The organism is Methylobacterium sp. WCS2018Hpa-22 (genome assembly GCF_031843785.1).
In the GTDB taxonomy this organism is placed as follows: domain Bacteria; phylum Pseudomonadota; class Alphaproteobacteria; order Rhizobiales; family Beijerinckiaceae; genus Methylobacterium.
This window is the reverse complement of sequence record NZ_JAVTJA010000010.1, coordinates 113000-167613: the sequence shown is the minus strand read 5'-3', so window position 1 is coordinate 167613 and position 54614 is coordinate 113000. Positions and strand designations below refer to the sequence as shown.

Genomic DNA, 54614 nt, shown 5'->3' with positions numbered 1-54614 from the left:
TCTCACTCGGCTGGTGACAGTTCCGTCCTCGCCAGGCTGAGCGCCGCCTGGCGCAGGTCGCTTGCCGGCACCGCCCCGTAGCGTTCCTCGAACGTCTGCTGCGCCTGCTCCCAAAGGGGAAGCGCGTCCTCCATTCGCCTCCGCCCCGCAGTGGTGAGGGTGAGGGCGCGCGTGCGACCATCCGGTCCGGGACCGACGGCGACGAGCCCGTCCCGCGTGAGGGGACGAAGAGCGCGCCCCATCGTGGTCCGGTCCATCACCATGATCTCCGCGAAGGTGTTGATGGAGATCGGCCCGACACGACCTAGGCTGCGCAACATTCCGTACTGGCTGGTCCGCAGGCCAGTGGGCGCGAGATGCTGGTCGTAATGCTGCGTCAGCCGCCGCGATGCCTGGCGTAGGGCGATGCAGTGGCACGGTGACGCCAAATCCATCGTGAGAAATCCTCGATATACGGAATCACGGGGTCCGGGGACGAGATGCTTGTCTAACGAGTGCATATGCGCCTAAGCAAGGCCGACCGCGTCGTGGTGCCGGGCTTGCTCGCCGGGTCGTCACGCCGAACCACCATGCGGAACCCGAAGAGGCCGTATGTCCATCACTGCTCCCGTCGGATCGTTGTCGAACGCCGTCGCAGGGCCCCTCGCCCGCCGGAACGTTCATTACGGCTGGGTCGTCGCCGCCGTCACCTTCCTCACCATGCTGGTCACGGCCGGCGCCGTGGGTGCGCCCGGCGTCCTGATCCTGCCGCTTCAGAAGGAGTTCGGCTGGGACACGGCGACGATCTCATCGGCCCTGGCCGTGCGCTTCGTGCTGTTCGGATTGATGGGGCCTTTCGCGGCCCAGCTGATGAACCGCTACGGCCCGCGCCGCATCGTGCTCCTGGCGCTTCTCCTCATCGTCGGGGGGTTGCTCACCTCCCTCTTCATGAGCGAGGTCTGGCAGCTGGTCATGCTCTGGGGCGTCGTCGTCGGCATCGGCACGGGGCTTACCGCCCTGGTGCTCGGCGCCACCATCGCGACCCGCTGGTTCTCGCGGTCGCGCGGCCTCGTCGTCGGTCTCCTCACCGCCAGTTCGGCCACCGGCCAACTCATCGTTCTCCCGCTCCTCGCTGCCCTCACCGAGCATCTCGGCTGGCGTGCAGCACTCCTGGTGATCTGTGGACTCCTGCTCGCGGCGGGGGTCGCCGTCACGGCGCTGATGCGCGACCGGCCGGAGGAGATGGGCCTCGCCCCCTATGGCGAGACCGCCGTTACCGGCGCCGTCGCGCCGCCGGCCGTGAACGGCTCCGCCCTCGGGGTCCTGGCGGAGGCGTCGCGCACGGGCGTGTTCTGGGTTCTCTTCGCCACGTTCTTCATCTGCGGAGCCAGCACCAACGGGCTGATCCAGACCCATTTCATCCCCCTCTGCGCCGATTACGGCATCGGCCCGGTCCAGGGGGCGAGCGTGCTCGCTGCGATGGGGGTGTTCGATTTCATCGGCACGGTGGCGTCCGGCTGGCTCTCCGACCGATACGACAACCGCTGGCTCCTGTTCTGGTATTACGGCCTGCGTGGCCTCTCACTGATGTTCCTGCCGTTCTCCGACTTTTCCTTCGTCGGCCTGTCGGTCTTCGCCGCCTTCTATGGGCTCGACTGGATCGCCACGGTGCCACCCACCGTACGGCTCACCGCATCCCGGTTCGGGCGCGAGAAGGCGAACCTCGTCTTCGGCTGGGTGTTCGCGGGCCATCAGCTCGGGGCCGCCACCATCGCCTACGGTGCCGGACTGTCGCGCACGGCCTTGTCGAGCTACCTGCCGGCCTTCTTCGCCGCCGGCGCCCTGTGCATCCTCGCCGCCATCCTGGTCATGACCCTGTCCCGTCCGGGAGACCGGCGGGGCGTCTCACCCGTCGCCCTGCCGACGCGTGGATAGCGGGATGCGGCCGTCAGAGGATCTGCAGCCGCGTACGCGACCCGACGCGCCGCAGCAGGCGAACGAGATCGGCTCGCTTCACCGCCACGCAGCCCTCCGTCGGCAGGTATCCCGGCCGTGCCACATGCAGAAAGATCGCCGAGCCGCGTCCCGGCCGGATCGGCTGCCGGTTGTAGTCGAGGTCGACGACGAGGTCGTAGAGACCGTCCTCCCGCCACATCCGTTCCGCGCTCACGCCGGGGGCGGGCAGGGTGATCGGGCGATTGTAGCGCCGGTCGCGCGGGTCGTCGCACCAGCCGTCGTTCCGCCGCGTCGGGCGCAGAGCCAGGGCGGTGCGGGGGCGCGCGCCGAAATGGTCCGGCCGATAGGCCCCGGCCCGGAGGCGAAAACGACCGCGCGGGGACAGGCCGTCCCCTTCCCGCTTGACCTGCCCGATGCCGGAGCGGCCGAGCGCACAGGGAATGATGGAGCCCGCCATGAGAATCTGCCCGCGGGTCGGGTCACCCACCAGCCGGCGGACGCGGATGAGAGAGAGGGTCAGCGGGATCATGCCCGACTTATCGTCCGAACGGACCGGTTCCGACCAGCGCGTTCCTCGTCACGGCGCTCGATGGTCGCGCCGGCGAGAAACTTTTCGAGGCGTCGAGCCGTCGAGAATGTGCGAAGTCTGGCCCCGCCGCGAAGTCGTTCAAGGTTCTGACATAAAACATCCATCACTCTGCTGTTTTACGCTCGCGGCCGACGATTCGGCCATCTCTCAGGTTTTCGAAACCGGCCCGTCCGGTCTTCCCAGCTGCGTGTGAAAGTATCCCGGCCGATGTCGACCACCCATCGCCTGCTCATCTGCGACGACGACGAGTCTTTGCGCGAAACCTTGATCGAGCAACTCGATCTGTACGAGGAGTTCGTCATCGTCAGCGCGGAAGACGCGAAATCCGCCCTCGCCCGTGTGGCCGAGGACCGGATCGACCTCGCAATCATGGATGTGGGCCTGCCGGACATGGATGGGCGGGAGGCGGTGCGGGCCATGCGCCGCAACGGCTATCGCGGACCGGTCATCATGCTGAGCGCGCAGGATTCGGAGGACGACATGGTGGAGGGCCTGGAGGCGGGCGCCAACGATTATGTCGCCAAGCCCTTCAAGTTCGCCGTGCTCCTCGCGCGGATCCGCGCGCATCTGCGCAGCCATGAGGCGAGCGAGGACGCGGTCTTCCAGATCGGCCCCTACACGTTCCGCCCCGGCGCGAAGCTCCTCGTCTGCGAGCGTGGCTCGAAGTTGAAGCTCACCGAAAAGGAGACCGCGATCCTGCGCTTCCTCTACCGTGCCGGCCGCGAGGTGGTGGGACGTGATACGCTCCTGGCCGAGGTCTGGGGCTACAACGCGCAGGTCACCACGCATACGCTGGAGACCCACATCTACCGCCTGCGCCAGAAGATCGAGCCGAACCCGGCCGTTACCGCCATCCTCGTGACGGAAGGCGGCGGCTACAAGCTGCTGCCCTGAGGATCAGGCAGCCGCGTTCGGCGCATCACCGCCGGACGTGTAGAAGGCCGCAATCTCCCGGATGAGGTCGCGCTGCTGCTCGTAGACGAGATCCGACAGGATTTCGTCGTCGTTGCGGTCGATGACCGACAGCAGGCGGATATCCGGATATTGGCCTTCGAAGAAAACCAGGACTTCGGATTGCGCATAGGGATCGTTCGGATCCAGGCAGAAGTGATTGGACACCGGAATTTCCGTCTTCGTCTTGCTTGAGAGACGCGTCTATCGACCGGTTTCATGACATCTGTTTGATCGACGCTCCGTCCCTGCGCCGGTGCAGCGCCGGATTTCCCCCTCGCCCGCCTTCGGCTAAGGCTTGATCCGTCGGAGGGGTTACCTCCGTCTTGAGGGAGCGCACGGCATTGGGGCTCGACGACGACATCGCGATCCTGGCGGCCGCGCCCCTGTTCAGCCACATGGCGCGCGATGCCCTGAGACTCCTCTCCTTCGCCGCCGAGCGCCGCAGCCTGACGGCGGGCGACGTCCTGTTCGCCCGCGACGAGCGCAGCGATGGCGGGTTCGTCGTCATGTCCGGAACGATCGAACTGGCGCCCCGCGTGGACGGAGCCGAGCCCGTCCGGGTGGGCCGTTCCGCCCTGATCGGACAGATGGCCCTGTTCCTGCGCGGCGAGCGCCCCACCGATGCCCATGCCGTGACACCGGCGGAGGTCGTCCGAATCACGCCCACGCTGATGCGCCGGGTGCTCGAGGAATTTCCCGACGCGGCCGAGACGATCCACGCCACCCTCGCCGACGACCTGGATGCGTTGGTGAAGGGGCTCGACGGCGTCCGCGCCAGGATCGATGCGTTCTGACGGCCGATCGGCGCGCTCCGAGATCTGGCGAAACCGGCACAGACGGGCCACAAGCCTTCAGGTCCTCACACCTGCCCAGGAAGTGCCCATGCGTGCCCTCGTGATTCTGTGCCTCGCTCTCCTGCCCGCCGCCCCCGCCCTGGCCGCATCCCCCTGCGACGAGCTCTGGGGCGAGCGCAACGCGGTCTATGCGGAGGCCGGTTACTGCTTCAAGACGCAGCGGGCGATCTCGGCCTTCGGCAACGTCAATTGCCGCTTCTCCGACATCCGCGACGTCCCGCTCTCTGCCCGCGACCGGGCGAAGGTCGGCGAGATCGTGCGGGAGGAAACCCGTAACGGTTGCCGCGAGTGAGCCTGCGTCTCGCCTGACGCCCCGAGGTGACAGGTCGGGCCGCCTTTTGTAAGCACGGCCCTTCCCCCTAACCGACCGGAACGCCGACATGTCCCACGCCGATCTCTCCACCACCATCGAGACCGCTTGGGAGGAGCGTGCCGGCATCGACGTCTCGACCAAGGGCGCCGTGCGCGACGCCGTGGACGAGGCCCTCGATCTCCTCGATACCGGCAAGGCCCGCGTGGCCGAAAAGGTCGGCGAGGAATGGCAGGTCAACCAGTGGCTCAAGAAGGCGGTGCTGCTGTCCTTCCGCCTCAACGACATGGAGATCATCCATGGCGGACCCGATGGCGCCAATTGGTGGGACAAGGTGCCATCGAAGTTCGAAGGCTGGAAGAAGAAGCATTTTCGTGAGGCCGGTTTCCGGGCCGTGCCGGGCTGCTTCGTGCGCCGTGGCTCCTACATCGCGCCGGGCGCGGTGCTGATGCCCTCCTTCATCAATCTCGGCGCCCATGTGGGTGAGGGCACGATGGTCGACACCTGGGTGACGATCGGCTCCTGCGCGCAGGTGGGGAAGAACTGCCACATCTCCGGCGGCGCCGGCATCGCGGGCGTACTCGAGCCGCTCCAGGCCAACCCGGTCATCATCGAAGACAATTGCTTCATCGGCGCGCGCGCCGAGGTGGCCGAGGGCGTGATCGTCGGTGAGGGCAGCGTGCTCTCCATGGGCGTCTATATCGGCGCGTCGACGAAGATCATCGACCGGTCCACGGGCGAGGTCATGTATGGCCGCGTGCCGCCCTATTCGGTGGTGGTCTCGGGCACGACGCCCGGCAAGGACCTGCCCGACGGCACGCCCGGCCCCGGCCTCTACTGCGCCGTCATCGTCAAGCGCGTCGATGCCGGCACCCGCTCCAAGACCGCCATCAACGAGCTGCTCCGGACCTGAGACCCGTACGCATTCGACGCGGATCGGCACTCTCCTCTTTCCCGTCGAGGAAAGAGGGGAGGCGGACGCTCGTCCTCGGCCCTGGCGCGACACCGAGCCGGCCTATGCGGCAGCGACCGGCGCGTTAGATCTCCAATCCGATGCAGACCGTCCCGGATGAGGCGTTGCCAACGATGATCGAGCCTGCCCACTCCACCCGTGGCTTTCAGCTCGACGTGCTGGAGCGCAAGGTCCCTACGCCGTGCGACATCGTCGGGAGCGGCCCGGCCGCTCTGCTCCTGCCCGCCCTGTCGTCGATCTCAGCACGGGCGGAGATGCGGCCCCTGGCCAAGATCCTGGGCCACGACTACCGCTGCCTCATTCCCGACTGGCCCGGCTTCGGCAACCATCCGCGATCCCGCATCGCCATGGAGCCGGAGACTTTCCATGCCTTCATGGATTCGCTGATCGCAGCCGTGCCGGGCCCCTACGCCATCGGCATCGCGGCGGGTCATGCGGCCTCTTATCTCGTGGCAGCCGCCCAACGGAATCCAGGCCAGTTCGACCAGCTCGTTCTCGTCGCTCCTACATGGCGTGGACCGCTGCCCACCGCGCTCGGTGATGCGCGCCGTGGCTGGCTCTCGGGCATCCGCAAGGCCATCGAGCTTCCGCTTCTCGGCGAGGCGCTCTACCGTATCAATATCAGTCCCCCGGTGATCGGCCGGATGATGCGCGCGCATGTCTATGCCGATACGGACCACGTCACGCCGGGCATCATCGCCGACAAACATGCCGTGACGCTCCAGCCGGGTGGCCGTTTCGGCACGGCGGCCTTCGTCACCGGAGGGCTCGACCCGTTCAAGGCCCGCAAGGACTTCCTGGCCCTGTTCGAAGCCGAAGGGCTTCCGCCGATCCTGGTCCTGCGTCCCGAACGCGCCCCGCGCCGGTCCGGCGCCGAGATGGACGCCCTCATCGCCGCCGGCCATGTGGCCAAGGCTTCGATTCCGGGGGCCCTCAGCCCGCACGAGGAATATCCGTGGGAAGTCGCCGCCGCGATCCGCGCGGGCATCCGTTAGGGGGATCCCGCGGCCGTCGAGGGGCACATTCGTTACGGAATGACGAAATGTCATGCGTTTCGAGTGCCATACGAGTGTCGTTCAGGAACCCTATGGCTCCCGTATCGCTTGCCATTCCCGACGCATTTCACCCTGAGCCGCTGCCATGTCTCCTCTGCTTCCCGCTCTCGCGTCGCTAGCCTTCACGTCCTGCGCCTTCATGGCGGCTCCCGTCTTGGCGCAGGCGCCCACGCCGAACCCCGCCGACACCAAAGCCACGAGCGGAAAGCCTCGGTCGGCGCCAGCCGTCGCAGCGACTCCGTTGACGCCGGGGATGCCGGCACGCGCGCCCTATCTGTCCGACGCCACAGCACCTGATACAGTCGCGATCCTGCCTCCGCCCCCGCGGGGTCAATCGGCTGCCGAAACGGCGGATAAGACCATCTTCTCGGCGACCCGCGCCCTGAAGGGTAGCGCGCGCTGGGAACTCGCCACGGCGGATGTGGCGGACGGCCCCTCGGCCATCCTCGATGATTTCGCCTGCGTACTCGGGCGCAAGATCGATCAGTCCCGCTCGCCGGCCCTGATGACGCTGCTCGAACGCACGCGCCTCGATATCAGCCGGGCCACCCGCCCACTCAAGGAACATTACCGTCGCCTGCGTCCCTTCGTCGGCAACGACGCGGAGATCTGCGTGGCGCGGACCCGCGAACTCGGAGACGCGTTCAGCTTCCCCTCGAGTCACGCGACTCAAGGCTGGGCCTACGCATCCATCCTCGCGGCCCTGGTTCCGGAGAAGGCCACACAGTTCTTCCTGCGCGGCAAGGCTTACGGTGAGAACCGCATCGTTTGCGGCGTGCATTGGGCCAGCGACGTGGAGGCCGGACGCACCACGGCCAGCGTCGTCATCAGCGCGCTCCAGGGCGATGCGGGCTTCCGGGCCGATCTCGAAAAGGCACGGGTGGAGATCGGCAAGAACCTCTCGCAAGAAGGCTTGCCACCGGACGCGGCGATCTGTGCCCGCGAGACCTCGGCCCTGCGCGAGCCGATCCTGTAGGCGGTCACGAAGACGCGTCAGCGACCTGCGACGTTGGCCGCTGACCGTCAGCCGGCTGCGTAGGCAAGCGAGGAACTTTCAGCCCATCCGCCAAGACCGATCGATGATCGAACGAAGAAAGGCCCGACCGTTATCCCGGTCGGGCCTTTCTTCGTTTTCCCGTGAAACGGAAGGGGAGGGGCTTTGCCCCTACCCCGCGCTGGTCTTGCCGCGCTTCCGGCGCCGGGCGAGGAGATTGAGCCCCTCGACGCCGGCCGAGAAGGCCATGGCGGTGTAGATATAGCCCTTCGGCACATGGGCGCCGAAACCTTCCGCGATCAGCGTCATGCCGATCATGATGAGGAAGCCGAGAGCCAGCATCACCACGGTGGGGTTGGCGGCGATGAAGCGCGCCAGCGGGTCGGCTGCCAGCAGCATGACGGTGACGGCCGTGATGACGGCGATCACCATGATCGGCACGTGATCGGTCATGCCGACGGCCGTGATGATGCTGTCGATGGAGAAGACGAGGTCGAGGACCAGGATCTGGCCGACAGCTGTGGCAAAGCTCAGCGCCACCGGGGCGGACGCGTCTTCGTGGCCGTCGTCGGGATCGACGCTCTCATGGATCTCCTTCGTCGCCTTCCACAGCAGGAACAGGCCGCCGCCGATGAGGATCATGTCCCGCCAGGAGAAGGCCTTGCCGAAGATCTCAAAGACCGGCTGCGTCAGGTGGACGATGTAGGCGACGGTGCCGAGCAGGCCGAGGCGAAGGATCAGAGCGAGGCCGATGCCGATGCGGCGGGCCTTGGTCTGCTGATGGGCCGGCAGCTTGTTGGTGAGAATCGAGATGAAGATCAGGTTGTCGATACCGAGCACCACCTCCATCACGATGAGGGTGGCGAGCGCCACCCAGGCGGTCGGGTCGGCGGCGAGTTGAAGAAGCGAATCCACGGGGAGAGAACCTCGAACGTCGTCAGGTCGGAAAGCGGCGGAAGATCAGGATGCGGCGGGCACGATGCCGGGACGCTCCGAAGGTTCCGGCGCGAAGATCCGGAGGGCCTTGGGCACGACCTTGAAATGCGCCGGCGTATAGGTGGAGAGTTCCCCGTCGGTGTTCACCGGACGAGGCTTCTTCGTCTTCACTACGATCTCGGTGGTGTTGAAGGCACGAACGTCGGCGGCTTTGCCCTGGGTGCCCCGACGGAGGGCCGGCAGCAGCGCGATGAGCCGCCACCAATGCCCGACCTCCAGGCTGTAGAAATCGAGCTTGCCGTCATCGACGGTAGCGGTCTCTTCCACGGTCATCCCGCCGCCATAGTGGCGCCCGTTGCCCACCGAAACCTGGATCGTGGTGATGGTCTCGGTCAGTCCGTCATGTTCGAGATAGACCGTGAAGGGACGTACCCGCCTCAGGACGCGCATGGCTGCAATGGCGTAGCCGAGCGTGCCCCATTTCTTCTTCGATTCGGCGGTGAGGTCACCCGCAAGATCGGCGGAGAAGCCGATACTCGCGACGTTGAAATAGTAGCGGCCGTTGACCCAGCCGAGATCCACCGCCTGGGGCTTCGCCGTGCCGATGAGCTCGGCGGCTTCCACCGGGTCGGTGGGCAGGCCGAGGGAGCGGGCGAGGTCGTTGGCGGTGCCGAGCGGCAGGATCCCCAACGGTAATCCGGTCTCGACCAGAGCGGGGGCGGCCGAATTCATGGTGCCGTCGCCACCGCCGAGGATGACGAGATCGCACTCCTTCGCGTGACGCTTGATCACTGCCGTGCAATCGGGATCGCCCGGCGGCTCGAAGGGCTCGATGCCGGCGGCGCGCAGGGAATCGCGCACGGCGTCGAGGGAAAACGAGCCGTTCCGAGCGTTCGGATTGACGAGAAGGAGGGCCCGGCGAGTGGATGCGGCACTCATGAGGCCACCTCCGAAAACGAGCATCCCGAGATGCCGCAAAAGATCATCGATACAACCACGTGTGTCAGAACCCCCCGGTGCGTTCGCGCCGCGTCAGCGCAAAGGCAGAGAAGGAGTCCGACATCGCGGCCGACGCCTCGGCCGCCAGAGGGGCCCGGACCCGTCAAGCTCTCAAGAGGTGGGCGCTTCCGCGAGGATGGCAAGAGGTCATGCCCAGGAGATCGGCTTCAGGAGATCGGCGGCAACGCCCCGGGGACAGGATACTCCCTGGGAGAAAGCGTGCCTGCAACTTCGGCGGAGAATGCCCGCCAACCGTTGGGAACAACGGGCATAGCGCGGGGAACGAGGGCTGACCCGACCGGTCGGCGCGGCGGTATGCTAGGTCTCTTGCCGGGGCGAGGTCCTTTGGCGAACGACCCGGTTCGACGCGGGCAACCGAACACCCGACCCTGACGTTTCCCTTCGACGTTTTCCTTCGGCCGGGCGCTCTGATGCGGTCGTGCCCACCTTCCACGTCGTTCGCGACAGCGGTGAGATGCCATGCACCACGGATTGTTCTCCACCTGCTCGGCCGCCCTTCTCGTGGCCCTGGTCTCTACGGTCAGCGCCGAGGCGCAGGGGCGCCCGGCCTGGGTCGACCCCCCGGCCAAGGCCGATGTGAAGCCCGAACCCAAGAGTGAGGCGAAACCTGTCTCCCCTCAGGCGGTGCAGGAGGCCCCCCAGAGCAGTCCGGCTCAGGCGGCGAAGCCCGAGACCACGACGCGCGCCGCATCCGTCGCGGAGAGAGGCGCGGAGGCACCGCGGCGGGCTCGTCGTGGCACCCGCCACGCCGAGACCAGGCATTCCCCCCGCCGGCTCTCGCAAGTTCCGCCGAATGCGCTTCCCCTCACCGTCTCCCCCGGCGCACCGCCCCCGAGCTTGGCGATGGCCTCCGAGGATCGCTTTCCCGAATGGGCACGCAAGGCCCAAAGGCTGAACGAGGATTATCTCGACGCGATCTCTGAGCCCGGCGATGGCATGGTCGCCGCAGCACCACGCTTCTACGCCGATCATGTCCGCTTCCACGGTCGCACCCTGTCGCTGACGGCGGTGATGGCGGAGAAGCGCCGCTTCGTCCGACGCTGGCCGGACCGCCGCTACGTGGTGCAGGACGGCTCCCCGCGCACGGCCTGCAGCGTCAACACGAGCAGCTGTATCGTGCGCTCGACCTTCGATTTCCGTGCCGCGAATCCAAGGAACGGTGCCCGCTCGCAGGGCGTGGCGGAACTGACCCTCGAGATTTCGTTCGCCGGATCACGCCCGGTGATCGTGTCTGAGTCGAGCCGCGTCCTGCGCCGCTTCGCACCTGGACCGCTGAGTGCGGCCGTATCGACACGGCATGGTGCCTGAGCCACAGTCGAACCAATGATCGCGACCGCCCCAAAGACACGCGCAACGGACACGTCACGCGCCGCCGACAAGACGCGCGCCACCGGCAAGGCTTCGAAAACGAATCCGTCCGACGAGGCCGAGGCTCCGGCCATTGTCGCTGCTCGGGCTGCCCGAGAGGCAGTCAGATCCCTGATCGATGCGGAGATCCGGCGCCAGAACGCTTTCCCGGTGGCCCGGCGGACGCTTCAGCTTTTGGCTGAGGCCGTGGTCGAGCCGACATCCGCTCCGCCCTTCTACCGAATCGTCAACCGTTCCGGGATACCTCGGCAGGGCGAGACCGGCCCCCTGACCTTATCGGAGCTGTTCGCCGAATTGCGGGAGCGTCATGGGGCACTGTTCGTGCCGGTGCCACCCGAACCCGTGGCGGACGTGCCGCCCGAGCCCACCGCATCGGACGAGATCAAGGCAGCCACGTCCCGGTTCGTGGAAACGCAGTCTGAGCTGGCCCGCTCCGTGATGGCCCGTTCGGTCGCCAGGGGAAGGTCCGCCGCGGCTGCGGTCTCGGCGACCCTGGCGGGCACTTTGAGCAACGTCCGCCACTCCCTGGCCGATCGCCCGAGCGACGGGCAAGGCGCCGGGCCGCAACCGAGTCTGCGCGAGCGCGGCATGCGCATCGGGGCCTCCTTCGGCGACAGGGCCCGCGAGACCGTCGCCATCGCTCGTGAGCGTCTCTCGGGCCTCGCTGCAAAGAACGGCACGACGTCTCCTCTGGCGACCCCAGGCCAAGGAGCGCAACCAGCCCGCTGGCCCGGGCTGCTCGCCCGCGCCGGTGACCGGGTCCGTCGCCTTCGGCGGGATGACGGCACGATCCTGACCCGGCCGAGCGTGCTCGCAGGCGCGGGACTGCTTGGCAGCCTCGCCCTCATCTTGCTCCTCACCCAGGGCGGTGGGGAAGACAGGCCGGCCTCCGCACCGGATGCGGAAGCTCCGCGCCAGGAAACGAAGGCACAGGATTCGGCCCCGCCGACGCAGCCGCCCCAAACGCAGCAGGCGCAGAACCAGCCATCCACCATGACCAACCCGCGTGAGACCGTTACGCCGGCGACGCCCCCCGGGATTCCCGCGGAAGAGCCGAGCCCGCCCTCGGCCGAGGAGAGCCGGGCCAATCCCCCACAGCCGTCCAATGCCGTCACCGGCAAGACCGAAGTGATCGACACCGCAACCCTGCGCGTCGGCGGCAAGCTCGTTCGCTTGTTCGGTGTGGAATGGGTCCGTGGCGGGCAGCCGGAGGAACTGACCCGCTACCTCGCCGGCCGTCCGGTAACGTGCCAGCCGGTCGCCGGAAGTGCGGCCTATCTCTGCGCGGTGGAAAGCCGCGACCTGTCCGAAGTCGTGCTCTTCAACGGCGGAGGCCGGGCCTCTTCGGAGGCGACGCCCGATCTCGTCGCCGCCGAAGACCGTGCGCGGACGGAGCGCCTCGGAGTTTGGGCGCGCTGACGCGAGGATGATTCACCTTGCATAGGGGAAGACGCTCGGCCTCAATGCCCTTCCTTGAAGGGATGTGGGGACAGGCATGGATCTCTCGATCGGGTTGAGCGTGATGGCGGTGGCGCTCGTGATCCTGGTGGTCGTCACCCTCGCCATCGGCATCAACGTCATCCCGCAGGGCCACGTCTACACGGTGGAGCGGTTCGGCCGGTACTCGCGCACCCTGGAATCCGGGCTCGGCCTGATCGCACCGTATGTGGAGCGGATCGGCCGGCGCGTGAACGTGATGGAGCAGGTCATCGAGGTGCCGAGCCAGGAGGCCTTCACCCGCGACAATGCGGGGGTGAAGATCGACGCGGTGGTGTTCTACCAGGTGCTCGACGCGGCCAAGGCGTCCTACGAAATTTCGAACCTCGAAACCGCGATGATGACGCTGACGATGACCAACATCCGCACCGTCGTCGGCTCCATGGATCTCGACCAGCTGCTGTCGCACCGTGACGAGATCAACGAGCGCCTGCTCCATGTCATGGACGCGGCCTCCTCGCCCTGGGGCGTGAAGATGACTCGCATCGAGATCAAGGACATCCTGCCGCCCGCCGATCTCGCCGGCGCCATGGCGCGCCAGATGAAGGCCGAGCGCGAGAAGCGTGCCTCCGTACTCGAAGCCGAGGGCCATCGGCAGGCCGATATCCTGCGCGCCGAAGGGCGTAAGCAATCCGCCATCCTCGAAGCCGAGGGCCGGCGCGAAGCTGCCTTCCGCGACGCGGAGGGGCGCGAGCGCAGCGCCGAGGCGGAGGCGCGCGCAACCGGCCTCATCAGCGCGGCCATCTCCGAGGGCGATCTGGCGGCGGCAAATTTCCTGGTGGCCGAGAAATACGTGGACGCGATCAAGGCCCTGGCCACAGCACCGAACCAGCGGGTGGTGGTGGTGCCGATCGAGGCGGCCTCCCTCGCGGGCACCCTGGGTGGCATCGCCGAGATCACCCGTAGCGTGTTCGGCGAGGGAGCGGCGCAGACGCGCAAGAGCTCCGGCCTCCCGCCCAAGGTCGGGCCGAGCAGCGGAAGCTCCTCGTGAACCTCGACATCCTGAGCGCTTTGGGGCCGGTCTGGACCTGGGTCCTGATCGGGCTGATCCTGATGGGAGCGGAGCTCGCGATCTCGGGCGTGTTCCTGGTCTGGCTCGGCATCGCGGCCATGATCACGGGGCTTGAGACAGCCCTCGTGCCCATGCCCTGGCAGGCTCAGATCCTGTTCTTCGCCGGCCTCTCGGTGGGGCTCGTCATCCTCGCGCAGAAGCGGATGGCCGGACGGCCCAACAGCCTCAATCGGGGTGCGAACGGGCTGATCGGCCAGGAGTTTCGCCTCGATACCGCCATTACCGAAGGGTTCGGGCGGATCAGGGTGAACGACACCGTGTGGCGCGTCTCCGGTGCCGACGCACCGGCCGGCACCCGGATCCGGGTCACCGGCATCGAGGGAACCGTCCTCATCGTAACGACGGCCTGACAGCCGGAGGAAGACTCCTCCGGCTTCGCTCGGGCAGGTTCAGGCGACGCTGATATCGACCTGGATGTTGCCGCGAGTGGCGTGGGAATAGGGGCACACCACATCGGCGCGCTTCACCAGATCCTCGGCCTTGTCCCGCTCGATGCCCGGCAGGGTGGCCTTGAGGGTGACGACGAGACCGAAGCCCTCGCCGTCGTCACGCGGGCCGATGCCGACGGAGGATTCGACCTTGGCGTCCTCGGGGATCTTCACCTTGTCCTTGGCGGCGACGAACTTGATCGCGCCGAGGAAGCATGCGGCATAGCCGGTGGCGAAGAGCTGCTCGGGATTGGTGCCGTTGCCGCCGCCACCACCGAGTTCCTTCGGCGTCACGAGGGTGACATCGACGGCCTTGTCGTCGGTGGAGGCCGAACCTTCACGGCCGCCGGTGGCGTGGGCATGAGCGGTGTAGAGAGCCTTCATCGGAGGTACTTTCTGCTGGGTATGAAATAGGGATTGCGTCTGGAACTGGGGTTCGGCGAGGCTTCGTTCCTTTATCGAGGAAATTTTCGCCACCACTGATCCTCGGGTGAACGAAACTCGGTTGCGCGCAACTGATATTCCATATGGCACCAAACCCGATTGCGCGCAACCATGATGCGGAATTACCGCGAACGTTGGTGACCATTCCGCATTATCAATTAGATAGGGTACTCGGCTTGGACCCGACACCGTACCCGACCGACATGAAGGAGGCCGCACGAATGGCGGGCCGGACCACCACGCAGACCTCTGAATCCCAGGACGTCCCGGTCGCCGAAAGGGGGGTCGACGGCCAGCTTTGCTTCGCGGTCTATTCTGCGGCTCACGCTTTCGGTCGTGCCTACCGTGCCCTGCTGGCCGCCCATGATCTGACCTACCCGCAGTACCTCGTCCTCCTCGTCCTCTGGGAACAGGAGGGGCTGACGGTGAAGGAGATCGGCACGCGCCTGTTCCTCGATTCCGGAACGCTCACGCCCCTTCTCAAGCGGCTGGAGACATCGGGCCATGTCCGCCGCGCCCGCGACCGGGCCGATGAGCGCCAAGTGAGCATCTTCCTGACGCCGAAGGGCCGTGAACTGCAGGGGCGGATGGATTGCGTGCCCGGCCTCGCCGGCGCCTTGACGGGAATGTCGGAGGAGGCACGGCACGCGCTCCTCGAATCCCTCGTGATGCTGCGCGGCGCGCTTCACGACAACGTGGCCGACGCCATGGCGGAAACCGCTGTCTCCGAGCGAGGGGCAAGGGCATGAAAAAGGCCGCCTCCCCGGCGGGGAAGCGGCCTCTCGATCGCTGATTCCGATCCGGCGGAGGATCGAGGAACGCTCTCAGTTCTGGGTCTTGAGGTAGGCGATCACGTCAGCGAGCTTCTTGTCGTCCTTGAGGCCGGGATAGACCATCTTGTTGCCGGGCACCTTCGCCTTCGGGTCCTTCAGCCACTCCTTGAGGTTCGCCTCGTCCCAGGTGATGCCCGAGCCCTTGAGAGCGGCCGAGTAGCTGTAGCCCTCGTAGGTGCCGGCCTTGCGGCCGACGACGCCCTTCAGATCGGGGCCGACGCCGTTCTTCACGAAATTGTGGCAGGCCTTGCAAGGCGCGAAAGCCTTCTCGCCCGCTGCTGCGTCGCCGGCTTCCTGAGCCTGGGCGGAGATCGGGAGCATGAGCGCGAGGGCGGCGCCGAGGATGAGGTGACGCATTATGATTTTTCCTCCATTGGGCAGCATGAGCCAGCCGAGCTTATGGCAGAGCTTTTGGTTTTAGAACAGATCGAGACTGGGAACGTTCCAAACTCGCCTCGCGGTCCGTGCGGCGAAACGAAGCCGACACCTCTCCATTTCGCCTTCAGACAACGTCGACACACCCGATCCTGATGCATCGAAACCGGTTATCGTTTAGATATCTTCCAATTCCATTGTCCTGAACGGTTCAAGGCTCGTTTTTAGTCCTTCCAAGCTGAGCGGTGGCTGAAGACAGGCCGATCCATCGAGGAGCGCCCGCCCCATGTCGATCGCCTTCCCCACCCCCGATCCCGATATTCTCGCTCGCCGCGAAACGATCATCGCCGGCCTGCGCCCCCTCGTCGCGGCGGAGGCCCTGATCGTGACCGAGGATGAGCGCCGTGCCTTCGAGACCGATGGGCTGACGGCCTACCGCAAGATGCCACTCGCGGTGGTCCTGCCCTCGACCACGGCCGAGGTCTCTGCCGTGATGGCCTATTGCCACGCCAACGGCGTGCGGGTGGTGGCGCGCGGCGCCGGCACCTCCCTCGCCGGCGGAGCGATCGCCCAGGAAGACGCGATCATCCTCGGTGTCGCCAAGATGACCCGCGTCCTGGACGTTGATTTCGAGAACCGGGTGGCCAGGGTCGAATCGGGCCTCACCAACCTCGCCATCTCGGGGGCGGTCAGCCATGAAGGGTTCTTCTACGCGCCGGACCCGTCGAGCCAGCTCGCCTGCACTATTGCCGGCAACATCGCGATGAATTCGGGCGGCGCGCATTGCCTGAAATACGGCGTGACCACCAACAACCTCCTCGGTGTCACCCTGGTGATGAGCGACGGCACCGTGGCAGAGATCGGCGGCGCACATCTCGACAGCGCCGGCTACGATCTCCTCGGCCTGATCTGCGGCTCGGAAGGACAGCTCGGCATCGTCACCGAAGCGACGGTGAGGATCCTGCGCGCGGCCGAGGGCGCGCGCCCGGCCCTGGTCGGCTTCTCCTCGGTGGAGGATGCGGGCGCCTGCACCGCCGCGATCATCGCCGCCGGCATCATCCCGGTAGCCATGGAATACATGGACCGTGAGGCGATCCTCATCACCGAGGATTTCGCGCAGGCCGGATATCCGCGTGACGCCGAAGCGATGCTGATCATCGAGGTCGAAGGATCGGACGAGGAATGCGAGGCGATGCTGGCCCGGATCGAGGCGATCGCCCGCGACTACCGGCCGACCAGCATCAGGGTCTCGAAATCCGAAGCCGAGAGCGCCGCGATCTGGAAGGGACGCAAATCCGCCTTCGGTGCCACGGGCCGCATCTCGGATTACATCTGCATGGACGGCACGATTCCCACCGGGCAATTGCCGCTGGTGCTGGAGCGCATCGGCGCGATCTGCGCCGACAAGGGTCTTCGCGTCGCCAACGTCTTCCATGCTGGCGACGGCAACCTGCATCCCCTCATCCTGTTCGACATCAACAAGCCGGGCGAGTTGCAGAAGGCAGAGGCCGCCGGCGACGAGATCCTCAAGCTCTGCGTGGAGGTCGGCGGCTGCCTCACCGGGGAGCACGGCGTCGGCATCGAGAAGCGCGAGCTCATGCGCTTCCAGTATGCGCAGGTCGACCTCGACCAGCAGATGCGGGTCCGCAATGTGTTCGACCCGAAATGGCTGATGAACCCCGCCAAGGTGTTCCCGCTGGAGGGGCGCCTCACCGCTTGAGGCCAGCGCGCCGCGCAACGCAGTTTCTCGCCATCCCGCCGAACCAGGCCCGGAACGCTAAGCTCCGGGCCGGTGTTTCCTCCCAGCAAAATCGTGGAGGATGATCATGCGCATCGTTGCAACGCTCTCGGCCCTGGCGCTGCTCACTGTGGCAAGCACGGGAGCGGCTGAAGCCAAAGGCTGCATCAAAGGCGCGATCATCGGTGGCCTCGCCGGGCATTACCTCGCCGAGCGCGGCGTGGTGGGCGCGGTCGCGGGCTGCATCGGCGGTCGCTATCTCGCCAATCGCCGCGCCAAGCAGCAGCGCGAGATCGAGTACGGATCGCGGGTGCAGCAGCGTGGAGCCGGCTACGCACCGAACCAGGCCTATCCGCGCCGGTCCTACAATTACTGAGATCGATAAGATCGAGGCGGGCCGCCGACGGGGCTACCCGTTCCGCCGGCCCGCTTCGGCCTATGCGTTCGTCCTCACGGCGATCCAGAGCACGTGACGGCGGCCGCCGGGATGGGCGGGATAGCGGTGCTCTTCGACATCGAAGCCGAAGCGCCGGAGCCGCTTCTTGAACCGGCGGTCCGGCCCACCGGACCAGACGGCCAGGATTCCCCCCTCCCGCAGCGCGTAATGTGCCCGTTTGAGACCCCAGCCATCGTAGAGCCGGTCGTTCTCCCGGCGCGTCAGCCCCTTGGGGCCATTGTCGACGTCGAGGAGAATGGCATCGAACCGAGCCTGTCCCGACTGGATGAGGCGGTTCACATCGGCCTCGACCAGGGTCACGCGCGGATCGTCGAGGCTGCCGGTGAAAAGATGCGCAAGCGGTCCGTTCGCCCAGGCGATGACCGCCGGCATCAGTTCGGCCACGACGATTTCCGCCTTGGGGCCGAGAGCGTCGAGGGCCGCACGCAGGGTGAACCCCATGCCGAGCCCGCCGATCAAGATCTTCGGCGCCGGATTTCCCTCGAGCCGCGCGCAGGTGACCGTGGCCAGGGCCCGCTCCGAATCGCGGTGCCGGTCGTTCATCAGTTCGGCGCTGCCGACCATGATCGAGTAGGCGTCGTCATAGCGGACGAGCCGCATCGTCTCGACGCTGCCCGGAATCGCCGCGCTGGCGATGGGAATCGCGGAATCCATCGATGGGGCGACCTTCAGGGAAGACTTCAAGCTTCGACGCCGAACGCGTCGCAGCGGAAGGCCCCGTAATCTCCGCGCGCCAGCCGCTCGGCTAGAGCGGGCAGGAACAGGGCCGCCTCGTCGGCGAGACGCCAGGGCGGATTGATGACGATGAGGCCGTTGCCATTGAGGCGGTTCGGATACGGCTCCGAGATCATCAGGTCGATACGCAGGGCGGGCCGGGAGAGCGAACGGTCCAGTTCCGCCACCATGCGGTCGATGAGGCCGACATCCTTGATCGGATACCAGCCGAGATAGATGCCCGTCGGCCATTTCGCGACGGCCTTGGCCAGAGCCGCGCCAAGCCGGTCGACCTCGCCGAGTTCTTCGTAAGGCGGGTCGATCAACACGACTCCGCGCCGCTCGGGGGGCGGGATCAGCGCGTTGAGGGCGGTCCACCCGTCGAGATGCATCACCTTGGTGCGCGGATCCTGGTTGTAGCGCTCGCGCAGGAGCTCGGCATCGGCCGGGTGCAACTCGACGAAGACGCCCTGGTCGCTGGGCCGTAGGAATTCGCGGATGATCGCCGGAGAGCCGGGATAGATAGTCGCCCCGTGGCGTGCCTGGGTGGCGGCGACCGCCTCGCGATAGGGGCCGAACAGCGCCTCCACCTCTTCGGGGAAGGGGGTATCGAGACGGCCCCAGCCGTCATGCCACTCGCCTGTCCGCCCGGCCTCGTCGCCGGTCAGGTCATAGAAACCGAGGCCCGCATGGGTGTCGATGGCGCGAAAGCCCGTGGGCTTGGCCTGGAGATGATGGAGCACGCGCGTCAGCACGAGGTGCTTGAGCACGTCGGCGAAGTTGCCGGCGTGGAAGGCGTGCCTGTAATTCATGGGCGCAGGTTCCTGGCCTCACCGGCTCGCGTCGACGGCGATTTCGCCCGCACGGCAATTCTGCCGCGCCACTTCGGGGCAGGGCGTGAAGCCGCGCAGGTCCTTGGTGAAGCAGACCCGCACCTCCTGCAACTCTCCCCGGGTGCAGGTGACCGACATCATATCAGGACGAAGCCCGCGATTGGCCGCGACGAACTGACGGGCGATGTCGACGGGAGCGATGCGGGTATCGGAATCGGGCTTGGCGAAGGTGGCCGGGATCGTCACGGCCTGCCGCGCCTGGGCGGTAGCCTTGAAATACGACATCGGGTCGAGGCCCGAGCAGGTGCCGTGCTTGCGCCATTCGTGGCGGGCCAGCCCCTCGCTCGGAAAAACTTCACCTGCCACGTCCATGGCCTGGCGGGTGGGAGAGCGTTCCACGGAAGAGCAGTCGGACGGGTAGCCCCGCGTATATTGCGGCCATAGCCCATGGACGACGAAGCCGAGGCGGCGACCCGGCCGGCACTGGCCGTCGGCGTCACGCCGCCCGGCCGTTTCGCAATAGGTCGGCGACCAGGACAGGGCCAGCACGTAGAAATCGAACTCGCCGGGCGTGCCGCCACGTCCGTAGCCCTGGGCCTGCGCGGTTCCGGCGAACGCCGTCAGGAAGAGTACGGCGAGCGCCGAGGCACGTCTCACGGACGGGCTTCGCGGCAGGCCGTGGCGTAGGCATAGGCGAGGTTGCGGTCGAGGCCGTGGACGCAGAACTCGACCCCCCAGCTTGCGCCGATCAGGCCGAGACCCTCGCGCACGGAGTAATCGACCTTGCGCTTGATGCCGTCCGAGGTGGTCGCCACCGCGCTGCAGAACCGGCGGGGATAGGTGTCGAGCCCCCAGGGGCGCCACGCGGTCCGCTCGATCCGGTCATAGCCCACGATGGTGAGGCTCGAGTTCCAGAACTTCGCCTCCTTCTCGGCGAACTGGCTCGACACCTTCTCCAGAACCGAGGAATCCTGGCAGCCGGGGATGTCGCCATCGAACGGGAACTCACGCTCCTCGGCGGGGGTGATCTCCTCGCGGCCCGAGCGGGCGAAGGCAGGTTGCAGGCTGCCCGCGAGGGCGAGGCCGAGGGCAAGGGCGGTGACGAGGGAATTCGGGCGCATGCCGGCGTCTTTTCGCTGGAGTCCGTTCATTCCGGGACGATGGCGTCTCGTCGAGCGGTGTCAAGCGGAAGGGCCGTGGCGGTGTCGCTTTCGCTCCGGCCTGGGGCAGCCGGAACACAGTCCGGCCCTCAGTAGATCGGGTCCGAGAGGCCGGGCGCGGCGAGGGAGAGCGGTTCGGCCGAGAATCCCGGCGCGGGTTCGTCATAGGTGGGTGCCGCCGCGAGACGGGACGTCTGCGGGCGCGGCGCCGGACGGGTCACCGGTGTGGAGGCATAGGCCGAGGGCGCGCGGGCGGACGGCGCGGCAGCGGAGAGGGCAGGGGAGGGCGCGCGGGCGACCTGCGGGCTCGTCCGCGCCGGGTGCCGGTTCGAGGACATCGGCGTCACGCCGTAGGGATCGTCCTCCTCGATATCGACGGGGGCCTGCGGCGCGGCGGGCTGGCGCTCCACCGGGCGAGGCCGCGAGACCGGCCGGGGCACGCCGTCCGCACCGAGCTGCGGCGTGAATTTCAGCAGCGGCTGGCAGATACGCTTCAGGCCGCGCGGATCGTGCCGGGCGAGATCCACGTGGATATGGTCGTAATGGAAGACGTTGGAGCCGGGGGCGAGCACGGTGGAGAAGCGCGCGCAGGCACCGATGAAGACCTCGCGCAGGAAGCCCTGCTCGGCCTCGGTGCCGCGCCAGCCGCCCTTCACGGTGATGACGTAGCCGTCGGCGAGCTTGAACGACATGATGTCGACGGCATTGCCGAACGAATGCTCCGAGAGCTTGGCCCCGGCCTGGTTGTTGCGTCCACGGCAGGCATAGGAGCCCGCGTTGATCTCCGCCACGGGCTGGCCGAAATACAGGTTAGCGGCGGGCTGGATCGTGTCGGCCAGCCATGCCTCGGCCTCAGCCAGGGCCGGGCAGGCCAGCGTCATCCGCTGTTTCAGGACGACCGAGCCCTTGCCGAGACGGGTAATACGGTAAGGCTGCAGCATACCGCAGACACCCGGGCCGGCGATCTCCTTCACCGGCGTCACGAATTCGGTGGTCTCCACCAGCCGCTTGGCGTTGCAGGCCTGTTCGGTCTGGTCGCGCCAAGGCTCACGGCTCTCGAACGGGCTGCGTCCACAGCCGGTGAGACCTGCGCCAATGAGGCCGAGAACGGAAAACGCGAGTACGCTACGCCACATATCGGAACAATGGGCAGCTTTTCGTAAAGCGTTCGTCAACGATGCGGAGCGATCGCACCCCTGTGGAGGATTGTGGATGACGAAGGAGGCTGCGTCGCAGACAGCCTCGGGCGGCCCCTCGACCGCGCCCTCCACCCACGCTATCGCAGCCTCACCGATGACCCCGCCGACGGCACCGATGCGTCCCTGGAAACAGGCTGTGGCCCGGGCCTTCGACGGGGCAGACCATTACGATGCCGCCGGAATCATCCAGGCGGAGGTCGCTGGACGGCTGGCGCAACGCATCGCCCTCCTGCCCCTCGCCCCATCGCCACGCATTCTCGAGATCGGCTGCGGCACCGCCTTCCTCACGCAGGCCGTCCTCGCTCGTGTGAAGCCCGGCCTGATGGTCGCCTCCGATCTGGCACCCGCCATGATCCGGCGGGGGCGTGAGCGCATGCAGCATCGGCCCGACCTGACCTTTCTCGTCATGGACGGAGAGCGGCCCTGCCTGGCGCCGGGCTTCGACCTGATCTGTTCGAGCTTGGCGGCGCAATGGTTCGAGGATCTGGAGGGCACGCTCGGCCGCCTCGCCGGTCTGCTGGCACCCGGCGGATTCCTCGCGGTGACGACCCTGGCGTCCGGCACATTCCGCGAATGGCACGCGGCACATGAGGCCGTCGGCCATCGCCCCGCCACGCCGTCCTATCCGACGGCGAAGGCCCTGGCCCGACTACAATTTGCCGGCTGCACGAGTAACTTGTTCCTGGAGCCGGTCGTCGAGAAGCACGCGGACGGCCGGGCCTTCCTCCGCTCGCTTCGCGCCATCGGGGCGGGAACGCCGGGCACCGTCCGTCCCCTCTCGCCCGGCGCATTGCGGACGGTCATCCGACAGTTCGAAAGGGGAGGGGGGGCGATCACCTACGAGGTCGCCACCTTGGAGATCCGGCGCGATCCCTGACATGGAAACGGCGGGGCTCTCGCCCCGCCGCACAGCGTTCCGGTCTTGGTGAAAGATCCGACCTACGAGGCCAGTAAGACGCTCGCGGTGCCGACGATCGTCCAGATCAGGCCGCCCGCGAAGGCACCGATCATGGCGTAGGAAAAGCCCTTCAGAACCATGTTCGTCCCTCTCGTCTCAAACGATCAGCAGCGGTTTCCGCCAGAGGTCTGACCGTATTGCTGGACCGGGAAGTTCTGCTGGTTGGCATTGCCTTCGGCGGCCGAGCTCATCGGGCAGCCCAGATAGGCGGGCGGGCGGCTGACCTCCCTGAGGGAGCCGGTCTCAGTGACATCATAGGGCGAGAACGAGGTGTAGCGCGAGGGGCGCTCGAACGCCGTTGCAGAAGAGATCGAAGCAGCGCCAAGCACAAGAGCGGTAGCGACGGCGGCGATACGGTTCATCATGGCGTTTAATAAGTTCCTTTACAGTGCAGACCAGATGTTTGGCCCGCTTCGCTCTGTATGAAACTGATATAGGAAGTCTTTTTCCTTCATGACGTGTCACGGCACACGAACCATGCGGGATTAAGTGACGAGCCTGCCGATGGGATCGGGCCGGATACGATTCAGCGCGCAACGGCGTAGAGCCGGGGCCCGGAGGCCTCGCTCACCGTCCCGGCCGAGATCCAGTTGAGACCGCTCGCCCCGGAGCCGGCAAGGAGATCGCGGAAATCCTCCGAGATGGCGATCGGGAGGTCCACGGCCTTGGCCCGCGCCTCGATGCGCGCGAGGGTGTTCATCGCCGGGCCGAGCACGGTGAATTCTGCGCGATGACCGTCGTCGAACACGCCGACGAGGACGTCGCCGGCATGAAGCGCGATGGTGACGCGCAACGAGGGAAGGCCTTTCTCCGCAAGGCGCCGGTTGAGAGCCGCCAGCCGCAGCTGGACCGCCTCGGCACAGGTGAAGGCCGCGCGCGCCTGCGCCTGGGGAGGGCCGACGAGGAACTGCGCCAGCACACCGTCGCCGATATACTTGTCGATGATGCCGCCGCGTTCTGTCACGGCCCGATGCGTCAGGGCGCGCATCTCCATGAGGACCTCCACCACCTGCTGGGGAGGCCGTGTCCGCGTCAGGGCCGAGAAGCCGCGGATGTCGAGGGCGAACAGGCAGGCATGACGTTCCTGGACTTCGCCCGGGCCGCCGCCCTGCGCCAGATCCTCGGCGACGGCGGCCGGGACGAACCGGGTGAGAATCAGGCGCTCTCGCTCCAGCCGGAACGTCGCCGCCACCGCCCAGGTCAGCCGTCGCACACCGTCGAGGACCACGAGGCTGGCGACCATGAAGGTGAGAAGCCCTGGAACTTCCTCGTCGAGGGTGACGTGCGGTCCGAGATGATGGCTCTCGGGCGAGAGATAGACGAACAGGATGGCGCCGCCCCACCCCGCCGTCACCAGACCGGCGAAGAGGCAGGTGTGCCAGACGCGCATGGTGAGCGCGGTCTGCAACAGGATCAGGAAGGCCGGGATCCGGCTGACCGCGGCGGCTGCCTCCTCCGTGTCGGCGGCGCCCAGAAACATGTGCTCGACGAGGACGTAGATCGCGACGCTGGCATTGAGGAGGGTCGAGCCCCAGCCGAGCCACCCTCGGCTCGGGCCCACGGGGATGCCGGTACCCGGTGCCGTTCGCAGGCTGAGCAGCGCCAGGAGGATCGAAGCCCCGGCATAGACGGACAGGACGATCCAGTGTCCCAGACCGTGAATCGATCCGTCATAGGTCTGCGCGGTGACGAGCAGGACCAGGACGATGAGCAGCTGCAGGGCGAAGGACCGGCCGCTCGATGCCTGCTGCAAATGCATGATCGTCGGCGAACGCGACTCTTCCGCTCGAGTCCGGTCTCGATCCCCAAATCTCAATAGGATGTCTCCTCCTGCGCCATCGGCCGCCCCTCATGCCGGATGTCGTCCATGCAGGCCATCGGTGGAGATTGCCGCATGCCGGGCAGCGGCAGCCGAACCCTCGCTTAGCTGGAGGGCGTCCGGATCGCCCTATGTCGGGTCGGACGACGCTCCGTCGCCGCGCCGCAGGAGGAACACTCCCTGCGCGCCGAACAGGTTCCAGACCCACCACGGCATGGAGATCCGCATCGGCCGGCCGCGCGCGTCGAGCGCAGTGGCCTTCTCGATCTCGGCCCCCACGGTCCGGCATAGGCCGACGAAGTCGCGGATGGTGCAATGGTGGATGTTCTGGGTCTCGTACCACTCCTCCGGCATCAGCTCGGTCACCGGCATCCGGCCCCGGAAGGCCAGTTCCGACCGGACCCGCCAATGGCCGAAATTCGGGAACGAGATCACCACCTGCCGGCCGATCCGCAGCAGGTGTTCCAAGACGATGCGCGGGTTGCGCGTCGCCTGGATGGTCTGGGACAGGACCACCACGTCGAAGGCGTCGTCGGGGTAATTGGCGAGATCGGTGTCGGCGTCGCCCTGGATCACCGGCAGGCCGCGCGCGAGGCAGGCGTTGACGCCCTCGCGGGAGAGCTCGATGCCGCGCCCGTCGACGCCGCGCCGGTCGCGCAGCAGCGCCAGGAGCGTGCCGTCGCCGCAGCCGATATCGAGGACGCGGGCGCTGGGCGGCACGAGGCCGAGCACGACGAGGTGGTCGACGCGGGCGCCGTCGCTGCGCGGCAGCGTGTCGGTCGTACTCCAGGGGGCGGGGGCCACGCGACTCACCGACGTCACAAGCCCCTTGCCCGGGCGGCGGCGTCGATGAAGCCCTTGGCGGCGTTGAACATCACCGGCTCGTCGAGGAGGAAGGCGTCGTGCCCCTTGTCGCTCTCGACCTCGACGAAGGCGACCGAGGCCGAGGCCGCGTTCAGCGCATGCACGATGGCGCGGGAATCCGCCGTGGGAAACAGCCAGTCGGAAGTGAAGGACATCACGCAGAACCGCGTCCTGGTGTTCCGGAAGGCGTTGGCGAGCACCCCGCCATGATCGGCCGCGAGATCGAAGTAATCCATGGCGCGGGTCAGGTAGAGGTAGGCGTTGGCGTCGAACCGCTCGACGAAGCTCAGGCCCTGGTGGCGCAGGTAGCTCTCGATCTGGAAATCGGCGTTGAACGAGAAGGTCGGCGCGGACCCGCCCTGGAAGCGGCGGCCGAACTTTCGGTGCAGGGCCGGCTCGGAGAGGTAGGTGATATGCGCGCCCATCCGCGCCACCCCGAGTCCCTTGGCGGGGCGCGTGCCGGCTTCGAGGTAACGTCCTTCCGCCCAGGCGGGGTCGGCCATGATCGCCTGACGGCCGACCTCGTGGAAGGCGATGTTCTGGGCCGAGTGGCGGGCGCCGGTGGCGATGGGAAGCGCCGAGAAGACCCGGTCCGGGTAGAGGGCCGCCCATTGCAGCACCTGCATGCCGCCCATGGATCCGCCGACGCAGAGGAACAGGTCGCGGATGCCGAGCCGGTCGAGGAGCATCGCCTGGCCCCGCACCATGTCGCGGATCGTCACCAGCGGAAAATCGAGGCCGTAGGGCTTGCCCGTTGCGGGATCGGTGGAGGCCGGCCCCGTGGAGCCCATGCAGGAGCCGATCACGTTCGAGCAGATGACGAAGTAGCGATCGGTGTCCACGGGCTTGCCCGGTCCCACCAGTGTCTCCCACCAGCCGGGCTTTCCCGTCACCGGGTGGGTATGGGCGAAATGCTGGTCCCCGGTGAGCGCATGGCAGATGAGCACCGCGTTCGACCGGTCGGCATTGAGGGTGCCGGCGGTCTGGTAGGCGATCCGGAACGGCGCAAGATCGACGCCGGCATCCATCGCCAGGGGTTCGTCGAGCCCGAACAGGGCCACCGGGCTTCGCGGGTCGCGGGAGAGCGGCGCATCCGCCGGGATGCCGTCCGGCCGGGTATTGCCGTCGTCGGGCTTTGCGAGACTATCGAGCGACATGGTCATCAGGCGTCTTCGCGCGTCATTCGCCGATTTGCTTCCGCGGAGATGCGAAGAAACAGCCGGGTGCCGCTCCATCGACGTTTCGCGAAGGTCCATTCCCATCGGTGCCCGACGAAGCCGGGTAGCGATGGGCGTAATGTGCGTATGCACGGGCGTCAACGAAAGGGGCCGCGCGCGAGAAGGTCACAACCGGTGCTCTGGTCCTCGGGCTTCGGGAAACGTAGACACGATCGGCCGTCTCCCTCATGCGGGGTCGGCAAGATCCACACCCGATCCATACCCGCCGCCGGACGCGACAGCCCGCATGCGCTTCACCACGAGACCCGCACCGCCCCTCGACAACCTCGCCGAGCTGCGCGCCGAGATCGACCGGATCGACGCGGAGATGCATGCCCTGCTGATCCAGCGCGGCTCGATCATCGACCGGCTCATCGCGGTCAAGCGCACCTCGGCCAGCGGCTCCGCCTTCCGGCCCGGCCGCGAGGCTTCGATGATGCGGCGCGTGGCCGAGCGCCATCGCGGGCTCCTCCCCCTCGACACCGTGGAGGGGATATGGCGGGTCATCATCGCCACCTTCACCTGGGTCCAGGCCCCGTTCAGCGTTCATGCGGACGTGTCCGGCGGCGACGCACCGATGCGCGACTCGGCGCGATTCCATTTCGGATTCACGGTGCCCTACCGGCCGCATCCCACCTGCGCGGCGGTGGTCGAGGCCGTGGCCGCCTCGCGCGGCGATCTCGGCATCTTTCGCCTCGACCCCGAAGGTTCCGCACCGCCGAGCCCGGAGGCGCCGTGGTGGGAGGGTCTCGTCGGTGAAGGCCGGCCCAAGGTGATCGCGCGCCTGCCCTTCATCGAGCGGCCGACCCATCCCGCCGGAACCCCGGTCTTCGTAGTGGCCAACCCCCTCGACGATCCGGCCGCGGCCCAGCGCGACTGGGTGCTCCACGCGGTCCGGCTGGAGAGCTGGACGCCCGAAAGCGCCCGCGCCGTGCAGGGCCTCTACGGCGAGGTGGTGGCGCGCGCCACGGCAGCGGACGGGCACCGCCTTCTTCTCGCCGTACCGGGCGGGGTCGGCGGCCGGCAATTACGCGAGGTTCTAGAACGGGCCGGTGCGAGCGTGGAAAGCCTCGACGAAATCGGCAGCCACGCCGCCCGGTTCCGGGTGTGACGCAGGGCAGGCGAGGGCCGGTTCTCTCGTCAAGGCGGGCAAGCTGCGTTAGACGGGCAGCCTGAACTCCAGCCGGCCCGCGCTCATGTCCTCCGCTCCCTCCGTGTCCCGTCCCGTCCCCCGCCCCGGCATCCTCGCCATCGAGGCCTATGTGCCCGGCAAGAGCGGCGCCCCCGGCGCGGTGAAGGTCCATAAGCTCTCCTCGAACGAGACGCCCCTCGGCCCGAGCCCGCTGGCCATCGAGGCGATGCGCGAAGAAGCGTTCCGCCTCGCCCTCTATCCGGACGGAAATTCCACACGCCTGCGCGAGGCCATCGCCTTCCGCTACGGGCTCGATCCCGCCCGCATCGTCTGCGGCGCCGGATCGGACGAGCTCCTCTCCTTCCTCGCCTACGCCTATCTCTCGGAGGGCGACGAGGGGATCTTCACCGAGCACGGATTCCTGGTCTACCGCATTGCCATCCTGGCCGCCGGCGGCACGCCCGTGGTGGTGCCCGAGCGCGATCTTCACGCCGATGTCGACGCGATCCTCGCCGCCGTCACGCCGCGCACGAAGATCGTCTACCTCGCCAATCCCAACAACCCGACCGGCACCTACCTGCCCTTCGCCGAAATCCGGCGCCTGCATGCGGGCCTACCGCCGAACGTCCTCCTCGTCCTCGACGGGGCCTATGCCGAGTACGTGCGGACGAACGATTACAGCGCCGGCCTCGAACTCGTTCTCGAGTCCGAAAACGTGGTGATGACCCGCACCTTCTCGAAGATCCACGGCCTCGCGGCCCTGCGGATCGGCTGGATGGTAGGCCCGGCGGGGGTGATCGATGCAGTGAATCGCATTCGCGGCCCGTTCAACCTGTCGGGCAGCGCCATCGCGGCCGGGGCGGCGGCCATCGCCGACGAGGCGCATGTGGCGGCGGCGGTCGCTCATAATGAGACGTGGCTCGCCTGGATGACCGAGGTCGTGTCCTCGCTCGGCCTCGTGGTCACCCCGAGCGTCGCGAATTTCATCCTCGTCCATTTCCCCGACGAGCCGAATCGCAGCGCGGCGGAGGCCGATGCCTATCTCAGCGCACGCGGGGTGATCGTCCGACGGGTTACCTCCTACGGGCTGCCGAACGCGCTGCGCGTCACCATCGGCAGCGAAGAGGCGAACCAGGCCTTCGTCACGGCACTGACCGCCTTCGTGAAGGATGGCATCCGTGCCTGAGGCGAACCCCGTCTGCGAACGCCTCGCCATCGTCGGCCTCGGCTTGATCGGCTCGTCCATCGCGCGAGGGGCACGGCAATACGGGCTGGCGCGGAGCATCGTCGCCATCGACCGCGACCCGGCGGTGATCGAGCGTGTGCGGGCCCTCGGCCTCGCCGACGAGGCGACGGGGGAGGCCGAAGCCATTGCCGGCGCAGACCTCGTCATCCTGTGCGTGCCGGTGGGGGCGGTGGGCGCCGTCGCCGAGGCGATGGCGCCGCATCTGAAACCCGGTGCCATCCTGTCCGATGTCGGTTCGGTGAAAGCCTCGGTGGTCGCCGCCGTCTCGCCCCATCTGCCGGACGGCGTTCGTTTCGTGCCGGCCCATCCCGTGGCGGGCACCGAATATTCCGGGCCCGATGCCGGCTTCTCGACCCTGTTCTCGGGTCGCTGGTGCATCCTCACCCCGCCGGAGGGCACCGACGAGGCCGCCACGGCGCAGGTCCAGGCCTTCTGGGAGGGGCTCGGCGCCATCGTCGAGAGCATGACGCCGGAGCATCACGACCTCGTCCTGGCCATCACCAGCCACGTGCCGCATCTCATCGCCTACAACATCGTCGGCACCGCCGCCGATCTGGAAGCCGTGACGCAATCGGAGGTCATCAAGTTCTCAGCCGGCGGGTTTCGCGACTTCACCCGCATCGCCGCCTCCGACCCGACCATGTGGCGGGACGTGTTCCTCACCAACAAGGACGCGGTGCTGGAGATGCTCGGCCGTTTCAACGAGGATCTCTCGGCCCTCGCCCGCGCCATCCGCTGGGGTGACGGCGACGCGCTGTTCGACCTGTTCACCCGCACCCGCGCCATTCGCCGGGGCATCGTCGCCCTCGGGCAGGAGACCGCGGAAGCGGATTTCGGCCGCAGCCGCACCCCGCCGGAACCGGCGAAGGACGAACCGGTCAACGAACGGTAGGGTTCATCCGGCCGAGGCAAGCGCTGCCCGTCTCTCGCCCACCACCTCATCCCGAGGCAACGAAGCGAAGCGGAGGCCTCGAAGGAGGGCTCCAGTTCGCGCAATGGGTTCTGGAAGCCTCCTTCGAGGCGGCTATCGCCGCGCCTTAGGATGAGGTCGTGGGTGGGATGATGACCTCATCCACGCCAGGCGCAATCCGTAGAACGGCCTTTCAGTACAGCGGCGGCACCTGGACGTTGGGAATCGGGAACGGACCCAGCATCAGGCGGCCGTCGGCGAGGCGCAGGGGCGGCATCGCCTTGAGGGCGGCATCTCCCGCCGCCGCTGGCGTGGCGGCCGTTTCGGCGTCCTGGCGGCGACTTCCGCCACCGAGCAGCTTGCCGACCAAGCCTCCGATCAGAGCCCCCTTCTCCGCCCCGAAACGCTGGCCCATGATCTGACCGACCAGGGCCTCCACCCCGGCGGCGCGGATATCGATCTGGCCGGCCGGACGGTGCTCGTCGTCGAGGGCGATCTTCCCCTGAGCCTGGAGACGGCGATCTCCCTTCGCCAGGGAAAGCAGGGCGATGTCGAGGCTGCCGCCGGCCTGGCGCCAGGTTTCGAGCTCACGCGCCACCTGCCCGGTCCGGAAGGTGGTGGCCCGATTCACCGTGGCGTCGAGCGCCGCGTCGACGGGGGCGGTATTGCCGAGGAGGGGATCGAGGACCGGCACGTTCGCCTGGGTCAGCCGCAGGCTGGTATCGACAGCCCCCTCGGTGGCGAAACGGGCAGGTGTCGGCCGGGCGTGGAATTCGAGGTGCTTGGCCGTCACGTCGATGGGCTGCGGCGCGGCATTTCTCACGCTGACTTTCGGTCCATCCACCGCCAGGGAGGCCCGCGTGAACCCATCCGAGGTACCGTGGAAACTCGCCTCAAGCGAGGTCCAGGTGGCGTCGGCGACGAGGCCGTCCTGTTCCACGTGGAACGGCCCGCTCGCCTGTAGGATGCCCTGGCGCGGCTGATAGACCTGCACCACCGCGGTCAACGGTCCGAGAGTGAAGCGGCTATCGGCCCGTGAGAAGGCGAGGGAGGCGCAGCGCAGTTCGATCCGGAAGGGATAGCCGCTGATCGAGCGATCGGCGCAGGTCCAGTTGCGCCCGGCCGAGGCCTCGCGGGCGATCCAGGCATCCATCTCGGAGCCGGCCTTGCCGCGAATCCAGAACCAGCCCGCGCTCCAGAGCAGGATCACGGCGAGGAGGAGGATGTAGGGCAGGAAAAGGCCGGTCCGCGATGGCCGTTTCCTGGCCGTCAAATCCGGTGCCTGCGCCATCGTCCGCTCGCCTCGATCTCGAAGCCCCGTCGCCGTCGACAGGGGGTCCTTCGTGACAGAGCTTTGGCGGGTCTCAACGCGGCGAAAGCATGGCCGCCCGCCGATTCAGGCCGCGACGCCCATCATCTGATCCAGGGGATGGTCCACCTCAAGATCGGCCACGATCTCGCAGCGCTCGGCCTCATCCTCGGCGAGGCGGTGAACATGCATCTCGTTCGCGCCGCCATGGCGCGCACGGGCGATCCAGTTGCGGGTGAGCCGTTCGCGCGGGCTCGACCCCGCCGCAGTCACGGCGATGAGTTCGCCGACCCCGGCGGAATCCCGGCGCACGGCCATCACCACCGCCTCGCCCATGTCGTCGAGTTCGCGCTCGACCAATTCGTGGATGCCGACGACGTAGCGGCGCCCGGACCGTCCGCGCCAGGCGCTCAGCACCAGGGCAGGAGTTCCACGCAGGCTGGCCGCCGTCCTGAGACGTACTTCGCGCATCGGTGGGATCTCCGGATCAGAGGATGGGCGTCGGTGAAAGCCGTGTTCCGCGCCTTGCGGCACGAGAACGGAGACAGCTTTCTCGTTCGCCCTTTGTTCCAGAATAATCTTAACAATTTCCACCCGTCAAGAGTCGCGCTTTCGCTCTCCGCAGGGTGCCTCCGACCGGCTTATCCACAGCCTGTGGATAGACTGAGCGCTCACGCGGTCCTGGATTGTTCTGCGACGGCACCGGTCTCGGGCACGGCATGACCGCGTGCCGCCAGATCCGCCCGGCCGGACGCCAGGAGGGCATCGGAGGCGGCTTCGATCCGAGTCTGCATCTCCTCCAGGAACGCCGTGCGGTCCAGCCCGGGAGCGATGGGGGGGAGGAACTCGATCACCGTGGTGCCGGGGCGGCGGGTCAGCTGGCGGCGCGGCCAGTAGAGACCGCTATTAAGGGCGACGGGCAGACAGGGCACGGCCAGGGCCGCGTACAGATGGGTGATGCCGAGCTTGTAGGCGGGGGGTGAACCCGGCGCCTTGCGGGTGCCCTCGGGGAAGATGATGAGCTGGCGTCCGTCGCGGATGGCGCGCGCCGCCGCCTCGTTCATGGCGGCCATGGCGCGTGTGCCCTTGGACCGGTCGATGGCGACCATGCCGGAGCGGGACAGGAACCAGCCGAAGAGCGGGATCCAGAGCAGCTCGCGCTTGAGGATATAGGCGAAGTCCGGGAAGGCGGTGACGAGGGCCAGGGTCTCGAGGGCGGATTGATGCTTGGACGCCACCAGCAGCGCGCCGGGTGGGCGGTGGTGCAGCCCCCTGAACTCCACGCGCACACCCCCGACCACGCGCAACAGCCACAGGCTCACATGGGCCCAGAACCGGGCGACGCGGATGCAGGCCCGCTCCGAGACGAGGGCCGGCAGGCCGCCGATCGCGATGAGGGCGGTGGCGAGATAGAAGACGATGTTGAAGGCGATGGAGCGGAGGATGTGCATCGGAAACCCGGAATGATGCTCTTCCTGTAGCGCGCGCAGTCCCGCCGCACCATCCGCCAGGCCCTAACTGCCCTATTCGCCCTCGGCCAGGGTTCCGCGCTGGCGTGTATCGGCGGCCCCGGCCACGAATCCCTTTCCCATCAACACCGAATTGGCCGAGCCCGAACTCGACCCCACCCGCACCGCGTGCCCCTTCGCCCGAAGCAGAGCGAGGGTGTCCGGCGAGAGCCCGTCTTCGGCGAACAGCACGTCCGGGCGCCATTGGTGATGGATGCGCGGAGCGGTGACCGCCTCGGCGAGGTTCATACGGAAATCGATGACGTTGACGATCACCTGCAGCACAGTGGAGATGATGCGGCTGCCGCCCGGGCTCCCAGTGACGAGGACGAGGCGTCCGTCCCTGAGCACCATGGCTGGCGTCATCGAGGAAAGCGGCCGGGCCCCGGGCGCCACGGCATTGGCCGGGCCACCCACGAGGCCGTAGGCGTTGACGCTCCCGGTCTTGGCCGAGAAATCGTCCATTTCGTTGTTGAGGAGGACGCCGGTTCCTTCCGCCACGAGCCCGAACCCGTAGGAGAAATTCAGGGTCGTGGTGGTGGAGACGGCGTTCCCGGCGCGGTCCACCACCGAGTAATGGGTAGTCTGGTCGGATTCGTAGGGCAGCGGGTCACCCGCCTTCACCGCGTCGGCCGGGCGGGCGCGAGCGGGGTCGATGGCGGCGCGCAGGGTCTCGGCATAGGCCTTGGCGGTGAGGCCCCGCACCGGCACCTCCGAACGAGACGGGTCGCCGAGCCAGGTGGCCCGGTCGGCATAGGCCGGCTTCATCGCCTCGGCGAGGGTGTGGAGGGCCTGGGCGCTGCCCGCGCCCATTGAGGCCAGGTCGAACCCTTCGAGGATGTTCAAGATCTCGATCAGATGGACGCCGCCCGAGCTCGGTGGCGGCATCGAGACGATCTCATAACCGCGATAGCTGCCCTTCACCGGCTGGCGGATCACGGGCCGATAGGCGGCAAGGTCGCCCGGCGTCATCACCCCGCCGACATCTCTCGCCGCCGCGGCGATCCGCTCCGCGATCGGGCCGGTATGGAACGCATCGGGCCCCTGTTCGGCGATGGCCGTGAGGGTCCCGGCGAGATCGGGCTGGACCAGGGTCTCGCCCCGCTGGAGCGGTCGGCCGTCTCGGAAGAACACGGCCCGGCTCGAAGGCCACCTTCCGAGGCGGTCGGCGGCGCGGGACAACGAATCGGCGAGCCCGCCCTCCACGGGAATTCCGTCCCTGGCCAGGGCACGGGCGGGAGCGACGAGATCGGCGAGGGTGAAGCGTCCCGACCCGTGGAGGCGGTGCGCCTCGGCCAATCCGCGCACGGAGCCCGGGACACCGACGGCCTTGCCGGTGCGGATGGATGCGCCGCGATCGGGCTGCCCGTCGGGCGCGAGGAACATGTCCGCCGTCGCCGCGGCGGGTGCCGTCTCACGAAAATCGATGGCCACGGTCTCGCCGGTGGCGGCGAGACGGACGAGCATGAACCCGCCGCCGCCGAGATTGCCCGCCTGCGGCAGTGTCACCGCGAGGGCGAAGCCCACCGCCACGGCGGCATCCACGGCGTTGCCCCCACCCTTCAGGATCGCGACACCGATCCGGGTCGCAAGGGCATCCTGCGAGGACACCATGCCGTGAGTCCCGAGGACGGGGAGGATGCGGGCATCGTCAGAAGGGATCGGGGGCAGTTCCGGGACCGCCTGCGCGAGGGCTGGTCCTGACAGGAGCGTGAGAAGCGCCAAGGCGAGGCTGAAGCGATGTCCGGTCATGCCCAATCCGTCATCCGAGGCTCTCCCACGGCATCCTGCGCCGATGCCCGTCACAGCCAACGCAACGGCAGCGGTGCCCGTTCAGGCCCCCACGGGCCGGTCGCGTATGGCGATCCAGCCATAGACCAGCCCGGCGGCCGCTCCGGCAAGGAAAAGCAGGGCCGTGACCCGTCCCTCAACGGCGAGGTTGTGGGCGGCGAGGGAGGCGGGCGCGCCCCGCATCAGCCACGGCACGAGGGCGGTGGCGAGCCCCGTGCCGATGGCATAGGCCGGAGCACTGCGCAGGTTCATCGCCTCGCCGATGAGCGCCATGGCGAGGGGCGGCAGCACCAGCAGGATGAACCCGGCGCGGGCGATACCGGCGGCCAGGAGGAGGAGTGCGTCGGGTCCGATCCCGGAGGCGAGGTCGGTCATCCCCTGCAGGAAGCCGAACAGGCCGAGCCGGGTCAGCGCCTCGCTGGAGACCGGATCGAACAGGATGGCGACGACGAGCACCAGGGCCCCGCAGGGAATGGCCAGACACAGGGCGAGAGACGCCCAGATCAGGCGGCCGACGAGCCGCATGGGACGCGCTCAGCCTTCGTCGTCATCGGCCCCGGCATAGACACCCTCGGCGCCGATCCCGTCTTCCAACATCATCCGGGCGCGGGCACGCAGCTTCTCGGTCTCGCTCTTGAGCTGGCCACAGGCAGCGAGGATGTCGCGGCCGCGCGGCGTCCGCACCGGCGACGCGTAGCCGGCTTCATAGACGATTTCGGAGAATTGCTCGATCCGCTCCCAGTCGGAGCATTCGTAGATGCTGCCGGGCCAGGGATTGAACGGGATCAGGTTGATCTTGGCCGGGATGCCCTTGAGCAGCCGCACCAACTCGCGCGCATCCGCATCGGAATCGTTGACGCCCTTGAGCATCACGTATTCGAAGGTGATGCGGCGGGCATTGTTGAGGCCGGGATAATTGCGACAGGCCGCAAGCAGTTCGGCCAGGGGATACTTCCGGTTCAGCGGCACCAGCGTGTCGCGCAGGTCGTCCCGCACCGCGTGGAGCGAGATCGCCAGCATGGCATGCGCCTCGACTCCGAGCCGCTGCATCTGCGGGACCACGCCGGAGGTCGAGACGGTGATACGCCGACGGGAAAGGCCGAGGCCTTCCTGGTCCGACATGACACCCACGGAATCGATGACGTTGTCGATGTTGTAGAGGGGCTCACCCATGCCCATGAAGACGATGTTGGTGACGGCGCGGCGGGTCTCGTCCTCGCCGGCAGCCACCGGGTTCTGGCCGACCCAGTCGTTCAACCGGTCGCGGGCCACGACCACCTGGGCGGTGATCTCGGCGGCGGTCAGGTTGCGCACCAGACGCTGCGTGCCGGTGTGACAGAAGCTGCAGGTGAGGGTGCAGCCGACCTGGGACGAGACGCAGAGCGTGCCACGACCCCGGCCGGGAATGTAGACGCACTCGATCTCGGCGCCGCGATTGTGGTCGTGCTTGCCGGTGGGCGCCATGCGTAGCAGCCACTTGCGGGTGCCGTCGCGGGAAATCTGCTCGGTGACGACCTCGGGCCGCTCCAACGTGTAGGCCCGCGCCAGATCGGCCTTGAGGCCCTTACCGACATTGGTCATCTGGTCGAAATCGGTGGCGCCGCGCGCGTTGAGCCAGTGCCAGAGCTGGCCCGAGCGCATGCGCTGCTCGCGCTCCGACACGCCGATGGCGGCAAGGCGACCCTTCAATTCCTCGCGGGTGAGGCCGATGAGGGACGAGCGGCCCGGCGGAACGGCGTCCGGCTGGAACTCGGGAAGCTTCTCGATTGCGGCCACGACGTTGACGTCGCGACCGGCGGTGTCGAACGACGCCGTCGCCATGGATCTCTAACCTTCGGACTTGGAACGAATCCGATATAGGCGATCCCGCACCGGAACGCGAATGCGTCCCGATGCGTGCACGGAATGGCGGGGCCTACTGCGCGGGTTTGGGCTCGGCCGGAGGCTTCGCTTCGGCGGGTGGGGTGGCTGTGCCCATGGGAAGCAGCACGTTCTTCACGACATTGCCCTCGGGGCCGTATTCGCCGGCGACCGCCAGGCAGGCCTGCTCCCGGTTCAGCTGCATCTGATTCGACATCAGCGCGAAGATCGTCTGGACCTTGTTGCCGAAAGGTCCACGCGGGCCGACATCGGCGGCGCTGACATTCTGCTTCTGGAGCAGAGCATCGAATTGTTCGACGCCGATCTGGTAGCCGCAGACATTCGCGGCGGCGAAGATATAGGCGGCGAATTCCAGGGCACGGGGCGGAGGCGCGTTGCGGATCTGGGCCTGTGCGAGGGTCGGTGCGAGCAGGCCGGCCGCAAGGCACAGGGTGAGAACGGGTTTCAGGCGCATGGACGGCGTTTCCTCGGAAGCATTCTTGAGGCGGCGCGGATTCTTACGTTCCGCTTATGCTGCCCATCCGAGATAGACCGCCGGGCCGTCCTGTCAAAGCGACCGTTTCACCGCGTCAACCGAGCGACCAATCGATGGGGGAAAGGCCTCGGCTCGCCAGCCAGGCATTGGCCTCGTCGAAGGGCCGCGTGCCCGGGAAATCCCGCAACCGGTTGAGCGGCGAGGGATGTCCGGTCTCGATGACCCCGCATCGTTCGCGGTCGATGAGGGCCGCCCGCGCGCGGGCCTGTGCGCCCCAGAGCAGGAAGATCGCGGGGGTCGGGCGGGCAGAGACCGCCGTCACGGCCTCATCGGTGAGGGCGGACCAGCCATAGCGCAGATGCGCGCCGGATTTGCCGGCCTCCACGGTGAGAGCGGAGTTCAGGAGCAGCACGCCCCTTCCGGCCCAGGGAGTGAGATCGCCGCTCGCCGGTGCGCCCGGCAGTTCGGCGAGGATCACCTTGAGAGAGGCCGGAAGCCGGCGGGGACCGACATAGGAAAAGGCGAGGCCGTTGGCATCGCCCGGCGTCGGATAGGGGTCCTGCCCGAGGATCACGGCCTTCACCGCTTCCAGCGGCGTCAGCGTGAGGGCGCGGAAGACGGAATCGGGGGCGGGCAGGACCGTCGCCCCCTCGGCGATGCGACGATCGACCCGCGCGCAGACGGCATCCGCCGCTCCACCGGAAAAGAACGGCAGCGTCAGCCAGGACGAGCCCGAGGCGCGGAACTCGTGGAGGGCCAGGCTCAGCGGGCCGGGCATCGTCACCGAATCACGATCCGGCCGTCCTCGGGAACGGAGAGGGGAGCATGCCGGGCGATATAGGCCATGACTTCGTTGGCCACGAGCTTGCCGTCCGTGGCGCCGATCAGGGTGCGCCCATCCGCGAGGAGGCCGTAGCCGTTGCCGCCATCGTAGAGGAAGTTGTTGGAAGCCACCGTATAGGTCCGCGTCTCGTCGAGGGGCTGTCCGTCCACGAGGATGGACTGAATCCGGTGTCCCGCATTCGCCCCCGGATCCACCGTGACGACGAGACCCGAGACCTGCGGGAAACGACCCGCCGGGCGGCCGAGATCGGCAAGGGCCAATTCCAGCAGGGTCCGCACCTGGGCGCCCGTCAGCGAGACCAGAACCGTGGTGTTGCCGAAGGGAAGCTCGGTGAGGATGTCGCGCCGGGTCAGCACGGTACCGGCCGGATAGAGCCGGTTGCCGCGAATGCCGCCGCCATTGGTGAGGGCGATCTCCGCCCCCGTCGCCGCCCGGAGCGCATCGCCGACGAGGTTGCCGAAGCTGCCTTCGCGGAGGCGCACGGTCGAGATGCGGCTATCGAGGGGCGTGCTGATCGTCCCCACCGGCACATCGAGCTCTTTCGCCAGCCGGGCCTCGAGCCGCTGTGTCAGGGCGAGGGTCTCGGGATCGGGGGTGATGTCGGCGGTGTCGTGGATGCGGAAGGTCGGGTGCCAGGACAGAGTCCGGGCCTTGCCCGCCCCCTTCACCGTCACGGCGACGTCGATGGCGGTGACGTAGCGCGCGTCGAAGCTCGATTCCGCCAGCAGGCTGCGCCCGTCATACTGCACGACGAGGTCGTGGTCGTGGCCCGAGAGCAGGATGTCGACGATCCGTGCCGCCACGATGGCCTCGTCGGTGATCCGCGCCGTATGGCAGATGCCCACGATGAGCTCGGCCCCTTCGTCGCGAAGGGCCTGGGCCGCCGCGCGCAACGTCTCGATCTCGGGACCGAAGACGAGATCGCCGGATTGCGATTTCTCCGGCGTGCTGGCGAGGGCGATGCCGACGATGCCGACCCGGATCCCGCCGAGCGTCACGATCATCCGGTCGCGGATCCCCTTGAGCGGCTTGCCGTTCGCACCGCGCAGATTGGCCGCGAAGACCGGAAAGGCCGCCTCGCCCATGCGCTGGGCGAAGGTCGTGGGGCCGAAATCGAATTCGTGGTTGCCCGGAACGAAGACATCCGGCGGCGCGATGTTCAGGAGTTCGACGATATGCGCGCCGCGGTCGAACCCCGACATCAGCGAGGGGGACAGGGTGTCGCCGGCATGGGCGTAGAGCATCGGCACGCCGCGCGCCCGCTCGGCCTTCACCACAGCGTTGAGGCGGGCGAAACCGCCACGGCCCTCGACCTCGGACATCAGGTAGATGTCGTTGACGAGGAGGAGCGTGAAGGTCGGTTCGATCGCCCCGGCACGGGCGGGCGCGGCCAAGCCTGCCGCGAGCCCCGCCCCGAGACCGAGGTTCAGGGTCTGACGACGGGTAGGACGAGGCATCGCGACAGGTCTCCGAGGGGCCGGGCGGCGGAGTTTCCACCCGAAATCCAGTGTGGACGCGATCGATGAAGCCGATGCAACAACGGGGCACCGGTTCCGGCATCAGGCCGGAACGCCGAACTCAGCGAGAGGCGAAACCGTCGCGCACCGCTTTGGCGTTGCGGCGGATCATTGGCCAGATCCAGGCGCCTGACACCAGATAGGCGGCGGCCGGCATCGGCTTCAGATCGACGGCCAGGCGCTGGGCGAGGCCGGGATTGGCGAGTTCGCCCACCGGGGCGTCGGTCTTCACGTAGACGACCGTCGTGTCCTCGCGCCAATATTCGGGATGGGGGACGAGGCCGGCCCGACGGGCGAGAAGGTCGAAGGTCTCCCGGACGTAGCCGTGGACATGGGCGAAGTGGAAACGCTCGTGCGGCGGCTTGCCGGTGGCGGCCATGTTCGGCACGGCGGCATAGAGCACCCCGTCGGGCTTCAGCCAGCGCGACAGGCGCTCCATCACCACGGCCGGATCGCGCAGGTGCTCGAGCACGTGATGCGTCGAGATCACGTCGAAATGCCCGGGCGGAAAACGCTCGTCGCTGGCATCGTCGAGAACCTCGACCTTGTGGTGCTGGCGGGCATAGGCGGCGTAGTCCCGGCCGGGCTCGATGCCGACCGCCTCGCAGCCCCTGGCGCGGACGGCGGCCAGGAACTCGCCCGAACCCGAACCGAAATCGAGCACCCGGGCACCGGGCTTCAGCTTCGGCGCCAGCAGGTCGGCGCGGAAGGTCGCTTCGCGGGCCGAGCGGTTGAGGTGGTGGCGCGGCGGCCCGCCGGCGAAGGCGAGCTGGTAATCCGCCCGGTAGGCATGGGCGTAGTAATGCGCCAATTCGTCCGGCGTCGGCATCGGGTCGGTGCGAATCAGCCCGCATTGCGCGCAGGCGATGGATTTCAGGGTCTTCAGCCGCCGGTCGGTCTCCGCCACCGTCACGGTCTCGCCCGATCCGCACAGATTGCAGACCGTCGGCGCCCCCTTATAGGGGTAGCCGGTGAACGGCATGAAGTGGTTGAAGAAGTACCGGGGAGACGGCATGTCGCGCCTTCATTGACGAGATGGTCGCTGGCAGGTCTCGTGCTCTAGATAGATATGCCGTCTGGTACAACTGTGCCGGAATGGCGTCATTCAGATAACCGCGCCTCACGTCGGCGCTTCGGAAACCCGATGAACGAACGCGTCGAACCGACGTCCCTCAAGGACCTCAAGCCGTTGCAGACCAGCTCCTCCGCGACCGCCAGCCTGCCCTCCGACCATCCGCCCGTGCGCTGGGGCCGGGTCGGCGTGCTTCTGATGAATCTCGGCACGCCGGAGGGCACGAGCTACTGGCCCATGCGCCGCTATCTCAAGGAGTTCCTGTCCGACCGGCGCGTCATCGAGGTGCCGCGCCTGATCTGGTGGCCCATCCTGAACCTCATCATCCTCACGAAGCGTCCCGGCCCGAAGGGGCGCGATTATGCCAGCGTGTGGAACAACGAGCGCAACGAGGGTCCGCTCAAGACCATCACCCGCGGACAGTCCGAGCGGCTGCAGGCGGCGATGGGCGATTCCGTCGTGGTCGACTGGGCGATGCGCTACGGCAAGCCGGAAGTGTCCCTGCGCATCCAGGCGCTCCTCGACCAGGGCTGCGACCGCATCCTGCTGGTACCGCTCTACCCGCAATATGCCGCCGCCACCTCGGCCACCGCCTGCGACCAGGCCTTCAAGGCGCTGATGCAGATGCGCTGGCAGCCGACCGTCCGGGTCTCGGCGCCGTATCACGACGACCCAGTCTATATCGAAGCCATGGCCACCTCGATCCGCGAGGGATTGGCCAAGCTCGATTTCGAGCCGGAGGTGATCCTCACCTCGTTCCACGGGGTGCCGAAATCCTACCTTCTCAAGGGTGATCCCTACCATTGCCAATGCGTGAAGACCGGGCGGCTGATCCGCGAGGCCCTGGGCTTCTCGACGGAACGGATGCGCACGACCTTCCAGTCGCGCTTCGGCAACGAGGAATGGCTCAAGCCCTATACCGACGAGACCGTGCAGACCCTCGCCAAATCCGGTGTGAAGCGCATGGCCATCGTGGCGCCGGGCTTCACCGCCGACTGCCTCGAGACCCTAGAGGAGCTCGACGGTGAGAACCGCCATTATTTCGAGGACAATGGCGGCGAGCGCTTCGCCTATATCCCCTGTCTCAACGACAGCGACCTCGGGATGAAGGTGATCGAGAACGTGGTCCGCCGCGAATTGCAGGGCTGGATCTGAGACGCCGACACCGCCCGCATGGGAGGTCGGCGGACTTCCCGCTCCGTGGGTGGTCGCCAAGTCCGGATGCTGTTGATAAAGGACGCGGCATCAGGCGGCGGGTGAACCATGACGAGACCGGAGGCAGTCGATCCGATCGACACCGTGCGAGCGGATGAGGGAACGCGGCTCCTCGCGCATTTCTCGCACGGAGGCTACGGCGCGGTGACGCCCGCCGTGCTCCAGCCGGTGGAGCCGTTCCTCGAACTCTCCGGCGAGGATATCCGCCGGCGGATCTTCGTGACGCAGGACGCGTCGGGCGCGGAACTGTGCCTGCGGCCGGAATTCACCATTCCGGTCTGCCGCCAGCATCTGGCGCGGGGCGTCGGGACGACCGCCGATTACAGCTATCTCGGACCGGTCTTCCGGCTCGGCTCCGGCGAGGCGGAGGAGTTCCTCCAGGCGGGCATCGAATCCATCGGCCGCACCGACATCCCGGCGGCGGATGCGGAGGTGCTCGGCCTCGCCCTCGAAGGCCTCGACCTGCTCGGAGCCGGTGAGGTCTCGGTAAGGCTCGGCGACATGGGCGTCATCGACGCGCTGCTCGATGGGCTCAACGTGCCGCCGGCCGCCAAGCGGCGGACGTTGCGAGCACTCGCGGCGGGCCGTTCCCTGGACGACGTCACCACCGTGGCGAGTGTGGAAGACCCGCATGCCGGGTTGCTGGCGGCGATCCAGGGCCAGGATCCGAAGGGCGTGCGCGCATTCGTCGAGGACGTTCTGTCCATCGCCGGCATTTCACGCGTGGGCGGACGCAGCGCCGGCGAGATCGCGGAACGCTTCCTCGCCAAGGCCTCGGCCCGAGCCAATGGCGGCGCCGGGCTCAACACTGAGAACCGCGCCATCGTCGAGCGCTACCGCGCCATCTCGGGCGATCCGGATCAGGCCGCCAACTCCATGCGCGAGCTCGCCGCCTCGGCGGGCGTCACCTACGCGCCGCTGGAAGCCGCCCTCTCCTTGTTCGAGGAACGGACCGGCTTCATGGCCGCGCGCGGTCTCGACGTGGAGCGGTTCCGGTTTTCGGGCAGCTTCGCCCGCAACCTCGATTACTATACCGGCTTCATCTTCGAGGTGACGCGAGGGCAAGGCGCCGCCCCCCTTGTCGGCGGCGGCCGCTACGACGGACTGCTCCAGCATCTGGGCAGTCCCACGCCGATCCCGGCGGTGGGCTGCGCCGTTTGGCTGTCCCGTGTCCTCACGTCGGAAGGATCGTCCCGTGGCTGAGACCGTTCCGACTCCCCAGGCTTCGCTAAGTCCGGGCGAGGGCCCCCTCGTCCTCGCCGTGCCCTCGAAAGGGCGCCTGCAGGAGAACGCTTCCGCCTTCTTCGCCCGGGCGGGGCTGAAACTCGCCCAAGGGGCGGGGGCGCGCGACTATCGCGGCAAGCTCGTCGGCGTACCGGATGTGGAGGTGCGCTACCTCTCGGCTTCCGAGATCGCCAACCAGCTCGCCAGCGGCAGCGCCCATCTCGGCGTCACCGGCGAGGATCTGATCCGCGAGAGCCTTCCCGATGCGCGGGGCCAGGTCGAGTTGCTGACGCCGCTCGGCTTCGGTCAGGCCACCGTCGTCGTCGCGGTGCCGCAGGCCTGGATCGACGTCCGCGCCATGACCGATCTCGATGAGGTCGCGGCCGAACTCCGCATCCGCCACGGGCGCCGCCTGCGCATCGCCACGAAATACGTGAACCTGACCCGGCGCTTCTTCGCCGAGCACGGGGTCGCCGATTACCGCATCGTCGAGAGCCTCGGTGCCACGGAAGGCGCGCCTGCTTCGGGCTCAGCGGAAATCATCGTCGACATCACCACCACGGGGGCGACGCTCGCCGCGAACGCTCTGAAGATCCTCGACGACGGCATCATCCTGCGTTCGGAGGCCAATCTCGTCGCCTCGCTGACGGCTCCCTGGGGCCAGAGCCAGAAGAAGGCGTTGCGCACCGTGCTCGGCCGGATCGCGGCGGAGGAGCGCGCGCGCCTTACCCGCGAGATCCGGGCGGCGATGCCGGCCGACGGCGATCTCGATCTCGCCGGGATCAGCGCCCTTCACGATGCCCAGCTGCCCTACGGCATGCCGGAGAACCGAAGCGCCGAGATCGTACTCCACTGCCCGGTGGACGCCACGTTCGACCTCGTGGACGATCTCGTGAAATCCGGAGCGAGCGCGGTCAGCGTCAGGCGGATCGACTACGCCTTCGGCCCGGACAACCCGCTGATCGACCGCCTACTCACGCGACTGGGCTGAACCCTCCGGGTTCTGCCTCCTACAGCGGCCCCTGCTTGGCGAATTCCGAGAAGACGCCGCGTAGGGTCTTCAGGCGCGCCTCGTAGGCCTTGGTCAGGCAGGCGACGTCCGCTGCGCAGCTGCGCCGTTCCTGCAGCCAGGCCTCCTGGTCGTCGCGCAGCTTGGCGTTTCCGCCCATGGGCAGGAGCCCGCGCAGGATCTCGAACCGGACCGCCATCTCCACGTCGAGATCGTTGAGGGGAAGATGGCCGCAGATCGCCTTTTCGTCGGGCGTCTCCGCCTTCTCGCACGGAAAGCTCGCGGCCTCGGCACCGGATGCGGCCAGCATCATGACCGCGGCAAGGCCCCATGCTCTGTAACGAGGATGCGATGCGATCATGATCAGAATCCCGGCTTGACAATGACGAGGATGACGATGGCCACCATGAGAAGCGTCGGGACCTCGTTGACCATCCGGTAGAAGCGGTGGGTCCGCGCGTTCCGGTCTGCGGCGAAATCCTTGACCATCCGCGAGAACCAGCCGTGGCAGCCGCTCATGGCGAGGACCAGGGCGAACTTCGCCTGCATCCAACCCGACGCGTAGAACCCGCTCTGCCAGACGAGGAACAGGCCGAGCAGCCAGGTGACGATCATGGCCGGGTTCATGATCGCCTTCATCAGGCGCCGTTCCATGACCTTGAACGTCTCGGACTGGGCCGAGGAGGCCGGCCCCTCGGGCAGGGACGCGTGGTAGACGAAGAGGCGCGGCAGGTAGAGCAGCCCCGCCATCCAGGAGATGACGGCGATGACGTGGATCGCCTTGATCCAGGGATAGAGCGTGTCGGCCATGGTCAGGCCGTCAGCGCCGCAATCTGGCGAGCATCCGCTCCACATGGGCGATCGGCGTCTGCGGGGTGATGCCGTGGCCGAGGTTGAAGATGTGCGGCAGTCCCTCCGTCGCCTCAAGCACCCCGTCCACGGCCGCGTCGAGGGCCTCACCGCCCTCGATCAGCGTTTCGGGGTGGATGTTGCCCTGGGTCACGGTTCGCGGCGTGACGGCACCGCGCAGGGCCTTCAGATCGACGCTCCAATCGACGCCGACGGCGTCCGCACCGGTCTCGCCCATCACGCGGGCATGGCCTTCCAGGCCCGAGCCCCGGGCGAAGACGATGATCTTCGCGCCCGGCACGCGGGCCCTGACTCCGTCGACGATGCGGGCGATGGGGGCGAAGCTCCAATGTTCGAGGGCGTCCGCCGTCGCCCCGGGAGCCCGGGGCAGCGAACCCGCATGGGATTCGAAGATCTGGACCGCATCGGCGCCGGCTTCGAGCTGGCGCGACAGGTACTCGATCTGCACCGAGACCAGGCGGTCGATGAGCGCTTCCACCAGGGCGGTCTCGGTTTCGGCGAGCGCGCGGGCGGGAGCGAGGTCGGGCGTGCCGCGTCCGCCGATCATGTAGCTCGCCACCGTCCAGGGACCGCCGCAGAACCCGAGAAGCGTCGTCTCGGCCGGCAACTCGGAGCGCAGGCGCCGGACGGTCTCGAAGACCGGTTCCAGATGCTGGAAGATGCTCGGATCATCGGCCTGTTTCAGGCGGGCGAATTCGTCCCGGCCATGGACCGGATCGAGACGCGGGCCTTCCCCTTCGACGAAGCGGACATTCTGCCCGAGGGCGTCCGGCACGACGAGGATGTCGGAGAACAGGATCGCCGCGTCGAAGCCGAACCGCCGGATCGGCTGCAAGGTCACCTCGGTAGCGAAGTCTGGATTGTAGCAGAGGTCGAGGAAGGAGCCTGCCCTGGCCCGGACCTCGCGATATTCCGGCAGGTAGCGCCCGGCCTGCCGCATCATCCAGGCGGGAGGGATCCGGGACGGTTTGCCGTCGAGAACCTGAAGCAGCGCACGATCGGTGCCGTCACGTCGAGTCATGCGCGTATCCGCCCGGTCCATCTTGATGGGGGAGACCCTCCCCCTTGGAACAGAGCTATGACGTCCCTGCCCCTTCTCGGGAAGATCTTTTGCCGAGGGACGTTGTTTTACCGCAGGACGTCGCCGCTTCTCCCATGCCCACTTCCGAAAGCCCTGCTCCCTGCGAGAGCCTCCGGGGGTGGCCGAAAATCCCTGTCCCCGTCCCGTCTATCTAATAAGAAAAGAGAGATTCCAGGACTCTGTTTTTTCTTTTAGACGGGGGATGACGGGACCGCGAACTTGTCCACACCCCATCCCCGCTGCACCGCCGTTAACGGGGCTTTAACGGGTTCGCGCTAACTTTCGAGAACGGGAAGTCTAATCAGCGACTTGCGCGCCGTGATGGGTCTCCCGTGCCCGAACCCTCCCTGAATCTCCCAAACCGGGATCGGGACGAGGGTCGTTGGTCTGCATGTTGACGTGAGAGTCGACAACGCGGGGGAAGGTTCCGCCCCCGGCCCGGACAGGGGTGCTTTATCCCCACCTGTCGACTCCGGCCTTCAGGTGTGGTGGATAACCCGGAGATCCCTCGAGCCCGTCCGCCGGCCTGGGATGGGAATTTCCGATGAGTCGCAGCTACTTCCATCTCCATCTCGTGTCGGATTCCACCGGTGAGACCCTCATCAATGTGGGTCGCGCCGCCGCCGCCCAGTATGAAGGCGTCTCGGCCATCGAGCATGTCTATCCGCTGGTGCGATCCTCGGCCCAGCTCGAACGGGTGATCTCCGAGATCGAGGCGGCGCCGGGCCTCGTTCTCTACACGCTCGTCGGGCACGACCTGACCGAGCGTCTGGAAGCGGCCTGTCGCGAGACCGGCTCGCCCTGCCTATCCGTGCTCCAGCCGGTCCACGCCCTGCTCCAATCCTATCTCGGCGCGGAGACGACGGCTCGGCCGGGGGCGCAGCACATGCTGAACGCCGAATATTTCAAGCGCATCGACGCGATGAACTTCACCCTCGCGCATGACGACGGCAACCTGCCCTTCGACATCGACGAGTCCGACGTGATCCTCGTGGGCGTCAGCCGCACCTCGAAGACCCCGACGGCGATCTATCTGGCCAATCGTGGGCTGAAAACCGCGAATTTCCCGCTCGTGCCCGGCATGCCGGTGCCGCCCAATCTCGAGAACGCCCGCAAGCCCCTCGTGGTTGGCCTTCTCGCGTCTCCTGAGCGGATCGTGCAGATTCGTCAGAACCGTCTGCTGAGCCTGAAGGCGGACGACACCTCTCTCTATGTCGATCGCGACGCCGTCGCCGACGAGATCGCCGCCTGCCGCAAACTCTGCAGCCGACATCGCTGGCCGACCATCGACGTCACGAGGCGGTCCATCGAGGAGACCGCCGCCGCGATCCTCGATCTCCACCGCGAGCACCGGCTCAAGTTCATCGTGGCGTGAAACGCGAAGCGAGCTCCGTCATGACCCATCTCTGGCTTCCCGAACGTCCATTGGTTCTTGCCTCCGGCTCGCCGACGCGCAGGCATCTCCTGGAAGCGGCCGGACTCGACGTGGAGGTTGTGATCCCGAATGTCGACGAGCGAGGCATCGAGGCCGATTCAGGCCCCCTCGCCCCCGCCGATCTCGCTCGCCGGCTGGCCCTGGCCAAGGCACGGGCGGTCGCGGAAAAGGCCCGCGACAGGATCGTCCTGGCCGCGGATCAGGTTCTCGCCTGCGACGGGGAGGTGTTCCACAAATCCGCCTCCCTCGACGCGGCGAAACATCAGCTGAGCCGGCTATCCAACAGGATGCACTCCCTGCATTCCGCTGCCGCCCTGATCGTACCGGGGCGCGAGCCGGACGTGTTTCACGACGAGGCCCGTGTGACCATGCGGGACCTGAGCGCGGCCGCCATCGACACCTATCTGGCGATTGCCGGCCATGACCGCGTCACCGGCACGGTGGGGGGATACCAGCTGGAAGGCCTCGGCATCCATCTGTTCGCGGAAATCGAAGGCGCCCATGCCACGATCCTCGGCCTGCCGCTGACCGGATTGCTTGACCGGTTGCGCTGCCATGGCTGCCTTGCCTTCTGATCCCGAACGCCCCGCGAGACCCATTCATGATCAAAGCCTTCGTCGTCGGTCATCCGATCGCCCATTCCCGGTCGCCGATGATCCACGGACACTGGCTCTCGACCCTCGGGCTCGATGGGTCCTACGAGCGGATCGACGTGGCGCCGGAGGATTTTGGGACCTTCCTGCGCGGCCTGAAGGCTGCCGGGTTCGCCGGCGGAAACGTGACTTTGCCACATAAGGAAGCCGCCTTCGCCGGGGCCGAGGTGCTGACGGCGTCCGCCCGGCGGATCGGCGCGGTCAACACGCTCTCCTTCGACGGGCAGGGACGTCTCGTCGGCGACAACACCGACGCCGTCGGCTTCACCGCCCATCTCGACGAGACCCTCGGGGCGGACCGGCTCGGCGCCGATGGGGGAGATGTCGTGATCCTCGGAGCGGGAGGGGCGGCACGGGCCGTCGTTGCGGGCCTCCTCGACCGGCCGGCGAGCCGCATCCTCGTGGCCAACCGCACGCGCTCGCGGGCCGAGGCCATCGTGGAACTGGACCCGTCCCGCGTGGAGGCCATCGACTGGGACGGGCTCGACGATGCCCTCCGCCGCGCGCGGCTTCTCGTCAACACCACCTCACTCGGCATGACCGGCAAGCCGCCTCTCGACATCGCTCTCGACCGTTTGCCGGCTGAATGTGCCGTCGCCGATATCGTCTATTCGCCCTTGGAGACGCCGCTCCTCGCAGCGGCATCTGCGCGAGGGCATCGCGTGGTCGACGGGCTCGGCATGCTGCTGCATCAGGCAGTGCCGGGTTTCGAGCGCTGGTTCGGGACCCGTCCCGTAGTGACGCCGGAGCTGCGTGCCCTGATCGTCGCCGATCTGGTCGCGAAGCGATGACCCGGCCGTTCATTCTCGGCCTCACCGGCTCCATCGGCATGGGGAAATCGACCACGGCCGCCATGTTCGCCCGGCGCGGCATCCCGCTCCACGACGCGGATGCGGCGGTGCGGCGCCTCTACGCCGCGAGTGGAGCCGGCGCCCGTCTCATTACCGACCTGTTCCCCGACGCCATCGCGGAGGATGGCTCCGTCGACCGCGCGCGCCTGCGGGACCATGTGCTCGGCCGGCCGGATTCTCTCGCCCGGCTGGAAGCCGCGATCCATCCCCTCGTCCGCGCGGAGGAGCAGCGCTTCCTCGACGAGCACGCCGACGCCTCCCTGGTGATCCTCGACATCCCCCTCCTGTTCGAGACCGGCGGAGAGGCGAGATGCGATGCGGTTCTGGTGGTGACGGCGGATCCCGATGTTCAGCGGCAGCGTGTGCTGGCGCGCCCGGGCATGTCTGAGGCGGCTTTTGCCGCGATCCTCGCCAAGCAGATGCCCGATGCCGATAAGCGCGCCCGTGCCGACTTCCTCATCGATACCGGGCTTGGCCTTGCTGGCGCCGAAAATCAGGTCGACGCTCTCATCGAACGGCTCGTCGGCGCAGGCCAAGCCTGACCGACCGCTTCGTTTCTCCTCGAATGGACCGCACCATGCTCCGTGAGATCGTCCTCGACACCGAAACCACCGGTACGGATGCCAAGAACGGGGACCGGCTGATCGAGATCGGCTGCGTCGAGCTCATCAACCACATCCAGACGGGGGTGACCTTCCACCGTTACGTCAACCCGACTCGGCCGGTCTCGCAGGGCGCGTTCGGCGTCCACGGTCTGTCCGACGCGTTTCTGGCGGACAAACCCGTCTTCTCGGCGATCGTGGACGATTTCGTCGCCTTCTGCGGCGATTCCCCCCTCGTGATCCACAACGCGCCCTTCGATGTGGGCTTCCTCAACATGGAGTTCGCCCGGCTCGGCGAAGGCGGACCGCCGCAGATCGACCTGGGGGCGGTGGTCGACACGCTGCAGATGGCGCGGCGCAAGCATACCGGCGCTTCCAACAGCCTCGACGCGCTTTGCGTCCGCTATGGGATCGATACGACGCGGCGCACCAAACACGGTGCGCTTCTCGACGCTCAGATCCTGGCCGAGGTCTATATCGAGCTGCTGGGCGGCAAGCAGACAAGCCTTGGCCTGGCGATGGTCGAGGCCGCCGAACCGATCCAGATCGTTGCCTCCGGCGACGGTCCCGTCGCCACAGGGCCACGCCGATTGCGCAACCGCTTGAACCCCTTGGACGTTAGCCAGCATGCTGCGTTCGTCTCGTCTCTCAGTGCAAGCCCGATCTGGCGCGACTATGTCAGCGAGAGCGAAGGCGAGTAAATATTGCCTAGGTGCAATGCAATAAAACACATATTGCATTGCAACAGAACCAGCTTACATCTTTGCACAACGAGTCGGCGCGGAGGCGAATCGAGCCCATCGTCGATGCCGGATCAGCTTTTATCCTGCATCGATCAGATCCGCTGGCCGCTCGTCGACACACATGTCCAACACCCAAGAAAGCGATCATGCGATGGCTGATCACCCGAACCGGACACAGGCACGTCTGGCCGATCTCGTCGAAGCCACCAAGCTGACGGGAGCGGGCCGCTTGCAGGAAGCGTCCGATCTCATTCAGCGCGGCCTGTTCGGGAGCCAGGGCGCCAGCCATTCCGGTCAGACGGCGGACGCCGCAACCTCCACGCATTCGGCAGGCGGGATCGCGGAAGGTCTGCACGATCAGTTTCGTGGGGCCCTGGATCAGGTCGCGCGGAAATTCGGCCTGTCGTCGCCATCCGGCGCGGTCGCTCAAGGCGCGAATGCTCCCGCTCCGGCGACGTCCGGCTTCATGGGGTTCGATCCTGCGACGCTGTTCCGGGACGGAAACGTTCCGTCTCTCACTACGGGAGAGGGAACTTTCACCGCGCATTCCTTCGCCAACGAAGCGGGTGCGCGCGACTACAAGCTCTACATTCCCAGCCGTACGGTCACCCATCCTCCCCTGGTTGTGATGCTGCACGGCTGCACCCAGTCACCGGACGATTTCGCTGCCGGAACCGGCATGAACCTCCTTGCCGAGCAGGAAGGGTTCCTCGTCGCCTATCCAGGCCAGAGCACGAGGGACCATGGCCAGCGCTGTTGGAACTGGTACCAGCCCGGCGATCAGGCACGGGGCCTGGGCGAGGCCGAGATCATCGCTGGCCTTACCCGTGAGGTGATGCAAAGCTACGATGTCGATCCGCGCAGGGTCTACATCGCCGGCCTCTCGGCCGGTGGCGCGGCCGCCGCCAACGTGGCCCTGGCCTATCCCGATCTCTACGCCGCCGTCGGCGTGCATTCCGGCCTCGCGGCCGGATGCGCCGGCGACGTCTCTTCGGCGCTGACGACGATGCGTCTCGGGCCTTCGGGAGCCGCCGCCACTCTGCAGGGAGGGACGCCCCGCGTTCCGACCATCATGGTTCACGGTGAGAACGACAGCACCGTCCACCCGCGCAATGGCGAGCAGGTCCTGCTCCAGGCCGGCGTCGATGCGCTCACGCCTTCCGTCTCGGACGGCGTGAGTCCGGGCGGGCTCTCCTATATCCGCACGCGTTATGCCGACGAGACCGATCGTGTGGTGGTGGAAAGCTGGGTCGTGCGCGGCCTCAACCATGCCTGGTCGGGGGGCGACCCGTCGGGCAGCTACACCGACCGTCGCGGACCCGATGCGTCACGGGCGATGGTCGATTTCTTCATGGCCCACCGCCTCGACCGACCGCGCCAGTGAATCGCTGTTAGACCGCTACGTTGTCGATGAGTCGCGTCGAGCCGAGATAGGCGGCGACCAGAATCCTGGTCGCTCCCGTGGCGTGTTCCACCGGGGCCAGCGTGTCGGCATCGCACACGCTGAGATACTGGATCGTGCTGAACCCGGCCTCGATCAGCCGATCGGTCGAGGCGGAGACGAGGGGGGACGCGGCGTTCCCCGCCCGCAATCCTTCGGCGATGATCGACAGCTCGCGATGCAGAAGAGGGGCGATCCGTCGCTCCTGTGCATCGAGGTAGCGGTTGCGGGAGGAGAGGGCGAGGCCGTCCTCCTCTCGCAATGTCGGGACGCCGCCGATCGCGACGGGAATGTCGAGGTCACGCACTGCGCGGCGGATCACCTGCAATTGCTGGAAATCCTTCTCGCCGAACAGAGCGGTATCGGGCTGGACCTGATTGACGAGCTTCGTCACCACCGTGGCGACGCCGGAGAAATGGCCCGGCCGAAAGGCGCCGCACAATCCCTCGCTGATGCCCGCTACTGTGAGGCTGGTGGAGAAATCCGTCGGGTACATCGTCTCCACGGTGGGACAGTAGGCGGCATCGACGCCCGCCTCCGACAGGAGCGCGAGATCGGCCTCGGTATCGCGCGGATAGCGCGAGAAATCCTCGCTCGGCCCGAACTGCGTCGGGTTGACGAAGATGCTGACCACGACCCGCTCCCCCAGTTCACGCGCCCGGGTCACGAGGGAGAGGTGGCCCTGGTGCAGGGCACCCATGGTGGGCACGAAGACGACACGGTCGCCCGCCGCCTTCCAGGCGCGGATGCAGGCCCGCATGGAGTCCACCGTGTCGAACCGGACCGGGGTGACGGGCGAGGCTTGGCTGCTCATCGGGGCTCTTCGGCGGGACTTTATGAGGGGTGTGGATCGTGCCTCGACTATCCCAGATCCATGCCGGAACGCCAGATGGCGCCGTTGGGCGACGTCAGTTGCAATAGGGCAGCAACGACCTGCCGAACGGATCGTCGACGCCCAGTGCCGGCTTGAAGCCGTAATAGCTCGGTTTTCCGAGCCCGTAGGTCGATCCGACATAGCTCGGATCGTCCGGCGCTTCGGTGGGGATGGGTACGCTTTTCGGGATACAGGCGACCCGTCGGGGTCTCGCACGCTCCCGTCGCGGCGTGCTGTCCTCGTCCGCGCGCGGAAAGTAACGCGGCGGCGGCTCGGCTCCCGGAACAGGGCGGTTGGCCTCCACACCGTAGGGGGTGGACCAGCGCTCCCGCGCGTCTGCGGCCCGGGCCGGGCCGTCCAAGACGGACGCGACGAAACTTGCCGCGATCAGCACCCTCGCGGCATGGCCTCCTGCTGTCTCGCGCCCTCGACTCATGTCATCCCGCTGCGTGCTCCCGTCGCCGGAAGCCCTGTCGATGGGCGTTCACCGCCCAACTCCCCGTCCGTGGACGAGGCTCGAAATTCTCAGAACAGGGTGAACGAAACGTTACCGTCGCAAAGCCCGACCATCGAGATCCGCCAACGGGTTGACCGGCTCGGCGGAAGGCCTGTCGATCTTGAACGGCTTCGACAGGTTGCCGGCTAATAGAGCCAGGTCCGGTGTCGTTTCCTCGGTTCGGCCATAGAGCGAGGCGTCTAGGGCGGCCAGTGCCTCGGAGATGACCGGAGTGGAGCGCCAGAGCCGCGCGAGTTCGGGTTCGCGCTCGAAGATCGGGCCGAGGGCAGCGCGGAAACCCAGTCCGTCGCCGGCCTCCGCGTGACGTGCGAGTTCGCGACGCGTCGCACGGTCGAGGCGCAGGGTCCGAGAGCGCCTCGGAACGCCAAAGCCGATGAGGGCGAGGCCGAACCCGAAAGCTCCCATTGCCGCAGCCGCAACGACCATCGGCGAGGCCGGGGCGACGGGTTTGGCGTCCTCGTCCCGGTCGGGCAGGCCGCCGCCGATCTGGCGGGCCGGGATTTCCGCTTCCCGCAAGGTCCGCGAGACGGTGTCGAACCAGGGGATGGAGATCGCATCGAGTGGGACGATCTCGGTGACGGCAGGGCGCACGTCCCATTGATAGGTCGCCCGCGCCACCGGACCAGTCGGGGTGATGATCGTCTCGCGGGTCACGGGGCCGGCGAAGGTGAGGATACCGCGTGTGCGCATGACCGGCCTTGGCGGCAGCCCTTCGGCCACCAGCCCCTGCGCCTCCAGGGTGACGATGCGCCTCGTGGTCTCGCCGATCTTCACCGTTTCGGGATCGGGGCTCCAGGAATCCGTAATCGTGACGTCCCGCGCCGGTAGCCACCACGGCTCCTTTACGTCGGGGCCGCCCACCGGCTTCGTCCAGGTGGCGACGGGCAGCGAGACCGGTACGGAGGGAACGTCCACCACCTTGCGGGTGCCGCCGTCGTTGATGGTGAGGCGGTGGATGAACGGGTCGATGGTGAAGTCGCCCGGATGGTGCGGGAAGATCGCGATGGTGCGGTCGAAGGCTACCGCCACCTGTCCGTCCGGCAGGCGTGTCTTCGACCAGGTGTCCCGGCCGAGCTGGGTCCAGCTGAAATTCGCCAGCGACGGCTGGACGACCTCCTCCAGCAGGATCGCCTGCCGGTAGACGCCGCGAATGTGGAGCAGCACCATTTCCCGCGAGAACGGCGCAGCGTTACCGTTGAGCTCCGGCGTCACCGTCAGGGTGAGGTCGCCGGGAGCGATTTCGGCCTGTGCGGGAGCGGCGAGGAATAGGAATGCGCCGAGCATGAGGATGCCACGCCGTCCGTGATCCCTCCCCCCTCTGCGGGGGAGGGTGGCCCGCGAAGCGGGTCGGGAGAGGGGAGCGCCAGTTCCGGAGAGGTCGTCCCCTCTCTCGCCTGCTCTGCAGGCACCCTCCCCCGCAGAGGGGGGAGGGTTGGTATCCGGGCGATACACTCCGCTCACCATGGGTTGCTTCCCGCCGGGACCGCCGTGCCCGCTTCCACACGCACCGCTTGCTCGGCTTTCAGGCGCAGCTTGAGATACCGGCCCGGATCGTCGGGTAGGGTCTGGAGCCAGAGGCGGTCGGGGCGGATTTCGTGCGCTTCGAAGCTCTTCGTCACGCGCCGCGCCTCCCGCTCCGGGGCGGCGGCGACCATGGCGGAACCGGCGCCCGTGCGTCCACGACCGGCTGCATCGCTGGCCGAGCCTCTCGCTTCACCTTTGCCGGAATCCACCGATTGCTGCTCGGCCTTGCCGCGCCGTGCCACCTTGCTGTTGCCCGGCGTCGAGGAGGAGGTGCCTCCCTCCTTGTTGCCGGCC

The 54614-nt window shown here is 67.5% G+C and carries 60 protein-coding genes (1 of these 60 cut by a window edge); 27 read left to right on the top strand and 33 right to left on the bottom strand.

Features of this window, described 5'->3' with window-relative positions; genetic code table 11:
- Positions 1–2: 2 nt before the first annotated feature.
- Positions 3–434, bottom strand: a complete 432-nt coding sequence (locus RQI43_RS15180) for a MarR family winged helix-turn-helix transcriptional regulator (RefSeq protein ID WP_311275673.1) — start codon at positions 432–434, stop codon at positions 3–5.
- A gap of 157 nt (positions 435–591) precedes the next feature.
- Here RQI43_RS15180 and RQI43_RS15175 point away from each other — a divergent pair, with 157 nt between their 5' ends.
- Complete coding sequence (locus tag RQI43_RS15175; protein WP_056423070.1) at positions 592–1914, top strand: MFS transporter; 1323 nt, start codon at positions 592–594, stop codon at positions 1912–1914.
- A 13-nt stretch (positions 1915–1927) separates the two neighbouring features.
- On the opposite strand, the gene RQI43_RS15170 is transcribed toward RQI43_RS15175, so the two are convergent.
- A complete protein-coding gene (locus RQI43_RS15170) occupies positions 1928–2464 on the bottom strand; it encodes a L,D-transpeptidase family protein (RefSeq protein ID WP_311275672.1) in 537 nt (178 codons plus the stop codon).
- 267 nt (positions 2465–2731) lie between these two features.
- Here RQI43_RS15170 and RQI43_RS15165 point away from each other — a divergent pair, with 267 nt between their 5' ends.
- Positions 2732–3418, top strand: a complete 687-nt coding sequence (locus RQI43_RS15165) for a response regulator transcription factor (RefSeq protein WP_056423065.1) — start codon at positions 2732–2734, stop codon at positions 3416–3418.
- A 3-nt stretch (positions 3419–3421) separates the two neighbouring features.
- On the opposite strand, the gene RQI43_RS15160 is transcribed toward RQI43_RS15165, so the two are convergent.
- Complete coding sequence (locus tag RQI43_RS15160) at positions 3422–3643, bottom strand: hypothetical protein (protein ID WP_056423062.1); 222 nt, start codon at positions 3641–3643, stop codon at positions 3422–3424.
- A gap of 176 nt (positions 3644–3819) precedes the next feature.
- Here RQI43_RS15160 and RQI43_RS15155 point away from each other — a divergent pair, with 176 nt between their 5' ends.
- The 5 genes from RQI43_RS15155 to RQI43_RS15135 all read left to right on the top strand — a co-directional run bounded on the left by RQI43_RS15155 (position 3820) and on the right by RQI43_RS15135 (position 7646).
- Complete coding sequence (locus RQI43_RS15155) at positions 3820–4272, top strand: cyclic nucleotide-binding domain-containing protein (RefSeq protein ID WP_056423059.1); 453 nt, start codon at positions 3820–3822, stop codon at positions 4270–4272.
- An 88-nt stretch (positions 4273–4360) separates the two neighbouring features.
- Positions 4361–4624 carry a YARHG domain-containing protein gene (locus tag RQI43_RS15150; protein ID WP_056423056.1) on the top strand — a complete coding sequence of 88 codons (264 nt, stop codon included), beginning with the start codon at positions 4361–4363 and terminating at the stop codon, positions 4622–4624.
- Between the two features lie 88 nt (positions 4625–4712).
- Complete coding sequence (gene dapD, locus RQI43_RS15145) at positions 4713–5555, top strand: 2,3,4,5-tetrahydropyridine-2,6-dicarboxylate N-succinyltransferase (protein ID WP_056423053.1); 843 nt, start codon at positions 4713–4715, stop codon at positions 5553–5555.
- A gap of 173 nt (positions 5556–5728) precedes the next feature.
- Positions 5729–6610, top strand: a complete 882-nt coding sequence (locus RQI43_RS15140) for an alpha/beta fold hydrolase (protein WP_311275671.1) — start codon at positions 5729–5731, stop codon at positions 6608–6610.
- 145 nt (positions 6611–6755) lie between these two features.
- Positions 6756–7646, top strand: coding sequence for a phosphatase PAP2 family protein (locus RQI43_RS15135; RefSeq protein WP_311275670.1), 891 nt, complete (start codon positions 6756–6758; stop codon positions 7644–7646).
- A 189-nt stretch (positions 7647–7835) separates the two neighbouring features.
- Here RQI43_RS15135 and RQI43_RS15130 read toward each other — a convergent pair whose 3' ends face one another.
- Both RQI43_RS15130 and RQI43_RS15125 read right to left on the bottom strand, forming a co-directional pair.
- On the bottom strand, positions 7836–8579 hold the full coding sequence (locus RQI43_RS15130) for a TerC family protein (protein WP_311275669.1): 744 nt from the start codon (positions 8577–8579) through the stop codon (positions 7836–7838).
- Between the two features lie 45 nt (positions 8580–8624).
- Positions 8625–9539, bottom strand: coding sequence for a lipid kinase (locus RQI43_RS15125; protein WP_311275668.1), 915 nt, complete (start codon positions 9537–9539; stop codon positions 8625–8627).
- A gap of 540 nt (positions 9540–10079) precedes the next feature.
- Here RQI43_RS15125 and RQI43_RS15120 point away from each other — a divergent pair.
- The 4 genes from RQI43_RS15120 (at position 10080) to RQI43_RS15105 (ending at position 13907) form a co-directional block, all read left to right on the top strand.
- The gene (locus tag RQI43_RS15120; protein WP_056423042.1) at positions 10080–10928 is read left to right on the top strand and encodes a hypothetical protein; all 849 of its coding nucleotides are present in this window, start codon (positions 10080–10082) and stop codon (positions 10926–10928) included.
- Positions 10929–10943: 15 nt separating this feature from the next.
- Positions 10944–12407: a hypothetical protein gene (locus tag RQI43_RS15115; protein ID WP_311275667.1), complete on the top strand. Its 1464-nt coding sequence runs from the start codon at positions 10944–10946 to the stop codon at positions 12405–12407.
- Between the two features lie 76 nt (positions 12408–12483).
- Positions 12484–13476: an SPFH domain-containing protein gene (locus RQI43_RS15110; protein ID WP_311275666.1), complete on the top strand. Its 993-nt coding sequence runs from the start codon at positions 12484–12486 to the stop codon at positions 13474–13476.
- On the top strand, positions 13473–13907 hold the full coding sequence (locus RQI43_RS15105; RefSeq protein WP_311275665.1) for an NfeD family protein: 435 nt from the start codon (positions 13473–13475) through the stop codon (positions 13905–13907). Before RQI43_RS15110 ends, RQI43_RS15105 begins: the two co-directional genes overlap by 4 nt.
- Before the next feature lie 39 nt (positions 13908–13946).
- Here RQI43_RS15105 and RQI43_RS15100 read toward each other — a convergent pair whose 3' ends face one another.
- Complete coding sequence (locus RQI43_RS15100) at positions 13947–14369, bottom strand: organic hydroperoxide resistance protein (protein WP_056148692.1); 423 nt, start codon at positions 14367–14369, stop codon at positions 13947–13949.
- Between the two features lie 281 nt (positions 14370–14650).
- On the opposite strand from RQI43_RS15100, the gene RQI43_RS15095 reads away from it, so the two are divergent.
- Positions 14651–15178, top strand: a complete 528-nt coding sequence (locus RQI43_RS15095; RefSeq protein WP_311275664.1) for a MarR family transcriptional regulator — start codon at positions 14651–14653, stop codon at positions 15176–15178.
- Between the two features lie 75 nt (positions 15179–15253).
- Here RQI43_RS15095 and RQI43_RS15090 read toward each other — a convergent pair whose 3' ends face one another.
- Entirely contained in the window at positions 15254–15619 is a 366-nt protein-coding gene (locus RQI43_RS15090) for a cytochrome c family protein (protein WP_056249457.1), read from the bottom strand.
- Between the two features lie 304 nt (positions 15620–15923).
- On the opposite strand from RQI43_RS15090, the gene RQI43_RS15085 reads away from it, so the two are divergent.
- Positions 15924–17357 (top strand): FAD-linked oxidase C-terminal domain-containing protein, encoded by a 1434-nt coding sequence (locus RQI43_RS15085; RefSeq protein ID WP_311275663.1) that lies wholly within the window; start codon positions 15924–15926, stop codon positions 17355–17357.
- 106 nt (positions 17358–17463) lie between these two features.
- Entirely contained in the window at positions 17464–17751 is a 288-nt protein-coding gene (locus RQI43_RS15080) for a hypothetical protein (protein ID WP_026176297.1), read from the top strand.
- 60 nt (positions 17752–17811) lie between these two features.
- Here RQI43_RS15080 and RQI43_RS15075 read toward each other — a convergent pair whose 3' ends face one another.
- From RQI43_RS15075 to RQI43_RS15055, 5 genes are all read right to left on the bottom strand, one after another.
- Positions 17812–18432, bottom strand: a complete 621-nt coding sequence (locus tag RQI43_RS15075) for a spermidine synthase (protein WP_405030634.1) — start codon at positions 18430–18432, stop codon at positions 17812–17814.
- Between the two features lie 80 nt (positions 18433–18512).
- Positions 18513–19358: a 23S rRNA (adenine(2030)-N(6))-methyltransferase RlmJ gene (locus RQI43_RS15070; RefSeq protein WP_311275662.1), complete on the bottom strand. Its 846-nt coding sequence runs from the start codon at positions 19356–19358 to the stop codon at positions 18513–18515.
- An 18-nt stretch (positions 19359–19376) separates the two neighbouring features.
- Positions 19377–20036: a ribonuclease T2 gene (locus tag RQI43_RS15065; RefSeq protein WP_311275661.1), complete on the bottom strand. Its 660-nt coding sequence runs from the start codon at positions 20034–20036 to the stop codon at positions 19377–19379.
- The gene (locus RQI43_RS15060; RefSeq protein ID WP_056423373.1) at positions 20033–20500 is read right to left on the bottom strand and encodes a hypothetical protein; all 468 of its coding nucleotides are present in this window, start codon (positions 20498–20500) and stop codon (positions 20033–20035) included. Before RQI43_RS15060 ends, RQI43_RS15065 begins: the two co-directional genes overlap by 4 nt.
- Positions 20501–20628: 128 nt before the next feature.
- Positions 20629–21675 carry an extensin family protein gene (locus tag RQI43_RS15055; protein WP_311275660.1) on the bottom strand — a complete coding sequence of 349 codons (1047 nt, stop codon included), beginning with the start codon at positions 21673–21675 and terminating at the stop codon, positions 20629–20631.
- Between the two features lie 76 nt (positions 21676–21751).
- Here RQI43_RS15055 and RQI43_RS15050 point away from each other — a divergent pair, with 76 nt between their 5' ends.
- Entirely contained in the window at positions 21752–22615 is an 864-nt protein-coding gene (locus RQI43_RS15050; protein ID WP_311275659.1) for a methyltransferase domain-containing protein, read from the top strand.
- Positions 22616–22800: 185 nt separating this feature from the next.
- Here RQI43_RS15050 and RQI43_RS15045 read toward each other — a convergent pair whose 3' ends face one another.
- The 4 genes from RQI43_RS15045 to RQI43_RS15030 form a co-directional block, all read right to left on the bottom strand.
- Positions 22801–23061 (bottom strand): hypothetical protein, encoded by a 261-nt coding sequence (locus tag RQI43_RS15045; protein ID WP_311275658.1) that lies wholly within the window; start codon positions 23059–23061, stop codon positions 22801–22803.
- 161 nt (positions 23062–23222) lie between these two features.
- Positions 23223–24455 carry an adenylate/guanylate cyclase domain-containing protein gene (locus RQI43_RS15040; RefSeq protein ID WP_311275657.1) on the bottom strand — a complete coding sequence of 411 codons (1233 nt, stop codon included), beginning with the start codon at positions 24453–24455 and terminating at the stop codon, positions 23223–23225.
- A gap of 189 nt (positions 24456–24644) precedes the next feature.
- Positions 24645–25328, bottom strand: coding sequence for a methionine biosynthesis protein MetW (gene metW / locus RQI43_RS15035; RefSeq protein ID WP_056423365.1), 684 nt, complete (start codon positions 25326–25328; stop codon positions 24645–24647).
- Positions 25329–25333: 5 nt separating this feature from the next.
- On the bottom strand, positions 25334–26542 hold the full coding sequence (locus tag RQI43_RS15030) for a homoserine O-acetyltransferase (RefSeq protein WP_056423362.1): 1209 nt from the start codon (positions 26540–26542) through the stop codon (positions 25334–25336).
- A gap of 301 nt (positions 26543–26843) precedes the next feature.
- On the opposite strand from RQI43_RS15030, the gene RQI43_RS15025 reads away from it, so the two are divergent.
- From RQI43_RS15025 to RQI43_RS15015, 3 genes are all read left to right on the top strand, one after another.
- Positions 26844–27707 carry a chorismate mutase gene (locus tag RQI43_RS15025; protein ID WP_311275656.1) on the top strand — a complete coding sequence of 288 codons (864 nt, stop codon included), beginning with the start codon at positions 26844–26846 and terminating at the stop codon, positions 27705–27707.
- A gap of 85 nt (positions 27708–27792) precedes the next feature.
- Positions 27793–28914 (top strand): histidinol-phosphate transaminase, encoded by a 1122-nt coding sequence (locus RQI43_RS15020; RefSeq protein ID WP_311275655.1) that lies wholly within the window; start codon positions 27793–27795, stop codon positions 28912–28914.
- Positions 28907–29866: a prephenate/arogenate dehydrogenase family protein gene (locus RQI43_RS15015; protein WP_311275654.1), complete on the top strand. Its 960-nt coding sequence runs from the start codon at positions 28907–28909 to the stop codon at positions 29864–29866. The genes RQI43_RS15020 and RQI43_RS15015 overlap by 8 nt, the downstream gene beginning before the upstream one ends.
- Positions 29867–30077: 211 nt before the next feature.
- Here RQI43_RS15015 and RQI43_RS15010 read toward each other — a convergent pair whose 3' ends face one another.
- From RQI43_RS15010 to RQI43_RS14965, 10 genes are all read right to left on the bottom strand, one after another.
- Positions 30078–31175, bottom strand: coding sequence for a DUF2125 domain-containing protein (locus tag RQI43_RS15010; RefSeq protein WP_311275653.1), 1098 nt, complete (start codon positions 31173–31175; stop codon positions 30078–30080).
- 105 nt (positions 31176–31280) lie between these two features.
- Positions 31281–31664: a hypothetical protein gene (locus tag RQI43_RS15005; RefSeq protein WP_056422994.1), complete on the bottom strand. Its 384-nt coding sequence runs from the start codon at positions 31662–31664 to the stop codon at positions 31281–31283.
- 200 nt (positions 31665–31864) lie between these two features.
- Entirely contained in the window at positions 31865–32644 is a 780-nt protein-coding gene (locus RQI43_RS15000; protein ID WP_311275652.1) for a lysophospholipid acyltransferase family protein, read from the bottom strand.
- Positions 32645–32716: 72 nt separating this feature from the next.
- The gene (gene ggt, locus RQI43_RS14995; RefSeq protein WP_311275651.1) at positions 32717–34453 is read right to left on the bottom strand and encodes a gamma-glutamyltransferase; all 1737 of its coding nucleotides are present in this window, start codon (positions 34451–34453) and stop codon (positions 32717–32719) included.
- A gap of 81 nt (positions 34454–34534) precedes the next feature.
- The gene (locus RQI43_RS14990) at positions 34535–35017 is read right to left on the bottom strand and encodes a hypothetical protein (RefSeq protein WP_311275650.1); all 483 of its coding nucleotides are present in this window, start codon (positions 35015–35017) and stop codon (positions 34535–34537) included.
- A 9-nt stretch (positions 35018–35026) separates the two neighbouring features.
- Positions 35027–36313, bottom strand: coding sequence for a 23S rRNA (adenine(2503)-C(2))-methyltransferase RlmN (gene rlmN, locus RQI43_RS14985; RefSeq protein ID WP_207411152.1), 1287 nt, complete (start codon positions 36311–36313; stop codon positions 35027–35029).
- Between the two features lie 94 nt (positions 36314–36407).
- A complete protein-coding gene (locus RQI43_RS14980; protein WP_056422980.1) occupies positions 36408–36827 on the bottom strand; it encodes a hypothetical protein in 420 nt (139 codons plus the stop codon).
- Between the two features lie 115 nt (positions 36828–36942).
- Complete coding sequence (locus RQI43_RS14975; RefSeq protein ID WP_311275712.1) at positions 36943–37626, bottom strand: uracil-DNA glycosylase; 684 nt, start codon at positions 37624–37626, stop codon at positions 36943–36945.
- Positions 37627–37628: 2 nt separating this feature from the next.
- Positions 37629–39149 carry a bifunctional UDP-sugar hydrolase/5'-nucleotidase gene (locus RQI43_RS14970; protein ID WP_311275649.1) on the bottom strand — a complete coding sequence of 507 codons (1521 nt, stop codon included), beginning with the start codon at positions 39147–39149 and terminating at the stop codon, positions 37629–37631.
- A gap of 121 nt (positions 39150–39270) precedes the next feature.
- Positions 39271–40224, bottom strand: a complete 954-nt coding sequence (locus RQI43_RS14965; RefSeq protein WP_056422972.1) for a bifunctional 2-polyprenyl-6-hydroxyphenol methylase/3-demethylubiquinol 3-O-methyltransferase UbiG — start codon at positions 40222–40224, stop codon at positions 39271–39273.
- Positions 40225–40353: 129 nt separating this feature from the next.
- Between RQI43_RS14965 and hemH the strand changes: the two genes are divergently transcribed.
- The 3 genes from hemH to hisG all read left to right on the top strand — a co-directional run bounded on the left by hemH (position 40354) and on the right by hisG (position 43711).
- Positions 40354–41436 (top strand): ferrochelatase, encoded by a 1083-nt coding sequence (gene hemH / locus RQI43_RS14960; RefSeq protein ID WP_311275648.1) that lies wholly within the window; start codon positions 40354–40356, stop codon positions 41434–41436.
- A 108-nt stretch (positions 41437–41544) separates the two neighbouring features.
- Complete coding sequence (locus RQI43_RS14955) at positions 41545–42699, top strand: ATP phosphoribosyltransferase regulatory subunit (protein WP_311275647.1); 1155 nt, start codon at positions 41545–41547, stop codon at positions 42697–42699.
- On the top strand, positions 42692–43711 hold the full coding sequence (gene hisG, locus RQI43_RS14950; RefSeq protein ID WP_311275646.1) for an ATP phosphoribosyltransferase: 1020 nt from the start codon (positions 42692–42694) through the stop codon (positions 43709–43711). The genes RQI43_RS14955 and hisG overlap by 8 nt, the downstream gene beginning before the upstream one ends.
- A gap of 19 nt (positions 43712–43730) precedes the next feature.
- On the opposite strand, the gene RQI43_RS14945 is transcribed toward hisG, so the two are convergent.
- Genes RQI43_RS14945 through hemE form a run of 3 tightly spaced genes read right to left on the bottom strand, consistent with a single transcriptional unit; the run spans position 43731 to position 45620 of the window.
- Positions 43731–44090, bottom strand: coding sequence for a lysozyme inhibitor LprI family protein (locus RQI43_RS14945; protein ID WP_311275645.1), 360 nt, complete (start codon positions 44088–44090; stop codon positions 43731–43733).
- A gap of 2 nt (positions 44091–44092) precedes the next feature.
- Entirely contained in the window at positions 44093–44539 is a 447-nt protein-coding gene (hemJ, locus tag RQI43_RS14940) for a protoporphyrinogen oxidase HemJ (RefSeq protein ID WP_207411146.1), read from the bottom strand.
- 10 nt (positions 44540–44549) lie between these two features.
- Entirely contained in the window at positions 44550–45620 is a 1071-nt protein-coding gene (hemE, locus tag RQI43_RS14935) for a uroporphyrinogen decarboxylase (RefSeq protein WP_311275644.1), read from the bottom strand.
- Positions 45621–46224: 604 nt separating this feature from the next.
- Between hemE and RQI43_RS14930 the strand changes: the two genes are divergently transcribed.
- The 6 genes from RQI43_RS14930 (at position 46225) to RQI43_RS14905 (ending at position 51348) form a co-directional block, all read left to right on the top strand.
- Positions 46225–47055, top strand: coding sequence for a pyruvate, water dikinase regulatory protein (locus tag RQI43_RS14930; protein WP_056422951.1), 831 nt, complete (start codon positions 46225–46227; stop codon positions 47053–47055).
- A 20-nt stretch (positions 47056–47075) separates the two neighbouring features.
- Complete coding sequence (locus tag RQI43_RS14925; RefSeq protein ID WP_311275643.1) at positions 47076–47690, top strand: nucleoside triphosphate pyrophosphatase; 615 nt, start codon at positions 47076–47078, stop codon at positions 47688–47690.
- Positions 47691–47716: 26 nt separating this feature from the next.
- Positions 47717–48559 (top strand): shikimate dehydrogenase, encoded by an 843-nt coding sequence (locus tag RQI43_RS14920; protein ID WP_311275642.1) that lies wholly within the window; start codon positions 47717–47719, stop codon positions 48557–48559.
- Positions 48556–49161 (top strand): dephospho-CoA kinase, encoded by a 606-nt coding sequence (gene coaE / locus RQI43_RS14915; protein ID WP_311275641.1) that lies wholly within the window; start codon positions 48556–48558, stop codon positions 49159–49161. Before RQI43_RS14920 ends, coaE begins: the two co-directional genes overlap by 4 nt.
- A gap of 35 nt (positions 49162–49196) precedes the next feature.
- Positions 49197–49922: a DNA polymerase III subunit epsilon gene (dnaQ, locus tag RQI43_RS14910; protein WP_056423355.1), complete on the top strand. Its 726-nt coding sequence runs from the start codon at positions 49197–49199 to the stop codon at positions 49920–49922.
- 193 nt (positions 49923–50115) lie between these two features.
- Positions 50116–51348: a PHB depolymerase family esterase gene (locus tag RQI43_RS14905; RefSeq protein WP_311275640.1), complete on the top strand. Its 1233-nt coding sequence runs from the start codon at positions 50116–50118 to the stop codon at positions 51346–51348.
- A gap of 7 nt (positions 51349–51355) precedes the next feature.
- Here the strand turns inward: RQI43_RS14905 and panC are convergent, their stop codons facing one another.
- From panC to RQI43_RS14885, 4 genes are all read right to left on the bottom strand, one after another.
- Positions 51356–52219: a pantoate--beta-alanine ligase gene (gene panC / locus RQI43_RS14900; protein ID WP_311275639.1), complete on the bottom strand. Its 864-nt coding sequence runs from the start codon at positions 52217–52219 to the stop codon at positions 51356–51358.
- A 94-nt stretch (positions 52220–52313) separates the two neighbouring features.
- The gene (locus RQI43_RS14895) at positions 52314–52715 is read right to left on the bottom strand and encodes a hypothetical protein (protein WP_311275638.1); all 402 of its coding nucleotides are present in this window, start codon (positions 52713–52715) and stop codon (positions 52314–52316) included.
- A 111-nt stretch (positions 52716–52826) separates the two neighbouring features.
- Positions 52827–54080: a hypothetical protein gene (locus RQI43_RS14890; protein WP_311275637.1), complete on the bottom strand. Its 1254-nt coding sequence runs from the start codon at positions 54078–54080 to the stop codon at positions 52827–52829.
- Between the two features lie 173 nt (positions 54081–54253).
- On the bottom strand, positions 54254–54614 hold the 3' portion of the coding sequence (locus RQI43_RS14885) for a tetratricopeptide repeat protein (RefSeq protein ID WP_311275636.1). The gene runs 563 nt beyond the window's last position; the window shows 361 of its 924 coding nt (coding positions 564–924); its start codon lies off the right edge, out of view; its stop codon occupies positions 54254–54256.

Coding starts and splice junctions, on each gene's coding strand:
- RQI43_RS15075 (WP_405030634.1), bottom strand. CDS start 18,432: ATGCGGCTCGTCCGCTATGACGACGCCTACTCGATCATGGTCGGCAGC.
- RQI43_RS15175 (WP_056423070.1), top strand. CDS start 592: ATGTCCATCACTGCTCCCGTCGGATCGTTGTCGAACGCCGTCGCAGGG.
- RQI43_RS15165 (WP_056423065.1), top strand. CDS start 2,732: ATGTCGACCACCCATCGCCTGCTCATCTGCGACGACGACGAGTCTTTG.
- RQI43_RS15020 (WP_311275655.1), top strand. CDS start 27,793: ATGTCCTCCGCTCCCTCCGTGTCCCGTCCCGTCCCCCGCCCCGGCATC.
- RQI43_RS14970 (WP_311275649.1), bottom strand. CDS start 39,149: ATGCCTCGTCCTACCCGTCGTCAGACCCTGAACCTCGGTCTCGGGGCG.
- RQI43_RS15055 (WP_311275660.1), bottom strand. CDS start 21,675: ATGTGGCGTAGCGTACTCGCGTTTTCCGTTCTCGGCCTCATTGGCGCA.
- RQI43_RS14945 (WP_311275645.1), bottom strand. CDS start 44,090: ATGATCGCATCGCATCCTCGTTACAGAGCATGGGGCCTTGCCGCGGTC.
- RQI43_RS15140 (WP_311275671.1), top strand. CDS start 5,729: ATGATCGAGCCTGCCCACTCCACCCGTGGCTTTCAGCTCGACGTGCTG.
- RQI43_RS14965 (WP_056422972.1), bottom strand. CDS start 40,224: ATGCCGTCTCCCCGGTACTTCTTCAACCACTTCATGCCGTTCACCGGC.
- RQI43_RS15095 (WP_311275664.1), top strand. CDS start 14,651: ATGGCGGGCCGGACCACCACGCAGACCTCTGAATCCCAGGACGTCCCG.
- RQI43_RS15085 (WP_311275663.1), top strand. CDS start 15,924: ATGTCGATCGCCTTCCCCACCCCCGATCCCGATATTCTCGCTCGCCGC.
- RQI43_RS14975 (WP_311275712.1), bottom strand. CDS start 37,626: ATGCCCGGCCCGCTGAGCCTGGCCCTCCACGAGTTCCGCGCCTCGGGC.
- RQI43_RS15010 (WP_311275653.1), bottom strand. CDS start 31,175: ATGGCGCAGGCACCGGATTTGACGGCCAGGAAACGGCCATCGCGGACC.
- hemE (WP_311275644.1), bottom strand. CDS start 45,620: ATGACTCGACGTGACGGCACCGATCGTGCGCTGCTTCAGGTTCTCGAC.
- RQI43_RS15115 (WP_311275667.1), top strand. CDS start 10,944: ATGATCGCGACCGCCCCAAAGACACGCGCAACGGACACGTCACGCGCC.
- RQI43_RS15110 (WP_311275666.1), top strand. CDS start 12,484: ATGGATCTCTCGATCGGGTTGAGCGTGATGGCGGTGGCGCTCGTGATC.
- RQI43_RS15000 (WP_311275652.1), bottom strand. CDS start 32,644: ATGCACATCCTCCGCTCCATCGCCTTCAACATCGTCTTCTATCTCGCC.
- RQI43_RS14890 (WP_311275637.1), bottom strand. CDS start 54,080: ATGCTCGGCGCATTCCTATTCCTCGCCGCTCCCGCACAGGCCGAAATC.
- RQI43_RS15080 (WP_026176297.1), top strand. CDS start 17,464: ATGCGCATCGTTGCAACGCTCTCGGCCCTGGCGCTGCTCACTGTGGCA.
- coaE (WP_311275641.1), top strand. CDS start 48,556: ATGACCCGGCCGTTCATTCTCGGCCTCACCGGCTCCATCGGCATGGGG.
- RQI43_RS15005 (WP_056422994.1), bottom strand. CDS start 31,664: ATGCGCGAAGTACGTCTCAGGACGGCGGCCAGCCTGCGTGGAACTCCT.
- hemH (WP_311275648.1), top strand. CDS start 40,354: ATGAACGAACGCGTCGAACCGACGTCCCTCAAGGACCTCAAGCCGTTG.
- RQI43_RS14955 (WP_311275647.1), top strand. CDS start 41,545: ATGACGAGACCGGAGGCAGTCGATCCGATCGACACCGTGCGAGCGGAT.
- RQI43_RS15045 (WP_311275658.1), bottom strand. CDS start 23,061: ATGATGAACCGTATCGCCGCCGTCGCTACCGCTCTTGTGCTTGGCGCT.
- RQI43_RS15040 (WP_311275657.1), bottom strand. CDS start 24,455: ATGCATTTGCAGCAGGCATCGAGCGGCCGGTCCTTCGCCCTGCAGCTG.
- hemJ (WP_207411146.1), bottom strand. CDS start 44,539: ATGGCCGACACGCTCTATCCCTGGATCAAGGCGATCCACGTCATCGCC.
- RQI43_RS14930 (WP_056422951.1), top strand. CDS start 46,225: ATGAGTCGCAGCTACTTCCATCTCCATCTCGTGTCGGATTCCACCGGT.
- RQI43_RS14925 (WP_311275643.1), top strand. CDS start 47,076: ATGACCCATCTCTGGCTTCCCGAACGTCCATTGGTTCTTGCCTCCGGC.
- rlmN (WP_207411152.1), bottom strand. CDS start 36,313: ATGGCGACGGCGTCGTTCGACACCGCCGGTCGCGACGTCAACGTCGTG.
- RQI43_RS15100 (WP_056148692.1), bottom strand. CDS start 14,369: ATGAAGGCTCTCTACACCGCTCATGCCCACGCCACCGGCGGCCGTGAA.
- RQI43_RS15070 (WP_311275662.1), bottom strand. CDS start 19,358: ATGAATTACAGGCACGCCTTCCACGCCGGCAACTTCGCCGACGTGCTC.
- RQI43_RS14920 (WP_311275642.1), top strand. CDS start 47,717: ATGATCAAAGCCTTCGTCGTCGGTCATCCGATCGCCCATTCCCGGTCG.
- RQI43_RS14990 (WP_311275650.1), bottom strand. CDS start 35,017: ATGCGGCTCGTCGGCCGCCTGATCTGGGCGTCTCTCGCCCTGTGTCTG.
- RQI43_RS15180 (WP_311275673.1), bottom strand. CDS start 434: ATGGATTTGGCGTCACCGTGCCACTGCATCGCCCTACGCCAGGCATCG.
- panC (WP_311275639.1), bottom strand. CDS start 52,219: ATGAGCAGCCAAGCCTCGCCCGTCACCCCGGTCCGGTTCGACACGGTG.
- RQI43_RS15135 (WP_311275670.1), top strand. CDS start 6,756: ATGTCTCCTCTGCTTCCCGCTCTCGCGTCGCTAGCCTTCACGTCCTGC.
- RQI43_RS15170 (WP_311275672.1), bottom strand. CDS start 2,464: ATGATCCCGCTGACCCTCTCTCTCATCCGCGTCCGCCGGCTGGTGGGT.
- dapD (WP_056423053.1), top strand. CDS start 4,713: ATGTCCCACGCCGATCTCTCCACCACCATCGAGACCGCTTGGGAGGAG.
- ggt (WP_311275651.1), bottom strand. CDS start 34,453: ATGACCGGACATCGCTTCAGCCTCGCCTTGGCGCTTCTCACGCTCCTG.
- RQI43_RS15030 (WP_056423362.1), bottom strand. CDS start 26,542: ATGACCATGTCGCTCGATAGTCTCGCAAAGCCCGACGACGGCAATACC.
- RQI43_RS14980 (WP_056422980.1), bottom strand. CDS start 36,827: ATGCGCCTGAAACCCGTTCTCACCCTGTGCCTTGCGGCCGGCCTGCTC.
- RQI43_RS15025 (WP_311275656.1), top strand. CDS start 26,844: ATGCGCTTCACCACGAGACCCGCACCGCCCCTCGACAACCTCGCCGAG.
- RQI43_RS14905 (WP_311275640.1), top strand. CDS start 50,116: ATGGCTGATCACCCGAACCGGACACAGGCACGTCTGGCCGATCTCGTC.
- RQI43_RS15090 (WP_056249457.1), bottom strand. CDS start 15,619: ATGCGTCACCTCATCCTCGGCGCCGCCCTCGCGCTCATGCTCCCGATC.
- RQI43_RS15060 (WP_056423373.1), bottom strand. CDS start 20,500: ATGCGCCCGAATTCCCTCGTCACCGCCCTTGCCCTCGGCCTCGCCCTC.
- RQI43_RS15150 (WP_056423056.1), top strand. CDS start 4,361: ATGCGTGCCCTCGTGATTCTGTGCCTCGCTCTCCTGCCCGCCGCCCCC.
- dnaQ (WP_056423355.1), top strand. CDS start 49,197: ATGCTCCGTGAGATCGTCCTCGACACCGAAACCACCGGTACGGATGCC.
- RQI43_RS15125 (WP_311275668.1), bottom strand. CDS start 9,539: ATGAGTGCCGCATCCACTCGCCGGGCCCTCCTTCTCGTCAATCCGAAC.
- RQI43_RS15120 (WP_056423042.1), top strand. CDS start 10,080: ATGCACCACGGATTGTTCTCCACCTGCTCGGCCGCCCTTCTCGTGGCC.
- RQI43_RS14895 (WP_311275638.1), bottom strand. CDS start 52,715: ATGAGTCGAGGGCGCGAGACAGCAGGAGGCCATGCCGCGAGGGTGCTG.
- RQI43_RS15050 (WP_311275659.1), top strand. CDS start 21,752: ATGACGAAGGAGGCTGCGTCGCAGACAGCCTCGGGCGGCCCCTCGACC.